At 69.9% G+C, this 55750-nt stretch carries 56 protein-coding genes (2 of these 56 running past the window's edge); 24 read left to right on the top strand and 32 right to left on the bottom strand.

Annotation, left to right across the window (positions count from 1 at the left end):
- The 7 genes from LVB77_RS06215 to LVB77_RS06185 form a co-directional block, all read left to right on the top strand.
- Positions 1–1677, top strand: partial view of a glutamine--tRNA ligase/YqeY domain fusion protein gene (locus LVB77_RS06215; protein ID WP_232909318.1) — the 3' portion only. The gene continues 87 nt to the left of window position 1, outside the view; only the last 1677 of its 1764 coding nucleotides appear in the window; the start codon falls outside the window, past its left edge; it ends in the stop codon at positions 1675–1677.
- An 11-nt stretch (positions 1678–1688) separates the two neighbouring features.
- Positions 1689–2135, top strand: coding sequence for a hypothetical protein (locus LVB77_RS06210; RefSeq protein WP_232909317.1), 447 nt, complete (start codon positions 1689–1691; stop codon positions 2133–2135).
- Positions 2132–2698 carry a nucleoside deaminase gene (locus LVB77_RS06205; protein WP_232909316.1) on the top strand — a complete coding sequence of 189 codons (567 nt, stop codon included), beginning with the start codon at positions 2132–2134 and terminating at the stop codon, positions 2696–2698. Before LVB77_RS06210 ends, LVB77_RS06205 begins: the two co-directional genes overlap by 4 nt.
- A 421-nt stretch (positions 2699–3119) precedes the next feature.
- Positions 3120–4190, top strand: coding sequence for a 23S rRNA (cytidine(2498)-2'-O)-methyltransferase RlmM (gene rlmM / locus LVB77_RS06200; protein ID WP_232909315.1), 1071 nt, complete (start codon positions 3120–3122; stop codon positions 4188–4190).
- A gap of 113 nt (positions 4191–4303) precedes the next feature.
- Positions 4304–5005: a hypothetical protein gene (locus LVB77_RS06195; RefSeq protein WP_232909314.1), complete on the top strand. Its 702-nt coding sequence runs from the start codon at positions 4304–4306 to the stop codon at positions 5003–5005.
- A 218-nt stretch (positions 5006–5223) separates the two neighbouring features.
- Entirely contained in the window at positions 5224–5730 is a 507-nt protein-coding gene (locus LVB77_RS06190) for a nuclear transport factor 2 family protein (RefSeq protein WP_232909313.1), read from the top strand.
- A 110-nt stretch (positions 5731–5840) separates the two neighbouring features.
- Entirely contained in the window at positions 5841–7145 is a 1305-nt protein-coding gene (locus tag LVB77_RS06185) for an MFS transporter (protein WP_232909312.1), read from the top strand.
- A gap of 61 nt (positions 7146–7206) precedes the next feature.
- On the opposite strand, the gene LVB77_RS06180 is transcribed toward LVB77_RS06185, so the two are convergent.
- Both LVB77_RS06180 and ubiH read right to left on the bottom strand, forming a co-directional pair.
- Positions 7207–8400 carry an FAD-dependent oxidoreductase gene (locus LVB77_RS06180; RefSeq protein ID WP_232909311.1) on the bottom strand — a complete coding sequence of 398 codons (1194 nt, stop codon included), beginning with the start codon at positions 8398–8400 and terminating at the stop codon, positions 7207–7209.
- Positions 8397–9656: a 2-octaprenyl-6-methoxyphenyl hydroxylase gene (gene ubiH, locus LVB77_RS06175; RefSeq protein ID WP_232909310.1), complete on the bottom strand. Its 1260-nt coding sequence runs from the start codon at positions 9654–9656 to the stop codon at positions 8397–8399. Before ubiH ends, LVB77_RS06180 begins: the two co-directional genes overlap by 4 nt.
- Positions 9657–9831: 175 nt before the next feature.
- Between ubiH and LVB77_RS06170 the strand changes: the two genes are divergently transcribed.
- The 11 genes from LVB77_RS06170 to LVB77_RS06120 all read left to right on the top strand — a co-directional run bounded on the left by LVB77_RS06170 (position 9832) and on the right by LVB77_RS06120 (position 22242).
- On the top strand, positions 9832–10419 hold the full coding sequence (locus tag LVB77_RS06170; protein ID WP_232909309.1) for a hypothetical protein: 588 nt from the start codon (positions 9832–9834) through the stop codon (positions 10417–10419).
- A gap of 13 nt (positions 10420–10432) precedes the next feature.
- The gene (locus LVB77_RS06165; RefSeq protein WP_232909308.1) at positions 10433–10987 is read left to right on the top strand and encodes a cob(I)yrinic acid a,c-diamide adenosyltransferase; all 555 of its coding nucleotides are present in this window, start codon (positions 10433–10435) and stop codon (positions 10985–10987) included.
- A 2-nt stretch (positions 10988–10989) separates the two neighbouring features.
- On the top strand, positions 10990–11910 hold the full coding sequence (locus tag LVB77_RS06160; protein WP_232909307.1) for a histone deacetylase family protein: 921 nt from the start codon (positions 10990–10992) through the stop codon (positions 11908–11910).
- Between the two features lie 449 nt (positions 11911–12359).
- Positions 12360–14306 (top strand): S9 family peptidase, encoded by a 1947-nt coding sequence (locus tag LVB77_RS06155; protein ID WP_232909306.1) that lies wholly within the window; start codon positions 12360–12362, stop codon positions 14304–14306.
- A 257-nt stretch (positions 14307–14563) separates the two neighbouring features.
- Entirely contained in the window at positions 14564–17044 is a 2481-nt protein-coding gene (gene lptD, locus LVB77_RS06150; protein WP_232909305.1) for an LPS assembly protein LptD, read from the top strand.
- The gene (locus LVB77_RS06145) at positions 17041–18390 is read left to right on the top strand and encodes a peptidylprolyl isomerase (RefSeq protein WP_232909304.1); all 1350 of its coding nucleotides are present in this window, start codon (positions 17041–17043) and stop codon (positions 18388–18390) included. The genes lptD and LVB77_RS06145 overlap by 4 nt, the downstream gene beginning before the upstream one ends.
- Positions 18391–19377: a 4-hydroxythreonine-4-phosphate dehydrogenase PdxA gene (pdxA, locus tag LVB77_RS06140; RefSeq protein WP_232909303.1), complete on the top strand. Its 987-nt coding sequence runs from the start codon at positions 18391–18393 to the stop codon at positions 19375–19377. It abuts the gene before it with no gap.
- Entirely contained in the window at positions 19374–20201 is an 828-nt protein-coding gene (gene rsmA, locus LVB77_RS06135; RefSeq protein ID WP_232909302.1) for a 16S rRNA (adenine(1518)-N(6)/adenine(1519)-N(6))-dimethyltransferase RsmA, read from the top strand. The genes pdxA and rsmA overlap by 4 nt, the downstream gene beginning before the upstream one ends.
- A 100-nt stretch (positions 20202–20301) precedes the next feature.
- Positions 20302–20685 (top strand): Co2+/Mg2+ efflux protein ApaG, encoded by a 384-nt coding sequence (gene apaG, locus LVB77_RS06130; RefSeq protein ID WP_055900614.1) that lies wholly within the window; start codon positions 20302–20304, stop codon positions 20683–20685.
- A gap of 19 nt (positions 20686–20704) precedes the next feature.
- Positions 20705–21568, top strand: coding sequence for a symmetrical bis(5'-nucleosyl)-tetraphosphatase (locus LVB77_RS06125; RefSeq protein WP_232909301.1), 864 nt, complete (start codon positions 20705–20707; stop codon positions 21566–21568).
- Positions 21565–22242: a DUF1287 domain-containing protein gene (locus LVB77_RS06120; protein WP_232909300.1), complete on the top strand. Its 678-nt coding sequence runs from the start codon at positions 21565–21567 to the stop codon at positions 22240–22242. Before LVB77_RS06125 ends, LVB77_RS06120 begins: the two co-directional genes overlap by 4 nt.
- Before the next feature lie 159 nt (positions 22243–22401).
- On the opposite strand, the gene LVB77_RS06115 is transcribed toward LVB77_RS06120, so the two are convergent.
- The 13 genes from LVB77_RS06115 to LVB77_RS06055 form a co-directional block, all read right to left on the bottom strand.
- A complete protein-coding gene (locus LVB77_RS06115; protein WP_232910186.1) occupies positions 22402–22908 on the bottom strand; it encodes a dihydrofolate reductase in 507 nt (168 codons plus the stop codon).
- On the bottom strand, positions 22908–23345 hold the full coding sequence (locus tag LVB77_RS06110) for a DoxX family protein (RefSeq protein ID WP_232909299.1): 438 nt from the start codon (positions 23343–23345) through the stop codon (positions 22908–22910). The genes LVB77_RS06115 and LVB77_RS06110 overlap by 1 nt, the downstream gene beginning before the upstream one ends.
- A gap of 84 nt (positions 23346–23429) precedes the next feature.
- Positions 23430–23972 carry a DUF2059 domain-containing protein gene (locus tag LVB77_RS06105; RefSeq protein ID WP_232909298.1) on the bottom strand — a complete coding sequence of 181 codons (543 nt, stop codon included), beginning with the start codon at positions 23970–23972 and terminating at the stop codon, positions 23430–23432.
- A gap of 67 nt (positions 23973–24039) precedes the next feature.
- Positions 24040–24576, bottom strand: coding sequence for a hypothetical protein (locus LVB77_RS06100; RefSeq protein WP_232909297.1), 537 nt, complete (start codon positions 24574–24576; stop codon positions 24040–24042).
- A 31-nt stretch (positions 24577–24607) separates the two neighbouring features.
- Entirely contained in the window at positions 24608–25144 is a 537-nt protein-coding gene (locus LVB77_RS06095) for a hypothetical protein (RefSeq protein ID WP_232909296.1), read from the bottom strand.
- The gene (locus LVB77_RS06090; protein ID WP_232909295.1) at positions 25126–25671 is read right to left on the bottom strand and encodes a hypothetical protein; all 546 of its coding nucleotides are present in this window, start codon (positions 25669–25671) and stop codon (positions 25126–25128) included. The genes LVB77_RS06095 and LVB77_RS06090 overlap by 19 nt, the downstream gene beginning before the upstream one ends.
- Positions 25672–25701: 30 nt before the next feature.
- Positions 25702–26496 (bottom strand): thymidylate synthase, encoded by a 795-nt coding sequence (locus LVB77_RS06085; protein ID WP_232909294.1) that lies wholly within the window; start codon positions 26494–26496, stop codon positions 25702–25704.
- A 2-nt stretch (positions 26497–26498) separates the two neighbouring features.
- A complete protein-coding gene (lgt, locus tag LVB77_RS06080; RefSeq protein WP_232909293.1) occupies positions 26499–27374 on the bottom strand; it encodes a prolipoprotein diacylglyceryl transferase in 876 nt (291 codons plus the stop codon).
- Positions 27375–27597: 223 nt separating this feature from the next.
- Positions 27598–28086, bottom strand: coding sequence for a TPM domain-containing protein (locus tag LVB77_RS06075; protein ID WP_232909292.1), 489 nt, complete (start codon positions 28084–28086; stop codon positions 27598–27600).
- Positions 28087–28100: 14 nt separating this feature from the next.
- A complete protein-coding gene (locus LVB77_RS06070; RefSeq protein ID WP_232909291.1) occupies positions 28101–29027 on the bottom strand; it encodes a TPM domain-containing protein in 927 nt (308 codons plus the stop codon).
- A gap of 25 nt (positions 29028–29052) precedes the next feature.
- Positions 29053–29697 (bottom strand): LemA family protein, encoded by a 645-nt coding sequence (locus tag LVB77_RS06065; RefSeq protein WP_232909290.1) that lies wholly within the window; start codon positions 29695–29697, stop codon positions 29053–29055.
- 108 nt (positions 29698–29805) lie between these two features.
- Positions 29806–30540, bottom strand: coding sequence for a TerC family protein (locus tag LVB77_RS06060; protein WP_232909289.1), 735 nt, complete (start codon positions 30538–30540; stop codon positions 29806–29808).
- A gap of 78 nt (positions 30541–30618) precedes the next feature.
- Positions 30619–30999 (bottom strand): diacylglycerol kinase, encoded by a 381-nt coding sequence (locus LVB77_RS06055; protein WP_232909288.1) that lies wholly within the window; start codon positions 30997–30999, stop codon positions 30619–30621.
- 494 nt (positions 31000–31493) lie between these two features.
- On the opposite strand from LVB77_RS06055, the gene LVB77_RS06050 reads away from it, so the two are divergent.
- Positions 31494–31961, top strand: coding sequence for a VOC family protein (locus LVB77_RS06050; RefSeq protein WP_232909287.1), 468 nt, complete (start codon positions 31494–31496; stop codon positions 31959–31961).
- Between the two features lie 186 nt (positions 31962–32147).
- On the opposite strand, the gene LVB77_RS06045 is transcribed toward LVB77_RS06050, so the two are convergent.
- From LVB77_RS06045 to LVB77_RS06015, 7 genes are all read right to left on the bottom strand, one after another.
- Complete coding sequence (locus LVB77_RS06045; protein WP_232910184.1) at positions 32148–33134, bottom strand: isoaspartyl peptidase/L-asparaginase; 987 nt, start codon at positions 33132–33134, stop codon at positions 32148–32150.
- A 284-nt stretch (positions 33135–33418) separates the two neighbouring features.
- A complete protein-coding gene (locus LVB77_RS06040; RefSeq protein WP_232909286.1) occupies positions 33419–34645 on the bottom strand; it encodes a hypothetical protein in 1227 nt (408 codons plus the stop codon).
- A gap of 87 nt (positions 34646–34732) precedes the next feature.
- Positions 34733–35968 (bottom strand): ABC transporter permease, encoded by a 1236-nt coding sequence (locus LVB77_RS06035; RefSeq protein WP_232909285.1) that lies wholly within the window; start codon positions 35966–35968, stop codon positions 34733–34735.
- Positions 35969–36134: 166 nt separating this feature from the next.
- Positions 36135–36848 (bottom strand): ABC transporter ATP-binding protein, encoded by a 714-nt coding sequence (locus tag LVB77_RS06030; protein WP_232909284.1) that lies wholly within the window; start codon positions 36846–36848, stop codon positions 36135–36137.
- Positions 36845–38431, bottom strand: a complete 1587-nt coding sequence (locus LVB77_RS06025; protein WP_232909283.1) for an efflux RND transporter periplasmic adaptor subunit — start codon at positions 38429–38431, stop codon at positions 36845–36847. Before LVB77_RS06025 ends, LVB77_RS06030 begins: the two co-directional genes overlap by 4 nt.
- Before the next feature lie 365 nt (positions 38432–38796).
- The gene (locus LVB77_RS06020; RefSeq protein WP_232909282.1) at positions 38797–40074 is read right to left on the bottom strand and encodes a HAMP domain-containing sensor histidine kinase; all 1278 of its coding nucleotides are present in this window, start codon (positions 40072–40074) and stop codon (positions 38797–38799) included.
- Between the two features lie 10 nt (positions 40075–40084).
- The gene (locus LVB77_RS06015) at positions 40085–40795 is read right to left on the bottom strand and encodes a response regulator transcription factor (RefSeq protein ID WP_055900565.1); all 711 of its coding nucleotides are present in this window, start codon (positions 40793–40795) and stop codon (positions 40085–40087) included.
- Positions 40796–40885: 90 nt separating this feature from the next.
- On the opposite strand from LVB77_RS06015, the gene LVB77_RS06010 reads away from it, so the two are divergent.
- The 3 genes from LVB77_RS06010 (at position 40886) to LVB77_RS06000 (ending at position 43562) form a co-directional block, all read left to right on the top strand.
- A complete protein-coding gene (locus LVB77_RS06010) occupies positions 40886–41242 on the top strand; it encodes a DMT family protein (protein WP_232910182.1) in 357 nt (118 codons plus the stop codon).
- Positions 41243–41499: 257 nt separating this feature from the next.
- A complete protein-coding gene (locus tag LVB77_RS06005; RefSeq protein WP_232909281.1) occupies positions 41500–42177 on the top strand; it encodes a hypothetical protein in 678 nt (225 codons plus the stop codon).
- Between the two features lie 29 nt (positions 42178–42206).
- Entirely contained in the window at positions 42207–43562 is a 1356-nt protein-coding gene (locus tag LVB77_RS06000) for an XVIPCD domain-containing protein (RefSeq protein WP_232909280.1), read from the top strand.
- A gap of 120 nt (positions 43563–43682) precedes the next feature.
- Here LVB77_RS06000 and LVB77_RS05995 read toward each other — a convergent pair whose 3' ends face one another.
- From LVB77_RS05995 to nudE, 6 genes are read right to left on the bottom strand one after another with little or no spacing between them, the layout of a single operon-like run.
- Positions 43683–43988, bottom strand: coding sequence for a DUF962 domain-containing protein (locus LVB77_RS05995; RefSeq protein ID WP_232909279.1), 306 nt, complete (start codon positions 43986–43988; stop codon positions 43683–43685).
- 43 nt (positions 43989–44031) lie between these two features.
- Positions 44032–44217 (bottom strand): hypothetical protein, encoded by a 186-nt coding sequence (locus LVB77_RS05990; protein ID WP_232909278.1) that lies wholly within the window; start codon positions 44215–44217, stop codon positions 44032–44034.
- Between the two features lie 22 nt (positions 44218–44239).
- Positions 44240–44839 carry a hypothetical protein gene (locus tag LVB77_RS05985; RefSeq protein WP_232909277.1) on the bottom strand — a complete coding sequence of 200 codons (600 nt, stop codon included), beginning with the start codon at positions 44837–44839 and terminating at the stop codon, positions 44240–44242.
- A gap of 43 nt (positions 44840–44882) precedes the next feature.
- Entirely contained in the window at positions 44883–45713 is an 831-nt protein-coding gene (gene mazG / locus LVB77_RS05980; protein ID WP_232909276.1) for a nucleoside triphosphate pyrophosphohydrolase, read from the bottom strand.
- Positions 45706–46551: a 3'(2'),5'-bisphosphate nucleotidase CysQ gene (gene cysQ, locus LVB77_RS05975; protein ID WP_232909275.1), complete on the bottom strand. Its 846-nt coding sequence runs from the start codon at positions 46549–46551 to the stop codon at positions 45706–45708. Before cysQ ends, mazG begins: the two co-directional genes overlap by 8 nt.
- On the bottom strand, positions 46548–47096 hold the full coding sequence (gene nudE / locus LVB77_RS05970) for an ADP compounds hydrolase NudE (protein ID WP_232909274.1): 549 nt from the start codon (positions 47094–47096) through the stop codon (positions 46548–46550). The genes cysQ and nudE overlap by 4 nt, the downstream gene beginning before the upstream one ends.
- A 116-nt stretch (positions 47097–47212) precedes the next feature.
- Between nudE and bioA the strand changes: the two genes are divergently transcribed.
- Together bioA and LVB77_RS05960 are read left to right on the top strand one after the other, a co-directional pair.
- Positions 47213–48607: an adenosylmethionine--8-amino-7-oxononanoate transaminase gene (gene bioA / locus LVB77_RS05965; RefSeq protein WP_232910180.1), complete on the top strand. Its 1395-nt coding sequence runs from the start codon at positions 47213–47215 to the stop codon at positions 48605–48607.
- Positions 48604–49341, top strand: a complete 738-nt coding sequence (locus tag LVB77_RS05960; RefSeq protein ID WP_232909273.1) for a 16S rRNA (uracil(1498)-N(3))-methyltransferase — start codon at positions 48604–48606, stop codon at positions 49339–49341. Before bioA ends, LVB77_RS05960 begins: the two co-directional genes overlap by 4 nt.
- Before the next feature lie 59 nt (positions 49342–49400).
- Here LVB77_RS05960 and LVB77_RS05955 read toward each other — a convergent pair whose 3' ends face one another.
- The 4 genes from LVB77_RS05955 to LVB77_RS05940 all read right to left on the bottom strand — a co-directional run.
- Positions 49401–50411, bottom strand: a complete 1011-nt coding sequence (locus tag LVB77_RS05955) for a heparan-alpha-glucosaminide N-acetyltransferase domain-containing protein (RefSeq protein WP_232910179.1) — start codon at positions 50409–50411, stop codon at positions 49401–49403.
- 94 nt (positions 50412–50505) lie between these two features.
- A complete protein-coding gene (locus LVB77_RS05950) occupies positions 50506–50988 on the bottom strand; it encodes a chemotaxis protein CheW (protein WP_232909272.1) in 483 nt (160 codons plus the stop codon).
- A 13-nt stretch (positions 50989–51001) separates the two neighbouring features.
- Positions 51002–52594 (bottom strand): chemotaxis protein CheB, encoded by a 1593-nt coding sequence (locus tag LVB77_RS05945; RefSeq protein ID WP_232909271.1) that lies wholly within the window; start codon positions 52592–52594, stop codon positions 51002–51004.
- A protein-coding gene (locus LVB77_RS05940; protein WP_232909270.1) for an Hpt domain-containing protein crosses the window boundary here: on the bottom strand, positions 52587–55750 show its final stretch. It continues 3334 nt past the right edge of the window; only the last 3164 of its 6498 coding nucleotides appear in the window; the start codon falls outside the window, past its right edge; it ends in the stop codon at positions 52587–52589. Before LVB77_RS05940 ends, LVB77_RS05945 begins: the two co-directional genes overlap by 8 nt.

Here is a 55750-nt window from a genome sequence, read left to right as displayed (position 1 = left end):
CGCGAGGACGTGGCCTCGGGCAAGCACGCGGCCATCCGCACCCGCTTCCCGCCCGAACCCAACGGCTATCTGCACATCGGCCACGCCAAGGCGATCTGCCTGGATTTCGGCATCGCCGGCGAGTTCGGCGGCCGCTGCAACCTGCGCTTCGACGACACCAACCCGGCCAAGGAAGACCCCGAGTACGTCGAGGCGATCCAGGAAGACGTGCGCTGGCTGGGCTTCGACTGGGCCGAGCTGCGCCACGCCTCGGACTACTTCGACGTGTTCTACCTGGCCGCGCAGAAGCTGATCCGCCAGGGCGACGCCTTCGTCTGCGACCTCAGCGCCGAGGAAGTGCGCGCCTACCGCGGCAACCTCACCGAGCCGGGCCGCAACTCGCCCTACCGCGACCGCAGCGTCGAGGAGAACCTGGACCTGTTCGCGCGCATGCGCGCCGGCGAGTTCGCCGACGGCGCGCGCACGCTGCGCGCCAAGATCGACATGGCCTCGGGCAACATCAACCTGCGCGATCCGGCCCTGTACCGGATCAAGAAGGTCGCGCACCAGAACACCGGCGACGCCTGGCCGATCTATCCGATGTACGACTTCGCCCATTCGCTCAGCGATTCTTGCGAAGGCATCACCCATTCGCTGTGCACGCTGGAATTCGAGGACCACCGCCCGCTGTACGACTGGTGCGTGGCCAAGGTCGACCTGCCGAACTCGCCCGAACTGCTGGCGCCGCTGCTGGCCAAGGGCTACCCGAACGAGGCCGCGATCCCGCGCCAGATCGAGTTCTCGCGCGCCAACCTCAACTACACCGTGATGAGCAAGCGCAAGCTCATGGTGCTGGTGCAGGAAAAGCTGGTCGACGGCTGGGACGATCCGCGCATGCCGACCCTGCAGGGCATCCGCCGCCGCGGCTACACGCCCGCGTCGCTGCGCCTGTGGGCCGAGCGTCTGGGCGTGAGCAAGCAGAATTCGGTGATCGACTACTCGGTGCTGGAAGGCTGCCTGCGCGAGGACCTCGATGCGGCCGCCGCGCGCCGCATGGCGGTGATCGATCCGCTGAAGCTGGTCATCACCAACCTGGACGACGCGCACGAGGAATCGCTGCACTTCGCCAACCACCCCAAGGACGAGCGCTTCGGCGCGCGCCAGATTCCGTTCTCCAACCAGCTGTGGATCGAGCGCGAGGACTTCGAGGAAGTGCCGCCCAAGGGCTACAAGCGCCTGATTCCGGGCGGCGAAGTGCGCCTGCGCGGCGCCGGCATCCTGCGCTGCGACGAAGTGATCAAGGACGAGGCCGGCCAGATCGTCGAACTGCGCGGCACGCTGGACCCGGAATCGCGTCCCGGCATGGCCGGCGCCGACCGCAAGATCAAGGGCACCATCCACTGGGTCAGCGCGCGCCACGCGGTGGCCGCCGAGGTGCGTCTGTACGACCGCCTGTTCGACGTCGCCGCGCCGGACGACGACAGCGACGGCAAGACCTATCAGGACCACCTCAACCCGAACTCGCGCACCACCACCACCGGCTATGTCGAGCCTTCGGCCGCGCAGGCCGCGCCCGAGACCGCGTTCCAGTTCGAGCGCGTGGGCTACTTCGTCGCCGACCGCTACGACCACAGCGCCGAGCGCCCGGTGTTCAACCGCTCCGTGACCCTGCGCGACACCTGGGCCGCGAAGGCCTGAGAGGCATGACCATGCGCCGACTCGCCGTACTGCTGTTGGGCTGCCTGCTGCTGGCGTTGCTGGCCGCCTGTACCGCTCAGACCTCCTCGCCGACGCCCGCGCCGGCCGCCGACGCGGCCACGCCGGCCGCGACTCCGGCCGCGCCGGAACCCGCGGCGCCGCCGGTCGCGCAGTTCCCGACGCCCGGCCAGCATTCCGACGCGCTGGAGCCGGTGGCGATCGCCATGGACCTGAGCTGCGCCAGCGACAACGACTGCGTGGTCAAGAACGTCGGCAACTGCTGCGGCCAGTTCAACGCCTGCGTCAACCGCGGCAGCCCCGCCGATCCGTCGGCGGTGATGGCGCAGTGCGCGAAGGAAGGCAAGATGTCGATCTGCGGCGCGCCGGTGATCGCCGGCTGCGCCTGCGTGCAGGGCCAGTGCCGCGGCGTCGCCGCGCAGCACGGAGTACCGATGTGAGCGCCGTCCTCCTGCAGACCCGGGTCGAGCTGCTGCTGCCGGACTGGATCGACGCCGCGGTCGACCGCGAGCGCCGCTACGTCAGCGACGAGGACAAGGTCGCGCTGGCGGTGGAGTTGTCGCGTCGCAATATCGATCTGGCCAGCGGCGGTCCGTTCGGCGCCGCGGTGTTCGACGGCGAAGGCCGCGTGGTCGGCGTCGGCGTGAATCGTGTGGTGCCGCAGACCTGTTCGGTCGCGCACGCCGAGATGATGGCCTTCATGACCGCGCAGGCGGCGACGGCGCGCTACCGCCTCAACGAAACCGGCGCCATGACCCTGGCGACTTCGGCCCAGCCCTGCTGCATGTGCTACGGCGCCAGCTTCTGGGCCGGCATCGACACCCTGCTGATCGGCGCGCGCTCGGAAGACGTGATGGCGCTGACCGAGTTCGACGAAGGCCCGCTGCCGGCGGACTGGATCGGCGAACTCGAACGCCGCGGCATCGCGGTGCGCCGCGACCTGCACCGCGAGGCCGCGCGCGAGGTGCTGCGGCGTTACGGCGAGAGCGGCGTGGCGTACTGATGTCGGCGCGTCCGGTTGCCGCGCTCGGTTGCGCTTGACCGAAGCGGTGGATCGGATCGCGCCTTGCTGACCCTATCCCGCGACTTCCTACCTCCGTCATTCCGGCCAAGGCCGGAACCCATTTCGCTTTCGCTCCCTCGTTGATCCAAGCAACGGCAACATGGGTTCCGGCTTTCGCCGGAATGACGGGATGGGTGGTGCCGTCGCCGGACGCACCCGTCGCGACGAACGACGGTTTGCACTGGCAGGTCAACGCGCGCCATCTCTCACGACTCTCGCTCCAACGCTCTACGCACCCTCCTCTTCACCCCGCCTGCATCAACGCATTGCTCCACCGCCCCAGCGTGAATGCCGCCGCGTCACCGCTCTAGCCGCACTGTCTGTGCTTCACTCCCCCCACTAGCCCCAGCCGACCGCCGCCATGACCGATTCCGCCCTGTTCTGCTGGTGCCGCGCCGGCTTCGAGCCCGAGCTCGCGGCCGAACTCGGCGAACGCGCGGCCAACGCCGGTCACCCCGGCTACGCGCGCACCGAGCGCGGCAGCGGCTACGTCGAGTTTCTGTGCGAGAACGCCGCCGCCCTCGCCCGCGCCCTGCCCTTGTCGCGGTTGATCTTCGCGCGCCAGAAGCTGCTGCGCGTGGCCGATCTGCGCGGGCTGGATCCGCGCGACCGCATCACCCCGATCCTGGCCGCGCTGGACGCCAGCGCCGACGCCGGCGACATCCCGGCGCTGTACGGCGAGCTGTGGGTGGAACACCCCGATTCCGACGCCGGCAAGCCGCTGGCCGGGCTGGCGCGCAGTTTCGCCAACGCGCTGCGCCCCGCGCTGCGCAAGGCCGGGCGCCTTACGCATCAGCCGGATGCGGGCCGGCCGCGCCTGCACGTGATCTTCCTCGAAGGCGACCATGCCGTGGTCGCGGTGGCCGACACCCGCGACGCCTCGCCCTGGCCCCTGGGCATTCCGCGGCTGCGCATGCATCCGGACGCGCCCAGCCGTTCTGCGCTGAAGCTGGAGGAAGCGCTGCTGACGCTGCTGGACGACGAAGAGCGCGAGCGCCTGGTGCGCGACAACATGCAGGCCGCCGACCTGGGCGCGGCACCCGGCGGCTGGACCTGGGTGCTGATGCGCAACGGCATGAAGGTGACCTCGGTCGACAACGGCCCGCTGCGCCAGGCCCTGCTCGACAGCGGCCGCGTCGATCATCTGCGCGCCGACGGCTTCCAATGGCAGCCGCGCCGCACCGTCGACTGGATGGTCTGCGACATGGTCGAACAGCCCAGCCGCGTGGCCGAACGCATGGCGACCTGGCTGCGCGAGGGCTGGTGCCGGCAAACCATCTTCAACCTCAAGCTGCCGATGAAGAAGCGCTGGGAGGAAACGCGCGTGTGCCTGGAGCTGTTCGAGCATCAGACCCATCGCCCGTTGATCGTGCGCGCGCGCCAGCTGTATCACGACCGCGAAGAGATCACGGTGTACGCGCGACCGCGCTGACGCCGCATTCATCGCCGGCGCGGCGTCGTGTTCAGCCGGCGTTGCGCTCGTTTACATCGGATTGACCGCGTCGGGTTTAGGGTCGCCTCGCCCCACACCGCACGAGGGTCACCATGACTACCCATGCCCACCAACACGGTTTTCGATTGAGTCGCATCTCGCTGCTGGCTTTGGCGCTGGCCGCCGCGGGTCTGAGCACGCAGGTGCACGCGCAGGCCAAGTCCAAGGTCGGCGCGCAGGTCAACGCCAACGCCGATGCCAAGGTCGCGGTGGAAGACGCGCGCGACGCGCGCGACGACGCCCAGGCCGCGAAGAACGCCGCGCAAGACGCCATCGCCACCCGCAACGGCGGCGCGGTGACCGAACACGGTGCCGCGACCGCTGCCGCCACCGCCTATCAAGCCAAGCAATCGGCCATCGACGCGCAGGCCGCCGCGCACCGCGCGGTGAACGCCGCACAGGACGCCCAGGCCGCGCAGACCGCGGCGCAGACCGGCGCCAATCCGGTCGGTGCCGCCGCCGAGGCCGGCCAAGCCGCGCTCGCCGCGCGCGATGCCAGCGCCGCGGCCGCCGACGCCAGCCTGCGCGCGCAGGCCGCCGCCGACGCCACCGCGCAAGCGACCACCGCGCCGCCGGCGTCGGCGCTGCCCAGCGTCGGCTACCGCATCGACTTCCCGGTGCTGGACGGCGACCGCGACGGCCGCATCAACCGCGTCGAAGCCGGCGGCCACGCCGCGCTGACCGCGGACTTCACCCTGTTGGACGTCGACGGCGACGGCTACCTGAGTCCGCGCGAGTTGGAAGGCCGGATGTAAGCGAGGCCGCGATCCGGGCGGAAGGCCGTTTCGTCCACGGCAGCCCGGCGTTTCCATCGCCCTGCAGTCCACGCGACGCCCCGCACGCCGGGGCGTCGCGCTGTGCGACGGCAGGCGCGCAGGCTCCGCGCCTGTCGTGCGGCATGGGGACTTGCGGCCGATGCGCCGCACCACGGACTGGGTATAGTCGGCTGCCCACGACCCTGCGAGTCAGCGGCATGAAGATCGGTCTACGCATCCTGGTTCCGCTGCTGGCCGCCGCCGTGGCGATCGCCTGTCCCGCCGTCGCCGCCGACCAGGACGCGAAGGGCACCAAGCCGGCCGCCGATCCGCTGTACGACACCGTCGCCGCACTCGACACCGCGGTGTTCGACGCGTTCAACACCTGCGACAAGCCCGGACAACTGCAGAAGCATGCCGGCTACTTCGATCCCGCGGTCGAGTTCTATCACGACACCGGCGGCGTCACCTGGTCGCGCCAGGACATGCTGGCCAACACCGAAAAGTACGTGTGCGGCCACTTCCGCCGCGAGCTGATCCCGGGCAGCCTCAAGGTCTACCCGATCAAGGACTTCGGCGCGATCGCGCAGGGCTCGCACCGCTTCTGCCAGTTCGCCGACGGCTCCTGCGACGGGCTGGCGGATTTCGTGATCGTATGGCGCCACAAGGACGGCGCCTGGCAGATCACGCGCGTGCTGAGCTACGGCCACCGCACCGCCCCCTGATCGGCCGCGCGACGGGCGATCCGCCCGCCGCGCGAAAGCCAAACCCGGGCGCACGCGCGGCGCGGGCGATGACGTACATTGCCGGTTCCGTCCGCCGCCCCTGAAAGCCGATGACCGATAGCCCCGCGACACCCGCCGCGCGCGCCCTGGACCGCAAGGACCTGCGCACCCTGTCGCTGGCCGCGCTGGGCGGTGCGCTGGAATTCTACGATTTCGTCATCTTCGTCTTTCTGACCGAGAGCCTGCGTCAGCTGTTTTTCCCGCCCGACATGCCGGGCTGGCTGTCGACCCTGCAGGTCTACGGCATCTTCGCCGCCGGCTATCTGGTGCGGCCGATCGGCGGCATCGTGATGGCGCATTTCGGCGACCGCTCCGGGCGCAAGCGCATGTTCACCCTCAGCGTGTTCCTGATGGCGCTACCGACGCTGGGCATCGGCCTGCTGCCGGTGTACGCGCAGATCGGCGTCGCCGCGCCGCTGTTGCTGCTGGCGCTGCGCATCGTCCAGGGCATCGCGATCGGCGGCGAGGTGCCCGGCGCCTGGACCTTCGTGTCCGAGCACGTGCCGCCCAACCGCGTGGGCTTCGCCTGCGCCAGCCTCTCGGCCGGACTCACTGCCGGCATCCTGATCGGCTCGCTGATTTCGGCCGCGGTCAACACCTGGTTCGCGCCGGCGGTGGTGCTGGACTGGGCCTGGCGCCTGCCGTTCCTGATCGGCGGCGTGTTCGGCTTCTTCGCCGTCTACCTGCGGCGCTGGCTCAGCGAGACGCCGGTGTTCACCGCGATGCGCGAGAGCCGGCAGCTGGTGCAGGAACTGCCGCTGAAGCGGGTGCTGCGCGAGCACGCGGGCAGCGTGATCGTGTCGATGCTGGTGACCTGGCTGCTGACCGCTGCGATCGTGGTGATCATCCTGATGACGCCGACCATCGTGCAGCAACGCTTCGGCATCGCGCCCACGCAGGCCTTCCTGGGCAACAGCCTGGCCGCGTTCTGCCTGACCGTGAGCGCGGTCGGCGCCGGCCTGCTGGCCGACCGCATCGGCCGCGCGCGGGCGCTGCTGGTCGGCGCGCTGGGCGTGCTGTTGAGCAGCTATGCGCTGTACTACGACCTCAATCACGGCGCGCAGCACTTCCTGTTGATGTACGCGCTGGCCGGCACCTTCGTCGGCGTGGTCGGCGTGATCCCGGCGGTGATGGTGGCGGCGTTTCCGGCGCCGGTGCGGTTCTCGGGACTGTCGTTCTCCTACAACGTCGCCTATGCGGTGTTCGGCGCGCTGACGCCGCCGTTGCTGGCCTCGCCGTGGATGCGCGGGCTGGGCGGGATGGCGCCGGCCTACTACGTAATGGCGGTGGCGACGATCGGCGTCGCGGTGGCGTTGTACCTGATGATCAAGCGGCCGACATCATCGTTGGATTGAGGCGAAGCGCTGGGCGCGTGCGGCGATGCGGGTCGCCTTTGGCTCACCGCACCCTACGGCGTCAGACGCCCGCGGCGCGGCGCCAGAACGCGTGCGTGACCGGCGGCAGTTTGCCGGCCAGGCCCAGCAGCGGGCCGCGCAGCAGGGTCGCGGCGACGGCGTTGTTCGAGAACAGGCGGTTCAGGCCGTCGAAGCCGTACGCCGCCAGCGCGTTCTCGCTGCGACGCTCGCGCTCCCAACGCTGCAGACGCGAAGCGCCGCCCGGGTCGGCGCCGCGGCGTTGCGCGCAGGCCAGCACGCCGCGCAAGGCGGCGACGTCGCGCAGGCCCAGGTTCACGCCCTGCCCGGCCAGCGGATGCACCACATGCGCGGCATCGCCGGCGATGGCGACGCGGCCGCTGACGTAACGCTGCGCGAGCTGTCGGCGCAGCGGAAACGCGACCCGTTTGGAAACCGCGCTCAGCGCACCCAGGCGTCCGCCGAAGGCATGCTCGAGCTCGCGCAAGAAGACCGCCTCGTCGACCTGCAGCAAACGCTCGGCCTCGGCCTCCGGCAGCGTCCAGACGATGGAGCTGCGGCGGCCGTCGTGACCGGCGCAGGGCAGGAACGCCAGCGGCCCGGTCGGCAGGAAACGCTGCCAGCAGGTGGACTGGTGCGGAAGCTCGTGGTCGACGTAGGCGACCAGGCCGTTCTGGCCGTAATCGTGGGTGGCGGTCTCGATGCCGGCCAGGCCGCGCAGCTGCGATTCGGCGCCGTCCGCGGCCAGCACCAGGCGCGCGCGCAGACGGCCGCCGCCGGCCAGCAGCAGTTCGGCGCTGTCGGCGTCGGCGCTCTGCTCCAGGCCCTCGACCTGCTCCGGGCAATGCAGGCGCACGCCCGCGGCCGGCAGCGCCGCCCACAAACGGTCCACCAGCAGGCCGTGCTCGACGATCCAGCCCAGCTCGCGACGGCCGAAGGCGTCGGCTTCGAAACTCAGTTCGCCGCCGCCGGCCGCATCCCACACGCGCATCGCGCGGTACGGCTGCGCGCGCGCGGCGAGCACGCCGTTCCACACGCCCAGGCCGTCCAGGAAGGCGGCGTTGTCGGGCGCGAACGCGTACACGCGCAGGTCCGGCGCATCCTCGCGCCAGCGCGGCGGCTCGCGGCTTTCGACCAGGGCGACCTCGAGCCCGTCGCGCGCGAACGCCAGCGCGGCGGCAGCGCCGACCACGCCGGCGCCGACCACGGCCACGTCCAGCGGACCGCGCCGGCTCATGCCTGCGCTCCGCGGCACAGGGCCGGCACGTCGCCGCGGTAGCCCATCGCGCCGCCGACCAGATAGGCCTGCGCCGAGGGCAGGCGGTCGGCCGCGAACAGGCCCAGGCTGCGCAGCGGGCGCAGCAACGACGACGGGTGGGCGGTGATGCGGGCCAGACCGTCGGAGAACGCGATGGTGCGTTCGCGGTCCTCGCGGCGGCGGCGCTCGTAGGCGTCCAGCAGCGGCGCCGCGCCGGCATCGACCGCGCCGTCGGCGACGCGCGCGGCTTCGATCAGTTCGGCCAGGGTCAGCGCGTCGCGCAGGCCCAGGTTGAACCCCTGCGCGCCGATCGGATGGATGGTCTGAGCGGCGTTGCCGACCAGCAACGCGCGCGGCGCGAGCCGGCGCTGGGCCAGCACGCGGATCGCCGGGTACGCGTTGCGCGCCCCGCAGGACAGCAAACGCCCGACGCGCCAACCGAAGGCGTCCTGGACCTGGGCCAGGAACCCGGCCTCGTCCAGCCCCGCCACCGCATCGGCCAGTTCGCGGCGCACGCCGTGGACCAGGCCGTAGTGGCCGTCGCCGCGCGGCAGCAGCGCGGTAGGACCGCCCTCGCCGAGTCGCTCGTAGGCGGTGCCGTCGGGCGCGCGCTCGGCGCGCAGCCGGCTCACGAACAAGGTCTGCTGGTAATCGTGCTCGTCCGCACCGATCCCCAGCGCCTCGCGCACGCCGCTGCGGGTGCCGTCGGCGGCGACCAGCAGGCGCGTGCGCAGGGTGCGCTCGCCGGTGCCGTCGGCGACGCGGATCGCGCGCGTGGCGTCGTCGCCCTCGGCAAGACCGACGAAGCGCACCGGACGGTAGCGCTGCAGGCGCGGCAGCTCGGCCAGGCGCGCTTCCAGCGCCTCGCCGAAGTCGCGCGCGGTCACCACCCGGCCGAACTCCTCGCGGCCGTAGCGCTGCGCGTCCAGCAGGCTGCGGCCGAAATCGCCGCGCCGGCTGATGTGGATGCGGCGGATCGCGCCGCTGGGCGCGCGCAGCTTCTGCAGCACGCCCAACGCGCCCAAGGCGTTGACGGCGGCCTCGGCGAAACTGAGGTTGCGTTCGTCGAACACCGCCGGCAGCGCGCCGGGCGGCGCGGCCTCGATCAGGCCGACATTCAGGCCGCTGCGGTCCAGGGCGATCGCCAGGCTGGCGCCGACCAGGCCGCCGCCGACGATCAGCACATCGTGGAGGGTCTGCGCCGGATCGCGGGGTGCGTGAGCGTCTTGGGTCATGCGTTCATGATACGGCGGCGCTCGCGACGAATCCGTCGTCGGCGCGCGCATCGGCCGATTCAGGGCCTGTCGGCGGCCTGCGATCAAGCACTTAGCGGCCGGAGGCGGCACTTTCGCCGCAGGTTCCTTAGAATGGGCGGATTGGCGCGCCAGTCCGGCGTCGGGAGCCTTAGCCATGAAGCCCACCACCCAACGCAGTCTGATCCTCGCCCTGCTGGCCCTGTTGATGGTCGCCACGCGCGTCAACCACTGGGCGCCGATCCCCGACGCCTCCTGGGCGGTGTTCTTCATCGGCGGCTTCTACCTGCGCCAGTGGACGCGCTGGGCGTTCCCGCTGCTGATGGCGCTGTCGGTGGCCGTCGATTACGCCGTGATCACCGGCCAGGGCCTGAGCTTCTGGCAGCACTACTGCGTCTCGGCCGCGTATTGGTTCCTGGTGCCGGCCTATTTCGCCATGTGGGCCGGCGGCCTGTGGGTGGCGCGCAACTACTCGCGCAGCTGGCGCACGCTGGGCCTGACCGCGATCGCGCTGGTCGCCTCGACCATGGTCTGCCAGCTGCTCAGCCAGGGCAGCTTCTACTGGCTGTCGGACTCGGTGGCGAACAAGTCCGTCGCCGGCTGGGCCGCGAACTACTTCCAGTGGCTGCTGCCTTACATGCAGACCGCCGCCACCTACGTCGGCATCGCGGTCGTGGTCCACGCGATCGTCGCTTCGGCGAGCAAGTCCACGTCGGCCGCGGCCGACCTGACCGACAAGCGCTGATCCGCGCGGCACGATGGGCAACCGTCTCTCCAAGATCTACACCCGCACCGGCGACGACGGCAGCACCGGTCTGGGCGACGGCAGCCGCATCGCCAAGGACTCGGCGCGCGTGGGCGCCTACGGCACGGTGGACGAGGCCAACTCGACCATCGGCCTGATCCTGGCCAGCGAGCTGCCCGAGACGATCCGCGACCAGTTGGTCGCGATCCAGCACCAGATGTTCGACCTCGGCGGCGAGCTGTGCATCCCCGGCCACGCCGCCATCTTCGACGCCGACATCGACCGGCTCGAACAGTGGCTGGACGCGCACAACGAAGACCTGCCGCCGCTGAAGGATTTCATCCTGCCCGGCGGCGGCGAAGCCGCGGCGCGCTGCCACATCGCGCGCACCGTGGTCCGCCGCGCCGAGCGCGAGACGGTGGCGCTGGCGCGCGTGGACACGATCCGGCCCGAGGCCGTGCGCTATCTCAACCGCCTCTCCGATCTGCTGTTCGTGCTGGCGCGCGTGCTCGCGCGCGCCAGCGGCCACGGCGAGGTGCTGTGGAACCACGAGCGCCGCAAAGGCTAGCGATGCGCGTCTACACGCATCCGGCCTGCACGCGCCACGACCCGGGTCCGGGCCATGCCGAGCGGCCGTTGCGTCTGGTCGCGGTCACCGAAGCCCTGCGCGAATCCTTCGCCACGCTGGACTGGCACGAGGCGCCCAGCGCCAGCCGCGGCCAGTTGCTGCGCGCGCACGACGACGCCCTGCTGGCGCTGGTGCTGGACACGCCGGTGGACGGTCCGATGCAGCTGGACCCCGACACCGTGCTCGCGCCCGGCTCGGCCGAAGCGGCCCTGCGCGCCGCCGGCGCCGGCGTGGCCGCGGTGGACGCGGTGCTCAAGGGCGAGGAAACGCGCGCGTTCTGCGCGGTGCGTCCGCCCGGCCACCACGCCACCGGCTCGGCCGCGATGGGCTTCTGCCTGTTCAACAACATCGCCGTCGCCGCCGCCCACGCCTGCGACAAGCACGGCCTGGAGCGCGTGGCGGTGATCGATTTCGACGTTCATCACGGCAACGGCACGCAGGCGATCTTCGACACCGATCCGCGCGTGCTGTACGTGAGCTCGCATCAGATGCCGCTGTATCCCGACACTGGCTACGCCGACGAGCGCGGCGTGGGCAACATCATCAACGCACCCTTGCCGCCGGGCGCGGGCAGCGCGACCTTCCGCAAGGTCTGGAGCGAACGCCTGCTGCCGGCGATCGACGGCTTCCGCCCGCAGCTGGTGCTGATCTCGGCCGGCTTCGACGCGCACCGGCGCGACCCGCTCGCGCAGTTGGAGCTGGACGGCGACGACTACCGCTGGATCACCGCCGAACTGGTGGCGATCGCCGACAAGCACGCACGCGGCCGCGTGGTCTCGATGCTGGAAGGCGGCTACGACCTGGCGGCGCTGCGCGAATGCGCGGTGGCTCATGTAGGCGCGCTGCTGCCGTCCGCCTCCTAAGCGCACACCGGCAGTAGGATGCGGTGACAACCGCATCGTCGCGTATGCACCGTGGCCTGCGATGGTGCGGTTCGCCTTTGGCTCACCACACCCTACCGCAGCGGCACCGCCCTCACCTTGTAGAAGGGGATTGGGGGGTTGCTTTGCCGGCACGCTCCGATTCAACGCGAAAAGCAAATCCTCCCCAACCCGCCCGGCCAGCAGGCGCAGCCTGCTGGCGTTCACCCGCGCACGAACCTGCGGTTCGTAGACGCGCGGTCTCACCCTTTTCCGAAGGAGGGAGCGCATCCGAAGCAGGTCGAACTGCTTCCCCCTTTTGAAAAGGGGGATTGAGGGGGATTTGCTTTGCCGGCATGCTCCGATGCGATGCGAAAAACAAATCCTCCCCACCCCTCCTCCACAAAGGAGGAGCAGGGCGAGGCACCCATGGCCATCACAAGGACCGTCTCATGCACCGCTCCGGATTGCTGCGCACCCCCTTAGCCCTGGCCTTCGCCCTGGCCACGCTGATCCCGATCCACGCGCTCGCCGCGCCCCCGGCCGCGGCCTCCAGCGCGACCCTGCCGTCCAAGCAGTACCGCATCCAGGACTTCATCGACACCGTCGGCGTGGCCGGCGCCTCGTTCTCGGCCGACGAATCGCGCCTGCTGTTCTCGTCCAACAAGTCCGGTATCTGGAACGCCTATTCCATGCCGGCCGGCGGCGGCGAGTGGACGCCGGTGACGCGCTCGACCACCGACAGCACCTACGCGGTGGCCTACTTCCCGCACGACGACCGCGTGCTGTTCACCCGCGACCAGGGCGGCAACGAACTCAATCACCTGTACGTGATCGACCGCGACGGCAAGGAGCGCGACCTCACCCCGGGCGACAAGCTCAAGGCCGGTTTCGAGGGTTTCAGCCACGACGGCAAGCGGTTCTACGTCAGCAGCAACGAACGCGACCCCAAGGTCTTCGACCTCTATCGCTACGACGCCGCCCACTACACGCGTGAACTGGTCTACCGCAACGACGGCGCCTACCAGCTCGGCCCGATCTCGCCCGACGGGCGCTGGATCGCGCTGGCCAAGCCCACGACCACCAACGACGCCGACCTGTTCGTGGCCGAACTCGGCAGCGGCAAGGCCACCAAGGTCTCCGAGCACAGCGGCGAGGCCCTGTTCGCCGGCCAGGATTTCAGCCCCGACTCCAAGTGGCTGTACTACACCGCCAACGACCGCGGCGAATTCGCCGAACTGCGCCGCGTTGAGGTGAACACCTGGAAGCACGAGCCGGTGCAGAAAACCGACTGGGACATCACCGACAACTACTTCTCCCATGACGGCAAGTACCGTGTGGTCGCGATCAATCAGGACGGCAGCACCGCGATCCAGTTGTTCGATCACGCCAGCGGCAAGCCGGTCGCCCTGCCCAAGCTGCCGGCCGGCGAGATCCGCAACGTCAGCATCTCGCGCTCGGAAAAGCGCATGGCGTTCTACCTCAACGGCGACCGCCAGCCCAACGACCTGTACACGCTGGACTTCGGCGGCGAGGCCAAGCAGCTCACGCGCTCGCTCAATCCCGCCATCGCCGCCGCCGACCTGGTCGATTCCAGCGTGGTGCGCTTCAACAGCTTCGACGGCCTGGCGATCCCCAACATCCTGTGGAAACCGCACCAGGCCAGCTCGCAGGCCAAGGCGCCGGCGCTGGTGTGGGTGCACGGCGGCCCGGGCGGACAGACCACGCGCGCGCACAGCGCGGTGATCCAGTACCTGGCCAACCACGGCTACGTGGTGCTGGGCATCAACAACCGCGGCAGCTCCGGCTACGGCAAGACCTTCTTCGCCGCCGACGACGGCAAGCACGGCCGCGAGCCGCTGCAGGACACGCTGTCGGCGAAGAAGTACCTGCAGTCGCTGGACTACGTCGACCCGGACCGCATCGGCATCATCGGCGGCAGCTACGGCGGCTACATGACCGTGGCCGCGCTGGCCTTCCATCCCGACGAGTTCAAGGTCGGCGTAGACATCTTCGGCGTGACCAACTGGCTGCGCACGCTGGAGAGCATCCCGCCGTACTGGGAGAGCTTCCGCCTGGCGCTGTACAAGGAGATCGGCGACCCGGCCACCCAGCGCGATTTCCTGATCGCCACCTCGCCGCTATTCCACGCCGACAAGATCAACAAGCCGCTGATGGTGCTGCAGGGCGCCAACGACCCGCGCGTGATCAAGCCCGAGTCCGACGAGATCGTCGCCGCGGTGCGCAAGAACGGCGTGCCGGTGGAGTACGTGGTGTTCGACGACGAGGGGCACGGTTTCAGCAAGAAGAAGAACCAGATCGAGGGCTACGGCAAGATCCTGAACTTCCTCGATACCTACCTGAAGGGCGACGGCGCGCCGCGTACCGGCCAGCCCTGAACGACCGGCGCGCGCAACGCGCGTGCCATCCCGCATGCGCCGCCCGGCCGCGCCACGGCCGGGCGGTGTCGCAAGCGAGCCCGGACCCGGGCGCGGCCGTTCGTCGCCGGTCCGCACGGCCCCGGCCGGATCGGCGCGAAATCGCGGCCCGCGGCGCGCGCAACATGAACGAGGCAGCCCGCGGCCGGCGTTTCGCGTTGCCCCCCTGCAAGGGATGCGGCAAGCTAACGGCCGATTTCTGTCCGCTGGATGGCCGCGTGCACAAACCCCTACGCCTGCTCCCCTTGTCGCTGTGCATCGCGATCGCGCTGCCCGCCCAGGCCGCTTCCGGCGACGACGAGGAGAACTGGGGCCTGTGCCCGATCCAGGACGTGGTGCCGGCCTTCGCCGACGCCCCCAACCCCGTCGGCACCGCCGAACAGCGCACCAGCGCCCCGACCGACATCGACGGCGGCGTGCTCGAACGCGCAGGCGACAACGAGAACCTGGTCGTCCAGGACAACGTCAAGCTCAGCCGCGGCGACCAGTTCCTGGGCACCGACAAACTCTCCTACAACGAGAACACCGGCCAGTACACCGCCGACGGCAACGTGCGCTACCAGGACAACGGCATGCGCATGACCGCGCAGCGCGCGTCCGGCGACCAGAACGCCGACACCCACCGCATCGAGGACGTGCAGTACCAGCTGACCCAACGCCGCGGCAACGGCGGCGCCGAGCGCATCGACCTGACCGGCGCCAAGGGCAAGCTGGTCGGCTCGACCTATTCGACCTGCCCGCCGAATCAGCGCGTGTGGGAACTGCGTTCGCGCCAGATCGACCTGGACACCGACGACGGCTTCGGCGTCGCCCACAACGCCACCCTGCACATCGGCAAGGTGCCGGTGCTGTACGTGCCCTGGTTCAAGTTCCCGATCGACGAGCGCCGCCAGACCGGCCTGCTGTATCCGGCCATTTCGCTATCGGGCAAGAACGGCTTCGACTACAAGCAGCCGATCTACCTCAACCTGGCGCCCAACTACGACGCCACCTTGTACCCGCGCATCATGGCCAAGCGCGGCGGCGTGCTCGGCGGCGAGTTCCGCTGGCTGTACCCGGACGGCAAGGGCGAGGTCTACGGCAACTTCATGCCCAGCGACAAGCTGCCGGGCGACCGGCCGTCGCGCTACTTCGATTACCGCAACGTGCAGATCCCCGAGAAGGATCTGCCCGACAAGAACCGCGGCCAGTTCGCGCTCAAGGCCAGCCACAGCCTGGACGCCAACTGGTACGCCGCCACCGATCTGGCCTGGGTCAGCGACAAGTACTACCTGCAGGACTTCAGCAACAGCCTGTACGGCGTGTCGGCGTACTCGATCCGCAGCTCGATGGGCCTGTACGGCCGCGGCCGGCATTGGGAAGCCGGCGTCATGGCCGACCACTACCAGCTCGCCGACTACACCCTGACCGAGCGCAGCCTGCCCTACGACCGCCTGCCGCGCGCCTATTTCCATTGGGCGCAGCCGTTCGGCAGGTGGTTCGAGGCCGGCGTCGACACCGAGGCGGTGCGCTTCCAGCACACCGACGAGAAGCTGTTCGACCGCAACGTCGCCATGCCTGGCGGCAGCCGCTTCGACGTCAAGCCCTACATCAGCATGCCGCTGGAAGGCGCGAGCTGGTTCATCCGGCCCAAGCTGGCCTGGCGCTACACCGCCTACGAACTGGAAGCGGCCAAGGCGCGCGAACTGGCGACCACCAACGCCATGGCTTACGCCCAGCAGCAAGGCATCGCCTACACGCCGAGCCTGGATGCGCAGTTCTACGACAAGTCGCCCACCCGCAGCCTGCCGATCACCTCGGTCGACGCCGGCCTGTACTTCGACCGCGACACCACCATCCGCGGCGACCGCTATCTGCACACCCTGGAGCCGCGCCTGTATTACCTGCGCGCGCCGTACCGCAACCAGGACAGCCTGCCGATCTTCGACACCAACCCCATGACCTTCAGCTGGGGCCAGCTGTTCCGCGAAAACCGCTACACCGGCGCCGACCGCCAGGCCGACGCCAACCAGCTCACCGTCGCCCTGACCACGCGCCTGATCAGCGAGGACGACGGCCGCGAACGCCTGTCGGCCAGCATCGGTCAGATCCAGTACTTCGACGACAGCCGCGTCACCGTGCCCGGCGAAAGCCCGATCGAGCAGGGCAAGTCGGCCTGGGTCGCCGACGTCAGCGTCTCGCCCACCGACCGCTGGACCATCAACGGCACCTACCAGTACAACCCCAAGTTCCGCGGCCAGGACCTGGCCAGCATCCGCGCGCGCTATCTGTTCGGCGACGCCGGCATCGTCAACCTGGGTTACCGCTACCGCCGCAACCCGGTCGACCGCAAGGATCTGCTGGAGCAGGCCGACCTGTCGTTCCTGTACCCGATCAACGAGAACTGGAGCGTGGTCGGCCGCTACTACTACTCGCTGCTGGACAAAAAGCCGCTGGAACAGATCGCCGGCCTGCAGTGGGAAAGCTGCTGCCTGGCGGTGCGCGTGGTCGCGCGCCGCTACCTGCGCGACCGCTCCGGCGACCTCAACAGTTCGCTTCAGGTCGAGTTCGAACTCAAGGGCCTAGGCTCCGCCGGACAGAACACGGAGCGGGTATTGCGCCGTGCTATCCTCGGCTACGATCGCGACGATCTCTATCTCGTGCCGCCCTCGTCCGTGACCCGCGGCCAGACCGATCCCACCCCCGACCCGACCCTATGAAGAAACTACTCGCGTGTGTCCTGGCCGCCGGCGTGCTTTCCGGCGGGGTGCTGCTGCCCATCGGCGCGGCGTCCGCCCAGGAAGTGCAGCCGATCGACCGTATCGCCGCGGTGGTGGACGAGGACGTGGTCCTGCGGACCGAACTCGACCGCGCCGTCGCCAACATCCTGGCCCAGTACGCCGGCCGCGAGAATCAGCTGCCGCCGCGCGACGTGCTCGAACGGCAGGTGCTGGAGCGCCTGATCCTGCTCAAGATCCAGGTCGCCTACGCCCAGGGCAGCGGCGTGCGCGTGACCGATCAGGAAGTCGATCAGGCCATCGCCGGCATCGCCCAGCAGAACCGCATCAGCCTGGAGCAACTGCGCCAGCAGCTGGCGCGCGACGGCGGCACCTACGCCGAGTTCCGCACCTCGATCCGCGACGAACTGCTGACCCAGCGCCTGCGCCAGCGTTTCGCCCAGACCCGCGTGTCGGTCAGCGACGCCGAGATCGACGCCGCCCTGGCCGCGCAGGCCAACTCCGGCACCCAGTACCACCTGGCCCACATCCTGGTCGGCCTGCCCGAGGGCGCCACCGCCGAGCAGATCGCCACCGCGCAGAAGAAGATCGAGGGCGTGAAGGCCCTGATCGACAAGGGCGAGATGGACTTCAACGCCGCCGCGGTGCGCTACTCCGACAGCCCCAACGCGCTGGAAGGCGGCGACCTGGGCTGGCGCAGCACCGACGAAATCCCCAATGCCTTCGCCGAGCTGATGCGCAACATGAGCCCCGGCCAGGTGACCGCCCCGATCCGCGGCCCCAGCGGCTTCCAGCTGCTCAAGCTGGTCGAGACCCGCGACGCCTCGCAGGCGGCACCGGCCATGGTCACCCAGTACAAGGCCCGCCACATCCTGGTCCGCATCAGCGACACGGTCACCGAGGCGCAGGCCAAGGCCAAGGCCGACACGCTGCGCGCGCGCCTGGCCGGCGGCGCGCCCTTCGACGAAGTCGTCAAGGAAAGCGAAGACCTGAATTCCCGTGGCAAGGGCGGCGACCTGGGGTGGTTCACCCAGGACGAGTTCGGCCCCGAGTTCGGCGGCGCGGTCGCCGGCATGCAGGACAACCAGATCTCGCAGCCGATCCGCACCCCGGCCGGCTTCCACATCGTCGAGCGCACCGGCAGCCGCCAGACCGACGTCGGCGACCGCAACCGCCGCGCCCAGGTCCAGGAGACCATCGGCCGGCGCAAGCTCGAGGACGAGTGGAACCGCTTCCTGCGCGAACGCCGCGGCGAAGCCTTCATCGACATCCGCGTCGGCAAGGCCGCCACCGCCGACGCCCCGGCCGCTCCCGCCAGCGGCGGCTGAGTGAGCCCTCCCCGGCTCGCGCTGGTCCCGGGCGAGCCGGCCGGCGTCGGGCCGGAGCTGTGCCTGCGGCTGATCCAACGGCCGCGCGATTACGCCCTGACCGCCTACGCCGACCCGCGCAGCCTGCATGCCGCGGCGCAGGCCCTGAACCTGCCCCTGAAACTGCTGCCGCCGGAGCAACCGGCACTGCGGCCGGGCGAGTTGTCGCTGGTCGAAATCGAACTGGCCCGCGTGCCCGAGTTCGGCACGCCCGACCCGGCCAATGCCGCGGCCGTGATCGGCGCCCTGCGCGAAGGCGCCCAGGCCTGCCTGCACGGCGACTGCGACGGCCTGGTCACCGGTCCGGTGCATAAAGCCGCGATCAACGAAGGCGGCATCCCCTACACCGGCACCACCGAACTGCTGGCCGACCAGGCCGGCTGCGAGGTGGTGATGATGCTGGCCAACGACGTGGTCCGGGTCGCGCTGGCCACCACCCACCTGCCGCTGCGCGCGGTCGCCGACGCGATCCGGCCCGAGGCGCTGCTGCGCACCCTGGGCATCGTCGACGCCGCCCTGCGCGCCGACTTCGGCCTGGCCGCGCCGGCCATCGCGGTGCTGGGACTGAACCCGCATGCGGGCGAGGCCGGGCACCTGGGCCGCGAGGAAATCGAGGTGATCGAGCCGGTGCTGGCGCAGCTGCGCGCGCAGGGCCTGAACCTGATCGGCCCGCTGCCCGCCGACACCGCCTTTCTGCCGGCCAAGCTGCGCGGCTTCGACGCGGTGCTGGCCATGTACCACGACCAGGGCCTGCCGGTGCTCAAGTACAGTGGTTTCGAGCGCGCGGTGAACCTGACCCTGGGCCTGCCCTACCCGCGCGTGGCCGTCGACCACGGCACCGCCCTGGACTTGGCCGGGCGCGGCCTGGCCGACCCGTCCAGCCTGATCGCCGCGGCCGAAACCTGCGCCCGCATCGCGCGCACCCGCCAGCACGGAGCACTGTCATGACCGGCACGGCCAAAGCCCACGCCAAAGGCTTCACCGCCGACGCCAAGAAGCACCTCGGCCAACACTTCCTGCACGACCGCGACATCATCGGCATGATCGTGCAGGCGGTGGACCCGCAGCCGGGCGACCGCCTGGTCGAGATCGGTCCCGGCCAGGGCGCGATCACCTTCCCGCTGCTGGACCGCCACGGCGAGCTGACCGTGATCGAGTTCGACCGCGACCTGATCTTCCCGCTCACCGAGGGCGCGCGCGCCCACGGCACGCTGGAGGTCATACACCGCGACGTGCTCACCGTCGACTTCGGCGCGCTGGCGCACAACGGCGGCCCGATCCGCCTGGTCGGCAACCTGCCCTACAACCTGTCCTCGCCGATCCTGTTCCATGCACTGGAGCACGCCGAGGCGATCGTCGACATGCACTTCATGCTGCAGAAGGAAGTGGTCGACCGCATGGCCGCCGGCCCGGGCAGCAAGGTCTACGGCCGGCTCGGCGTGATGCTGCAGGCCTATTGCCACGTCACCGCCCTGTTCGACGTGCCGCCGGCCGCGTTCCGGCCGCCGCCGAAGGTGGATTCGGCGGTGGTGCGGCTGGTGCCGCGCGCGCCGGCCGACATCGGCATCGACGACCCTGCGCGCTTCGCGCGGGTGGTGCGCGACGCCTTCGGGCAACGCCGCAAGACCCTGCGCAACGCGCTGTCGCAGGTCTGCGACGCGGCCGCGATCGAGGCCGCCGGCGTGCGTCCCGATGCACGCGCCGAGCAGATCGAAGTCGCCGATTTCGTGCGCCTGGCGAATTCGCTCAAGGATCTGGCGCCGGAAAACTGAGGCCCGCGCCGGGCCCAGGACGTGCCCCGCCGCGCGCATTCGCGTACTGGTACGCGAATGCTCATTCCCGCTTCATGCCCGCTTTGCTTACACTGCCGGCATGGAACACCGTCACGACTACGCTTTCGACATCGCCGTCGCCACCCGCTACCTCGACGATCAGTCCGAGCCGGAGCAGGACCGCTATGTCTTTGCCTACACCATCAACATCCGCAACGCCGGACGCGTGCCCGCGCGCCTGCTCTCGCGCCACTGGGTGATCACCGACGCCAACGGCAAGGTCCAGGAGGTCGAGGGCGAAGGCGTGGTCGGCGAACAGCCTTGGCTGCGTCCGGGCGAGGACTTCGAGTACACCTCCGGCGCCGTGCTGGAAACCAGCCTGGGCACCATGGAGGGCAGCTATGCGATGGTCGCCGACGACGGCACCCGCTTCGAAGCGCCGATCCCGGCCTTCACCCTGACCGTGCCGCGCACCCTGCACTGACGCACGGAACGATTCGGATATGAGCGTTTGGGCCATCGGCGACCTGCAAGGCTGCTACGACCCCACCCAGCGGTTGCTGGAGCGGATCAATTTCGACCCCGCCCGCGACACGCTGTGGTTCTGCGGCGACCTCGTCAACCGCGGCGGGCAGTCGCTGGAAACCCTGCGCCTGGTGCATTCGCTGCGCGCCAATAGCGTGGTGGTGCTGGGCAACCACGACCTGTCGCTGCTGGCCATCGGCGAGCGCCGCGAGGAAGAGCAGCGCAAGGTCAATCCCGATCTGCAACGCATCGTGCTGGCGCCGGACCGCGACGAACTGCTGGGCTGGCTGCGCAAGCAGAAGCTGGTCCACGCCGATCGCCAACTGGGCTGGATGATGGTGCACGCCGGCCTGGCGCCGAAGTGGACCACGCAGCTGGCCGAGCGTCATGCGCGCGAGATCGAGGAGCGCCTGCACAGCGAGCAGTACGGGCGCCTGCTCAAGAACATGTACGGCGACCGCCCGGCCTGGAATCCCAAACTGGCCGGCATCGACCGCCACCGCGCGATCATCAACATCTTCACCCGCCTGCGCTACTGCACGCCGCGCGGCCGCATCGCGTTCGAGGACAAGGGCAGCCCGGGCACCCAGCCGGTCGGCCTGTACCCCTGGTACGAAGTGCCGGGCCGGGTCGAGCGCGACCTCAAGATCGTCTGCGGCCACTGGTCGACGCTGGGCTTGTTCATCGGCCACGGCGTGCACGCGATCGACACCGGCGCGGTCTGGGGCGGCAAGCTCACCGCCTTGCAGCTGGACACCGACGAGCTGCGCGTGGTCCAGGTGCCGGGCCGCGACGTGCCGGCGAACCCGCCCAAACCGCGACCGCCGCGACCGGCTGCGTGAACCCCACGGCCGCGACGCTGTATCGCTGCGCGGCCGTCGCCTTGCTGGCGGCGTTCGCAGCGGCCTGCGCCGACCGCGCCGAAGCGCCGCGCAGCGAAGCCAGGCCCGCCACCGCAGCGCCCGCGCCCGCGCCAGCCCGCGCGAGCGTGCCCACCCACCCGCTGGTGCGCGCCGCGCGCGCGCAGATCGGCGTGGTGCGCTACTACGACCCCGCCTACGTGCGCCTGGACTACCCCGGCGGCGACGTCGCCGCCGACCGCGGCGTCTGCACCGACGTGGTCATCCGCGCGCTGCGCACGCAGGGATTGGACCTGCAGCAGGCGCTGCACGAGGACATGCGTGCGAACTTCGCCCGCTATCCGCGCAGCTGGGGCGCACGCGGCACCGACCGCAACATCGACCACCGCCGCGTACCCAATCTGCGGCGCTGGTTCGAACGCCAGGGCTGGCAGCAGACCGTCAGCGATCGCGCCGCCGACTACCGCCCGGGCGACCTGGTCACCTGGGATCTCGGCGGCGGCACGCCGCACATCGGCATCGTCTCCGAACGCAAATCCTGGGACGGCGACCCGCTGATCCTGCACAACATCGCGCGCGGCACCGAGGAAGGCGACCTGCTGTTCGCCTATCCGATCACCGGACATTACCGGCCGGTGCTGGAAGAAAAGCGCTAGCCGCAGGATGCGGCGGCAACCGCACCGTCGTCATCGCCGAACCGCGCGACGATGCGGTTCGCCTGCGACTCACCGCATCCTACGGACGGCTTTCTGTGGGAGCGGCGTGAGCCGCGATCGGGCTCAACGGGCTGCGAAGCACCGGCTTGCCGCGTCCGATCAGGCATCCATCCCCAACCGCGCGTAATCGACGAACTCGAACGCGTGCGCGTGGCGCTCGTCGGCGGCATGCTGCTCGCGCGCGAGCACGCGCCAGGCCTGGGCGTCGAAGCGCGGGAAATGCGCATCGGCGTCGGCGACCACGGTGTCGACATAGGTCAGGTGCAGGTGGGTCGCCGCCGGCAGGCACAGCGCGTAGATCTCGCCGCCGCCGATCACGCACAGCTCCGGTGCGGCGTCCTCGTGGGCGATGGCCAGCGCGGCCTCGACCGAGTCCACGGATTGCATCCCCGCGTACGGCACCTCGCCCGAACGCGTAAGCACCAGGTTGCGCCGTCCCGGCAGCGCGCGGCCCAGCGACTGCGCGGTCTTGCGCCCCATCAGCACCGGCTTGCCCAGGGTCAGCGCCTTGAAGCGCTTGAGATCGTCGGGCAGCCGCCAGGGCAGTTCGTTGCCGCGGCCGATGCCGCGGTCGCGGTCCAAGGCCGCGATCAGCGACAGCCGCATCATGGCCGCTTGCGCCAGACGCGGTCGAGCGAATAGTGCCCGCCGCCGGTGAACATCAGGCACACGCCGCTGGCGACCAGGGCCAGCGCCGGGAACGCGCCGGGGTACGGCAGCTTGGAGTCCACCATCCACACCGCGACCACGAAGTTGATCGCCACCACCAGCCCGGCGAAACGCGTGCACAGGCCCAGCACCAGCGCCAATCCGCCGAAGAACTGGCCGATCACCGACAGCACCGCGCAAAACAGCGGGAACGCGAAGCCGTGATGGGCCATGAAGTCGCGGAACTCCAGCATGCGCGCCCACGAGAACACGTTGTCCTGGGTCATGACCATCAGGTGCGCGCCTATCGCCACGCGCAGGACCAGCAGGCCCAGGTCGGCGCGGCGCGCGCACGCGTCCTCGACCGCCCCGTGCCATTTCGCTATCGGATTCATTCCATCACCTCGTCAGGAATCGAACGCGTCCCTGCCGTCGCCTAGCCGCTTCCAGCCGGCAGACGTCGCCGCCGACCGCGACGCCTACTTCTTGGCGTTGCAGGTCATCATCACCGGCACCAGCTTGGCCACCATGTCGGTCATCATGGTCTTGAACGCCGGCGACTGGTCCATCTTCTCGGTCATCTCGGCGATGGCCTTCTCGACTTCGACGTGCGACGCCTGGCTGTGCGCGAGATAGGACTTGCCGGCCGGTGTGTCGACGAAGGCCAGATAGGCGTTCAGATCGGCCTCGGTCAGCTGCTTGCGCATGGCGGCGACGATCTGCGCCTTCAGCTCCGGCGAGTGGAAATAATCGGTGATCGCCTTGCGGAACTCGTTCTTGGAGAAGTCGTCGATCGCCTGGCCCAGCGCCGGGCAGGCCTTGGCTTCGGGCTTGGACATCGCGCCCTCGCGAAATTTCTCCGACAGCTCGTCGATGCCGAGCTGCTCGATCTGGTGCCCGTAGGTCAGATCGTAGTAGCGCTCCAGCGCGGCCTCGTACTTCGGCGAATTCGCCGCCTGCGCGTTGCCCAGCACGGCCGCCAGCGCGAGGGCGGCGAGAGTCGAAATGGTCTTGTTAGGCACTGCGTTCCCCTAGTCGTGATTGCGATTCGTCGACGCACCCATGGCGGCTGCCCGAGTGTTCGTCCGCCTACTCCGCGGCTCGCCGCGCGCGGCATTGCCGCATCGGCTCGACCGCGTTCTGCATGGCCCGGGTAACCGCGGCGATGTAGCGGTCGTCGCGGGCGATGCGCTGCTGGAAATCGGCACCGAGCTCGCGAAACGCAGCGGCGATCGCGGCCGACTGTTCCGGTCTCGTCGGCGCGCTGCCGCCTTCGGCGGTGACGCGCAGCTGATCGGCATCGTAGACGTCGACCAGGAGGCCTTCCACGCGTCGGCGCATGTCCGGGTTGAAGAACAGTTCCATCATCACCGGCGTGGTGTCGCGGCCCAGGTCGGCGCGCAGCTGGGTGGCGACATCGTCGCAACCGGCGAACGCCTTGAGGTCGCCGCTGAACAAGCTGTCCAGATAGGCCTTCTTCATCATCTCGCTCAGCATCGGCTCGATGCGCTCGTAGACGCGCGCGGCCAGGGCGCGTTCGTCCGGCGCTTGCGCAGCGGCCGGCAGCCACAACGTGGCGGCCAGCAGCACCGCCAACGCAGTCCGGATCAGAGGTTCGCGCCGCATCGGTTGTCCTCGCCTCGCATCCCGTCGCCGTTCAATCCTGCGCTTTAGCCTTGCACTCGACGGACGCGAGCACCCCGGCCTGCACGGCCTTGGTCAACTCCGCCGTCACCCGGCTGTCCTGCATGACCTCCTGCTGGAACGAGCCCTGCAGCGCCGCCATCGCCTGGCCGAACTTTTCCGACCCGGCGTCTGCGGCCGGCGGTTCGCCGCCGGCGGCGATGACGCGCAATTGCTCGACGCTGTAGCTGTCGGCCATCGCCGCTTCGACGCGCTTGCGATTGTCGCCGCTGAAGAACAGCTCGACGATCACCGGCAAGACGCCGTCCTGCAGACTCTTGCCCATCCTGCGGCCGGCCTCCGGGCAGTCCTTGAAGCGCGGATCGTTCTCCATCGACATGCCGCTGGCCATCGCATCGGTCGCCATCGTGCGCAGCATCGGCTCCACGCGCGCGAACGCACGGGTCGCCAGCGCCGCCTTGTCCTCGGCGTGCGCGGAAGACGCCGGCAACCATAGGGCCGCGGTCAGCGTCGCCGCGAACGCGGTCTTGATCAGGGTGTCGTACCGCATCGGAACTCCATTTTCTCTATCGCGTTGATCGTTTCGTCGTCGAGCGAGAAATCGGCCCGGCGCTCGTAGCGCAGCACGGCCATGTACGCGCCCATCGGCACCATCCACATCGTCGCCACCTCGCCGCTGCCGAGGACCCAGTCCATGCGGTAGCCGCGCCGCTCGCCCATCGTCACCCAGCCGTTGGCCTTGCCCTGGGTCTGGCGCTGCATCACCGCCAGGCCCTGCATCAGCGCCTGCAGATCTTTTTCGGTGCGCAGGTCCGGCGGCGCGGTCACGCACGACTGCGACAGCATGGCCTCCTCGATCTTGCCGTTACGCTCCAGACGCAGCGCATGAGCGCTGCGCTGCCCGCCGCGCACCGCGTCCGACGCCTCGGAGTCGACCTTGATCGCGGTGGGCAGGCGCGTGCGGCCGGCGACGCCTTCCAGGCTGGCCGGCGCGGGATCGGCGGCAAGCACCGCGGCCGCGCACAGCGTCGCGGCCAGACCCAGCGTGGCGGCGATGACGATTCCTTGTCGTCCCATGCTCCCCTCCCCCAGGGTGTGATGCTGCCGTCAGACCGCGACCGGCGCCTTGATCGCCGGCAACGGATCGTAATGCTCGATCGCGATGTCGTCGTAGCGGAAACCGAAGATGTCGCGCACCTGCGGATTGAGCGTCAGCGTCGGCAGCGCGCGCGGCTCGCGCGAGAGCTGTTCGCGCGCCTGTTCGTAGTGGTTGGAATACAGATGCGCATCGCCCAGCGTATGCACGAAATCGCCCACGCCCAGCCCGCAGACCTGCGCGACCATGTGGGTCAGCAGCGCGTAGCTGGCGATGTTGAACGGCACGCCCAGGAAGATGTCGCCGCTGCGCTGGTACAGCTGGCAGCTGAGCTTTCCGTCGGCGACGTAGAACTGGAACATGGTGTGGCAGGGCATCAGCGCCATGCGCGGCAGGTCGGCGACGTTCCAGGCGCTGACGATCAGGCGGCGCGAATCGGGATTGCGCTTGATCTCGTCGATCACCCAGCGGATCTGGTCGATCTCTACCCCGTCGGCGCCGGCCCAACGCCGCCACTGCTTGCCGTACACCGGCCCCAGCTCGCCGTCGGCGTCGGCCCATTCGTCCCAGATGCTGACCTTGTTGTCCTTCAGGTAGGCGACGTTGGTGTCGCCCTGCAGGAACCACAGCAGCTCGTGCACGATCGAGCGCAGGTGCAGCTTCTTGGTGGTGACCAGGGGAAAGCCCTGGTTGAGGTCGAAACGCAGCTGCCAGCCGAACACGCTGCGCGTGCCGGTGCCGGTGCGGTCGGATTTTTCGCTGCCGTGTTCCAGCACGTGGCGCAACAGGTCGAGGTACTGACGCACGCTTAGCCCTCCTTCGCGACGGCTTGCGGTTGCAGGGTCGGCGAGCGGCGCGAGCGCCACAGCCAATACAGGCCCAGCAGGATCAGCGGCACGCTCAACAGCTGGCCCATGGTCAGCCAGCCGAAGGCGATGTAGCCGGGCTTGGCGTCGGGCACGCGCACGAACTCGACCAGGAACCGGAAGCAGCCGTACAGCAGCGCGAACAGGCCCGACACCGCGTAGCGCGGGCGCGGCTTGCTGGAGAACCACCACAGCAGCACGAACATGGTCAGCCCTTCCAGCGCGGCCTGGTACAGCTGCGAGGGATGGCGGGCGAAATGGTTGAGCGCGCCGGCCGCGTACTGGCTCTGGATCTGCTGCGCGGTCCAGTCGACGAACTCCGGCGCACGCGGAAAGATCACGCCCCAGTCGGCGCCGGTGGGCTTACCCCAGAGCTCGCCGCCGATGTAATTGCCCAGGCGGCCGAAGCCCAGCCCCGGCGGCACCAGCGGAGCGACGAAATCCATCACGTCGAAGAAGTGCAGACGGTGCTTGTGCGCCCACCACAGCGCGGCCGCCATCACGCCCAGCAGGCCGCCGTGGAAGCTCATGCCGCCTTCCCAGATCCGGAACAGCATCAGCGGATCGCTGAGCAGATCGCCGAACGCGTAGAACAGCACGTAGCCGAAGCGGCCGCCCAGGACCACGCCGAGCATGGCGTAGAACAGCAGATCGCCGTAGGCCTGCTCGCTCACGCCCGGCAGGCGCCCGGCGCGCACCCGGCGCTGCCCCAGCCACCAGGCCAGGCCGAAGCCGATCAAATACATGATCCCGTACCAGTGCACTTGCAGTGGGCCGAGATGGATGGCGATCGGATCGATCTGGTGCAGGTAGATCATGCGGCGTGGCGGCCCGGCGTATGGGGATGCCCGTATTGTGCCCGAGGGGCATGCCGCGTGCTTTGCCGCCAGCCCACCGTGGGCGGCTTGCGGCGGGACGGTGCGTTACGTGACGGGGCGGGGATCGGACGCTCCGCGGCCTCATCCGGCGCTGCGCGCCACCCTCTCCCGCTAGCGGGAGCAGGGGATGCCGCAAGGGCCGGAACCCCACCCTCCCCGCGCCTCAAAGAATCCGCGGCAAATCCGGCAGCTCGTTGACGTCCTGGTCGCCCTCGGCGCGCGGATAGTGCTCCGCCAGCAACGCCGAGATGGCCTCGATCCCATCCAGCACCGCCGCCTCGGCGTCGCCGGCGCGCAGCCGGTCCTCGACCAGCTGGCAGACCCCGCGCCACTGCTCGGCGCTGACCCGCCCGTCGAAGCCACGGTCGGCGACGATTTCGATGCGATGGTCGGCCAGCAACAGGTACAGCAGCACGCCGTTGTTGGCGCGCGTGTCCCAGACCCGCAGATGGGCGAACGCGTCCATCGCCGCCGCGCGCGCCTGACGCCCGGCCCAGACCGCGCGCGCGGGCAAGGCCGGTTCGACGGCGAAACAGATTTCGCCGCTGTGGCGCAGCTCGCTGGCGGCGATCGCCGCGGCCACCCGGCGCAGCAGCGGCTCGGGAAACAGCCGCGAGGCCGACGGAGCGAACAGGTGCTTGAGCAGGCGCATCGGCCTCGTCTCCCTTACCAACTGCCGGAGGCGCCGCCGCCTCCGCTGGAACCGCCGCCGCCCGACCAGCCGCCTCCGCCACCGCCGAAGCCACCGCCACCGCCCCAACCTCCGCCGCCGCTACCGCCCCAGCCGCCCCAGCCCGCGTCGCGGGCGAAGCGGCCGCCGCGCGGCGTGCTGATCAGACCGATCACGAAGCCGATCGCCGCGCCGATGCCGCCGACCAGCAGCAGCGAGGACAGCAGCCAGGCCACGCCGCCGGCCGCGCCGGCGCCGAGCAGCGCGCGCAGCGGGCGCGGCGCGCCGTTGAAAATGCCGCGCGCGACCTGGGCCACCACGAACGCCACGAACAGGGCGATCAGGAAGCTTTCGCCGCCGCCTCCGCCGCTGTCGCCGCGGTTGTCGGCCATGGGCGCCGGCAGCGGTTCGCCGTCGATAAGCTTGGTCAGCGCCGTACTGGCCGCGCCGATGCCGCCGGCGTAGTCGCCGCTGCGGAAGTGCGGCACCAGGTATTCCTGGATCACGCGGCTGGCGGTGGCGTCGGGGATCGCGCCTTCCAGGCCGTAGCCGACTTCGATGCGGACCCGCCGGTCTTCCTTGGCGACCACCAGCAGCACGCCGTCGTCGACGCCCTTGCGGCCGATCTTCCATTGCTCGAACGCGCGCACCGCGTACTGGGCGATGTCCTCGGGCTGGGTGGTGGGCACCACCAGCACCTGCAACTGGCTGCCCTTGCGCTGCTGCAGCGCGATCGCCTGCGCCTCCAGGCTTTGGCGGCTGGCGGCGTCGAGGGTGCCGGTGGTGTCGATCACCGGCGAGTCCAGCGCCGGGATCGGCGCCAGCGTCTGCGCCTGCGCGAGCGCGCAGACCAGCCACAGGGCCAGCGTCCAGAGCCAGCCGCGCGCGAAGGCGCGGCCGGCGCCGGCGTGGGTGCGCCTCATCGCCCGGCGTCCGCCGCCGCGCCGCTCAGCCCGCCGGTGCCGGCTGCTGCTGCGGCGCGGGTTGCTGCGGTGCCGGCTGCGCGGCCGGCTGGCCGAAATCGACCTGCGGCGCCTGCTGGATCTGCTGTTCGTTCTCGACCGAGAAATTGGGCTTGGCCTTGTAGCCGAAGATCATCGCGGTCAGGTTCTGCGGGAACGAGCGCACGTAGGTGTTGTAGTCCTGCACCGACTGGATGTAGCGCTGGCGCTCGACGGTGATGCGGTTCTCGGTGCCTTCCAGCTGCGCCTGCAGCTGCAGGAAGTTCTGGTCGGCCTTGAGCTGCGGATAGTTCTCGCTGACCACCAGCAGGCGGCCGATCGCGCTCTTGAGTTCGCCCTGGGCCTGCTGGAATTGCTCCACCGAGGCCGGATCGTCGGCGTTGACGTTGATGCTGCCGACCTTGGAGCGCGCTTGCGTGACCTGGGTCAGCACCTGCTGCTCGTGGCTGGCGTAGCCCTTCACGGTCGCAACCAGGTTGGGCACCAGATCGGCACGTCGCTTGTAGACGTTGAGCACCTGCGACCAGGACGCTTTCACCGCCTCGTCCTTCTGCTGGATGGTGTTGTAGCCGCAACCGCTGAGCAGGACCGCGGCCGACACCAGCAGCAGCGACATCATGAGCTTACGCATGGCGCAACTCCTTCGGAGGATGGCGCATTGCACCACCCGCGCCCGCGCCTTGCAATGGACGCCGCGTGACGGCGCCGCCGATGGCGGCACCGTCCGCGAACCCGTCGGTCAGTCGGCCTCGACGCGGCGCATGGCGCGCCGCTTGGCCCACAGGTTCAGGCACTCCACCAGGGCGGAGAAGCCCATCGCGCCGTAGAGGTAGCCCTTGGGAATGTGCACCTCGAAACCGTCGGCGACCAGATACGCGCCGACCAGGACGATGAAGGCCAGCGCCAGCATCTTGATGGTCGGGTTGCGGTCGATGAATTCGCCCAGCGGCTTGGACGCCAGCAGCATCACCGCCACCGCCAGCAGGATCGCCGCCACCATCACCGAGGTGTGGCTGGCCATGCCGACCGCGGCGATCACCGAGTCCAGCGAGAACACGATGTCGATCACCGCGATCTGCGCGATCACGGCCATGAACGACGCCGCCGGCTTGCTGTGCACGTCCTCGGACTCGCCCGCGCCGACGATCATGTCGCGCATTTCCATCGTGCCCTTCACCAGCAGGAAGGCGCCGCCGAGGATCAGCACCAGGTCGCGCACCGAAATGCCCTGACCGAACACCGAGAACAGGTCGCTGGTGAGACCAGCCAGCCAGGCCAGGGTCAGCAGCAGCGCGATACGCGTGATGCAGGCCACGGCGATACCGAACTTGCGCGCCTTCTCGCGCTGCGCGTACGGCAGCTTGCTGACCGCGATCGAGATGAAGACGAGGTTGTCGATGCCCAGCACGATCTCGATCGCGCTCAGGGTGACCAGGGTGATCCAGACTTGCGGATCGGTAAGCAGCTCAATCACAGCGGGGTTCCTAGGCTTAGCAAAACGGGTGGTGCGCGCGATGCGCGCGGGTCGTACCGGTGTCGGGGCGGGCGCGCTCTACAGCAGGCGCGGCACGACGATCGCGCCCCAGGTCAGCAGTACGTTCATCATCAATACGAACACCGCCGCCGAGCCCATGTCCTTGGCGCGGCCGGCGAGTTCGTGGAATTCCGGGCCGTAGCGTTCGATCACCGCTTCCACCGCCGAGTTCAGCAGCTCGATGCTCAGCACCAGCAGCATCGAGCCGATCAGCAGCACGCGCTCGACCGGGGTCTGGCCCAGCCACCAGCCCAGCGGGGCCAGCACCACGAACAGATAGACCTCAAGCCGGAACGAAGATTCATGCAGCCAGGCCGCGCGCAGGCCCTGCATGGACCACATGGCGGCTTTGAGGATGCGCTGCGGGCCGCGCGGCAAATGACCGAATTCGTCTGCCATGGCGGTCTCAGCGGGCCGTAGGACGGAGAAGGACCGGGCCGGCCAGATGCGGCGGCGGCAGGACGGACGGCGCGGCGGCGCGGCCGCGGCGGTACTGCTCGGTCATGGGCATGAGGGTCGGGCTCTCTCCGGACGGGCCGGCGGGGCGCAGCCGGCGGCCGCTACAAGCCCGGGATTTTGCCATAAGCCTTGCTCCGCCGCCCCGGAGACGGCGCTGACGGGCACGTTCCTGCCAAAGACGGCGAAACGGGGCGTTCGCGCCCGCTTAGCGCCCGGCGCGCTAGCCTCCGGGTTCGCGGCCGATGGCCCCTGCGGCTCCCGCCCGCCCGACGCGCTCCCGCGCGACGGCGCCGGCGCCCCTTCCGCAGCCCGCCCGCCGTCTCAGCCCACGAGAATCGCCCAGGTCAGCATCGCGGCCAGCGCAGCGCGCACCGGCCCCCGCCCGGGCGTCCGACGGGCTGCGCGCCCCATCCGCCCGTCCAGGAGACACCGACATGGCAGTTAAGCCCCGCCCCGACGGCTACCACAGCGTTACCCCGTACGTGATCGTCGACGACGCCGCCGGCGCGATCGACTACTACGTGCGCGCGTTCAACGCCACCGAAAGCTACCGCCTGCCGATGGGCGACAAGATCGGCCACGCCGAAATCCGCATCGGCGACTCGGCGATCATGCTGTCGGACGAGTGGCCGGATATGAACGCGCTCAGCCCCAAGAGCCGCGGCGGCGCGACCGCCGCTTTCATGATCTACGTCGACGACGCCGATGCCGCCTTCGACCAGGCGATCCGCGCCGGCGGCAGCGTCGACAAGCCCGTGCAGAACCAGTTCTGGGGCGACCGTACCGGCACCGTCGTCGATCCCTACGGCCACAAGTGGACCCTGGCCACGCACATCGAGGAAGTGTCCGAGGAGGAGATGCAGGCGCGCATGCAGGAGTGGTCGCCGTCGCAGGGCGGATGAGGCCAAAACCGCTAGGCGGCCTTCACCCCAAGCCCTCTCAGCCTTGCACACCCGTCGGGCGCCGCAGGCGGGAGAGGGGCTAAAGCAGGAAACCGGCTCCGCCATGGATTCCCTTCTCCCGCTCGCGGGAGGAGGTGGCGCGCGCGCCGGCTGAGGGCCGCCTGAGGTCGGGCCCTCGGCCCGCCCTCACTCCGCTTCGTGGATCGCCGTCCCGCGGCTGCCGTCGGGCTTGATCCAGCCGCGGAACATGCTGCCGCTGTTGAACGGCATCGCGATGTTGCCCTCGCGGTCCAGCGCGATCGCGCCGCCGTCGCCGCCGGCGGCCGGGATGATCTTATTGATGACCTCGTCCGCCGCCGCCTGCAGGCTGTCGCCGCGGTAGGTCACGCGCGCGCAGATGTCGTGGGCGGCGTTGTAGCGGATGTAGTACTCGCCCCAGCCGGTGCCCGACACGCCGCAGCGGTCGTCGGCCCAGGTGCCGGCACCGATGATCGGCGAATCGCCGACGCGGCCGTAGCGCTTGTTGGTCATGCCGCCAGTGCTGGTGGCCGCAGCGATATGGCCCGCGCGGTCCAGCGCCACCGCGCCCACGGTGCCGAAGTACTTGGGCGCATCGGTGCCGGCGTTGGCCTCGCGCTTGCTCTTGGCCGCCTCCTCGCGCTGCGCCTTCTCCAACTGCTGGCGGCGCTTGGGCGTGTCGAAGTAGCTGTTGGGCACGCGCTCGATCTCCGGCCGCGTGTCGGCGAAGGCTTCCGCGCCCGCGGCCGCCAGCATCACGTGCGGGCTGTGCTCCATCACCGTGCGCGCCAGCTTGATCGGGTTCTTGATGGTGGTGACGCCGGCCACCGCGCCCGCGCGGCGGGTGTGGCCTTCCATGATGGACGCGTCCAGCTCGTGGCCGCCGCGGGCGTTGAACACCGCGCCCTTGCCGGCGTTGAAGATCGGCGAATCCTCCAACACCACCACCGCCGCCGACACCGCGTCCAGTGCGCTGCCGCCGCCCTTGAGCACGCCATAACCGGCGTCCAGGGCGCGGTCCAGTTCGGCGCGCGCGGCCTTGCGGTCGGCTTCGCTGAGCGAATCGCGCGGCACGAAGCCGGCGCCGCCGTGGATCACCAATGCGATGGGACGCTGATCGGCGGACGGGGTCTGGGCATGAACGGTGCTGGACATGGCGGCGAGGCTCAACAAAAGAATCGGCAGGCGCATGGCGGTCTCCTTCGGTACCGCGAGGATAACGGCCGGCACGGCGCTTGGGGCGCCCCGTCGCGCCCCGATACCGCGCGATCGCGACTTACGTCGCACCCGCAGAAAGCCTGGAGGTTCCCGTCGTCCCTGTGGGAGCTGCGTAAGCTGCGACCGCGAAATCGCGACAACGATGTAGGCCACGGCTGCCTATGCTTCGCCGTGGATCGTATTGGCGTGGTCGCGGCTTGCGCCGCTGCCACCCCAAGGCGCTAGTTGCCGGGCGCTTTCTCCGCCGTCGGCTTCACCGCCACATCGCGCTCCCAATAGCCGCGCAGCTGATTGCGCTGGCGTGCGCTCAGGCCTTCGGCGCAGGCCTCGAACAGGGCCTGCGCGCCGGCGCTGTCGCCTGCCGCCCAGGTCTCGCGCGCGGCCTCCAGCAGCGCGCGTCGGCGCACGTCGAGATTGCCGAAGGCGTCGAAATACGAATCCACGCGCGCCGCGTCCTTGACGCCGTTCCAGCCGAAACGCGCGTCGCCGGCCTCGGCGGCGATGGCGCGATAACGGGCGATCGCGGTCTCGCGCGCGATCTTCCCCTGCAACAACTCCAGGCGGACGCGGAACAGCCGCGTTTGCGGCGTCGCGCCGGCGGCTTCGAGCTTTTCCAAGCTGCGGCCGACGAAGGCGTAGTCCACCGCACCGGTCGACGACTGCTGTCCCAGCAGATTGAAGCTGGCGATGGCGACGCGGTACTCGGGCCGGTCGTGCGCGGCGACCTGCTTGGCGTCGGGCCGTCCGTAACTGGATGGCTGCGCCAGACGCAGGCCCGGCTCGTCTTTCAGAATCGCCTCGATGTCGTGCTTGTGGAACTCGCCCACCACCACCGCGATCGTGCCGCCCGGATGCGCGCGCGCGGCGGCGAGAATACGGCGCGCCTGCAGGTAAGTGCGATACAGGTACATCCGTCGCGCCAGATCGTCCTTGCCGCGCTTGGCCGGCGTGGCCGCCCATTGCGTGACCTTGGCGACGTTGGCCGGATCGTCGGCGCGGAACAGATCGCGTTGCAGGGCGTCGGCGCCGAAGGTGAGGAAGCTCGGAAAGCCCTTGAGCAGGCGCAGCTCCGGCGGCACGTCCAGGCTCATGCCGAAACCCAGGCGCTGGTCCTCGACCGACGGCTCCCAGTCGATCGGGCACAGCTCGATACCTTCGCGACGCGCGTACGGCACCACCACGTCCTGCACCTCGTAGGTGAACTCGTAGTAGTCGCCGCGCGCGTAAGCCTCCGGTGCGCGTTCGATGCAGATCGCGTCGGGCGCGACGCGCTCCAGGAAGGCCGTCAGCAAGGCCGGCTGATCGCGCTCGGACACCAGCTGGGCGGCGTGATCGACGCCGAGGATCGTCACCGTCGTCGATGCGGGCGCCGCCGCGGGCGCGGTCTGCGCCGCCTGCGCGCCGAAGGCCTGCAACGACAGCAGCGCCAGGGACCACCACTTGCTCATAGCCGCTCCGATCCGAAGTGTGGAGCGCACCTTGCCACGCGGCGCCCCCGCCCACCCGTGCCGGTGGTCGGGGTCCGCGGCGGCCGTTTACTGCTGCCTCAGCGCCTCGATCGGATCCAGCAGCGAGGCCTTGCGCGCCGGGTAGTAGCCGAAGAACAGGCCGGTGGCGATCGAGAACGCCGCCGCCAGGCCGACCACCTTGGCATTCAGGGCCACCGGCAGCGAGCCCAGCTTGCCGACCAGCAGCGCGCCGACCACGCCGATGGCGATGCCGATCACGCCGCCGATCATCGCGATCACCATCGCCTCGGCCAGGAACTGCCGGCGGATGTCGCTGGGGCCGGCGCCCACCGCCATGCGCAGGCCGATTTCGCGGATGCGCTCGGTGACCGACACCAGCATGATGTTCATGATGCCGATGCCGCCGATGATCAGGCAGATCGTCGCCACCGCGCCCAGCAGCTTGGACATCAGGTTGGTGGTGGCGGTGCGCGTGGCCACGATCTCGGCGATGTTGCGCACGGTGAAATCGTCGTCTGCGCCGGGCTGGATCTTGTGGCGCTGGCGCAGCAGCGCCTCGATCTCGCCCTGCGCATAGCTCACGTCGTCGGCGCGTCCTACGCCGACCGCGATCTGCATCACCGCGCCCGGCGGCAGGCCCATCGCGCCCAGCAGGCGGCGGCGGCCGGTTTCCAACGGCACCAGCAGGATATCGTCCTGGTCCTGGCCGAAGCCGCCCTGGCCCTTGGGCTTGAGCGTGCCGACCACGGTGAACGGCACCCGGCCCAGGCGCAGGGTCTGGCCGATCGCGTCCTCGTCGCCGAACAATTCGCGGCGCACGGTTTCGCCCAGGATCACCGACTTGCCGCCGCCGCTGTAGTCGCGCGAATCGAAGCCGTTGCCGGAGGCGACGGTCCAGCCGTTGATGTCGAAGAACTCCGGCTGCACGCCCTGCCACTGCGTGGACCAGTTGTTCTCGGCGTAGACCACCTGAGTGCCGCCGCGCAGCGAACCGGCGACGTACTGCACCTCCGGTATCTCCTGCCGGATCGCGTCGATGTCGCCCTCGTTCAAGGTGAAGAAGCTGGACGCGCTCTGGCGCGCGCCGCCGGTGCCGCGCCCGGCGCCGGAGCTGATGTCCAGGCGGTTCGAGCCCAGGCCCGACACCAGCTTGTCGATCTCGGCCTGGGTGCCCTGCCCCACCGACACCATCACGATCACCGCGGCGATGCCGATGATCACGCCCAGCGAGGTCAGGGCGCTGCGCAGCCAGTTGCCGCGCAGGGCGAACACGGCGGTGCGCAGGACCTCCAAGAAGTTCATGCGTGCGCTCCGTGGGCCGAAGGATCTAGAGCGAATCCCCCCTGCTCCCCTTTTTCAAAGGGGGGGAAGCACACTGCCGAGGAATCGCGCACGTGTTCGCGTTGCGCTTTGCTTCCCCCTTTGAAAAAGGGGGATCGAGGGGGATTTGCTCTCAGCGCGACGCCGCTCATGCCGCCGCCCCTTGCTCGTGCAACTCGCCGTCGCGCATCGCGAACACGCGGTCGCAATGCGCGGCCACGTCGGGATCGTGGGTGATCAGCACCACCGTGTGATCCTCGGCCTGCAGGCGCTTGAACAACGCCAGGATCTCCTCGCCGGTCTTGGTGTCCAGCGCGCCGGTGGGTTCGTCGGCAAGCAGGATAGGCGGGCGATTGATCAGTGCGCGTGCGATCGCCACGCGCTGCTGCTGGCCGCCGGACAGCTCGCTGGGACGATGCCCCGCGCGCTCGGCCAGGCCCACCGAATCCAGCGCTTCGCGCGCGCGCTGCAGGCGCTCCTCGCGCGGCACGTTGGCATAGCCCATCGGCATGGCCACGTTCTCCAGCGCGCTCATGCGCGGCAGCAGGTTGAAGCCCTGGAACACGAAACCGATCTTCTCCAGCCGCAGCACCGCGCGCTCCTCCGCGTCCAGCGTGGCCACGTCGACGCCGTCGCACAGGTACTGGCCGCTGCTGGGCGTGTCCAGGCAGCCGATCAGGTTCATCAGCGTCGACTTGCCCGAGCCCGACGGCCCCATGATCGCGACGAATTCGCCGCGCGCGATGCGCAGGTCGACCGCATGCAGCGCGATCACCTCGGCCTCGGTGCCCGGCGAATAGACCTTGCCCAGCGCGCGCGTTTCGATCACCGCGGCGCCGGCGGTGGCGGACGCCTGACTCATTTGGCGCTGCGTCCGCTGCCGACGATCACTTCGTCGCCGGCCTGGATGTTGCCCGAGACCTCGGTCCAGTTGCCGTCGCTGGCGCCCACGCGCACCACCACCATTTCGGGCTTGCCCTTGACCAGCTTGTACAAGGGCGCGCGGCGCGCATTGAGCAGGGCCGCGACCTCGCTGTCCCACAGCGTCTGCTGTTCCGGCGTGAGGCTGCCGCGGAACTCGGCGAACTGCTGGTTGAAGCGCTCCTGCATGCGCTGGCGCATCGCGCCGGCAGCCGCGCCGCCGCCACCGCCGCCGCCGCCCGCGCGGATGATCATGCCGCCGCCACCGCCGCCGGGGCCGCGACCGCCGAACAGCGTGCTGCCGCCGCCGTTCGCGGCCGGCGCCGCCTGGCGCGCGGCCGAGCGCTGCTTCATCGCTTCCAGCGCGGCGTCGAACACCGCCTGCTGCTGCGCCGTCAACTTGAGCTGCTGCGCCACGCGCGGCAGGTCGGCGGCCATGCCGCCGCGCGCGCCGGGACCGGCGCCGCCCGGGCCACCGGGACCGCCCGGACCGGCGGCGCCCTGCGCGGCCGGATCGTCCTCGGCTGGCTTGTAGCGCAGCGCGGCGTTGCCCACGCGCAGCACGTCGTCGCGGCGGCTGACCTCGATCTCGGCATTGGCGGTCATGCCCGGCAGCAGGATCTGATCGGCGTTGTCCACCGACACCACCACCGGATAGGTGATCACGTTGCTGGTGTTGGTGGCCGACAGGCGCACCTGCTGGACCTTGCCGCGGAACTGGCGGTCGGGGAAGGAATCGACCGTGAAGCTCACGCCCTGCCCGGCCTTGACCTGGCCGATGTCGGCCTCGTCGATGGCCAGCACGATTTCCATCTTCGACAGATCCTCGGCGATCTGGAACAGCACCGGCGACTGCAGACTGGCGGCCACGGTCTGGCCCGGCTCGACCGTGCGGGTCAGGACCACGCCGTCGACGGGCGCGCGGATCACGGTGCGCTCCAGGTTCAGCCGCGAGGTCTGGGTGGAGGCGATCTGCTGGTGGATCTGCGCTTCGGCCGCGGAAACTTGGGCGCGCGCCTGATCGCGCGCGGCGCGCGCGAGGTCGGCGTCGCTGCGCGCGACCAACTGGCGTTCGACCAGTGCCGATTTGCGCTGGAAGTCGAGTTCGGCATTGCGCAAGGTGGCCTGCGCGGTGGCCAGGCTGGCGCGCGCGCTGGTGACCTGGGCCGAGCCCTGGGCGATTTGCGCCTGGTAGGTGCTGGGATCGATCTTGGCGATCACCTGGCCCTTGGTGACGCGGTCGTTGAAGTCCACCAGCACGTCGGTGACCTGGCCGGAAATCTGGCTGCCGACGTCGACCGTGGAGATCGCGGCCAGCGCGCCGGTGGCGGAGATCGCCACGCGGATGTCGCCGCGCTCGGCCTTGGCGGTGCGATAGGCCGAGGCCTCGGCCTGCGCGCTGCTGCGGTTGTAGTAGACGTAACCGCCGCCGGCCAGGGCCAGCAGCACCGCCGCCACGACGGCGCGGCGGATCCAGGGCGAAGACTTGCGGACGGGCGACTGCGGCTTACGGGCTGCGCTCATGAGGTTCTGGCTGGAAGGTATGGAGCCGGCAACGCGCGCGGCGGCGTTGGGTTGACAGATCGAGGGGCGGAATCGTTCCCGGCCAGGACCGCTTCATGCCGCGCTCAGCTTAGCGGCAAGGCGGGGGCGCCCGATATGCCGGTTTGCGTCTGGCCAGTCGAACTGGATGCCGGGCAGCACGCAAACGTCGCGAGCCGGCGCGGATTTCGCCATCGCGGTGGCGATCGTCCGCGAACCATCAGCCTGGACGCCACGAATTCCCAAGCAGGGCATCGAAGGGGGCGTTCCAGGGGGCGCGACCGAAGAGGCCGACGCGGCGGCGGCATGGCGCCACAGGCCGCGCCCCGGAGCGCGCGGCGCAACGCTCAGTGACTGAAGCGGATCACCGCCAACGTCCCCTGCCCCGGCACGCTGCTGAGCTGGACCGGCCAGCCGAAGCGCTCGCCCAGCCGGCGCACGATCGACAAGCCCATGCCCTTGCCCTCCACACCGGAGAAGTCGGCGCGGTAGAACGGGTCGAAGGCGCGGTTGAGGGTTTCGGCCGACATGCCGATGCCGGTGTCGCGGATCTCGATGCCGTCGCGCGTGAGGTGCACGTCGATGCGGCCCGCGTCGGTGAAGCGCACGGCGTTGCTGAGCAGGTTGCCGACCATCACGCTGAGCACGTGCGGCGGCGCCAGCAGGCGCGGCGCGCCGTCGTCGCTCACGTTGAGCTCGACGTCCTTGCCGTTGAGCATCGGGCGCACGCGCTCGACCTCGTGATCGACGATCTCGCGCACCGGGAACTCCTCGCTCTGCGGCGCGATCTCGGCCTCGCGGGCCAGGATCAGGAAGGCGTCGATCACCGCCTCCATGTCGCGTCCGGCGCGCTGCACGCGCGCCAGCGAGCGTTGCGCGCGCTGCGGGGTTTCCGGGTCGGCCAGCATCAGGTCGGTGGCCACCCGGATCACGGTCAGCGGCGTGCGCAGCTCATGGCTGGCGTCGCGGGTGAAATCGCGCTCGCGCTGGACGAACTCGCCCACGCGCTGGGCCAGGCCGCGCAGTGCGGTGGACAGTTGCCGCACCTCGCTGCCCATGTCCTGCGGCAGGCTGTCCAGCGAGTGGGCGACCGCGCGCGGATCGCGCGGATCCCAGTGCGCGACCGCCGCCGCCAGGCGGTTGACCGGCGTGACCAGCCGCTTGGTGTTGCGGTAGGTCATCCACGAGATCAGGTACATGGTGAGCAGGGACAGCAGCAGCGAGGCCAACCCGGTGAACGCGATGGCCTCGTCGATCAGTTCCGAGGAGTACAGCAGGTAGAAGGTGCCCGCCTCGCGCCGGTCCACCAGCATCACGCGTTCGTCGTGCGGCAGCTCGTTGAGGCCCTGCCGGCTGGTCCCGCGCGCGGCCTCCGGCAACGCGTCGTTGCCGGCGCCGGTGGGGATGAAATAGCCGTCCGTGGTCGAGGTGCGCGGCAGCGGATGGGCGGGATCGCGCGCGTGGCCGGCCCAGAACGCGTCGGCCTCGCGCTGCATACGCTGCTCCAGCACCAGGTTGCGCACCAGCAGGCCCGCCAGGCCGATGCCCAGCGTGATGACGATGCTGCCGATCAACGCCTGCGCGATGAAGGCAAGCTTGATCTTGCGCGGCAACCCCTGCGGCATGGAGGCAGGCTCAATCCGGCGGTTGCGAGATATCCGCGACGCGGTAGCCTGCGCTTTGCACGGTATGCAGCAGCTGCTTGCCGAACGGCTTGTCGATGGTCTTGCGCAGGTTGTACAGATGGCTGCGCAAGGTGTCCGAATCCGGCAGGCCGTTGCCCCAGATCTCGCGCTCGATCTCCTGACGGCTCACCACCCGCGGCGATTCGCGCATCAGGATGGTCAGCAGGCGCAGGCCGATCGGCGACAGCTGCAGTTCGCTGCCGCCGCGGGTCACGCGCAGGCTGGCCGGGTCCAGCACCAGATCGGCGACCTTGAGCACCTCGCCGCCGACCTGGCGGCGCTCGCGGCGGATCAGGGCGCGTAGGCGCGCTTCCAGTTCCTGGATCGCGAAGGGCTTGGTCAGGTAGTCGTCGGCGCCGGCGCTGAGGCCGGTGAGCTTCTCGTCCAGGGTGTCGCGCGCGGTCAGCATCAGCACCGGCGTCGACTTGCGCGCTTCCTCGCGCAGGCGCTTGCACACCTCGATGCCGTCCAGGCGCGGCAGCATCAGGTCCAGCACCACCACGTCGTAACTGTTCTCGGCCGCCAGACGGTAACCGTCCAGGCCGTCGGCGGCGTAGTCGACTTCGAAGCCACGCCCTTCCAGGTATTCGCCCACCATCTCGGAGATGTTGCGGTTGTCCTCAACGATCAGGACCAAGCCCCCGTCTCTAGTGCCCTGCATGCAGCTCTCCATTTCCTTCAGTTTTGTGAAGACTGCCGGGGCCGGGGTGGACGCCCCGTGAAGGCCCGGCGTTAAGCTGCCCGCCTCTCCCTGCGAACCGCCCCCATGCTCACCGACCGCCTCTACCCGATCCTGCTGTTGCTGGGCTCCAACCTGTTCATGACCTTCGCCTGGTACGGCCACCTCAAGTACAAGTCGGCGCCGTTGACCGCGGCGATCCTGATCAGCTGGGGCATCGCCTTCTTCGAATACTGCCTGATGGTCCCGGCCAACCGCATCGGCAGCGCGGTCTACTCGGCGCCGCAGCTCAAGGGCCTGCAGGAGGTCATCACCTTGCTGGTGTTCGCCGGCTTCTCGGCCTGGTACCTGGAGCAACCGCTGAAGTGGAACCATTGGGCGGGATTCGGGCTGATCGTGGTGGCGGCCTGGCTGATTTTTTTGGATTGATCGGACGGGCGGCAAAGCGGCGCGCTGAGCCTTACAAAGCTCGCCCTGTAAAGCCTCTGCCTCATTGTCAGCTCACTTCTACTCACGAATAACACCCATAGAGCACATCTAAAACGTCCACTGGCACCGTTCGCGTGCAGGTCCACGTTGTGTGAAGACATACGCCCGATCCGGTCCGATAGAGTCGGGTTATCCGCTCGCGATCGACGCCTTATCGCGCCCGCGAACGAACCACTCAGGCATCGCAAAGGATTGCCATGGCACGACGCTCTTCCTTCCACCCTCGCAACACGCGCAGCCTGTCCAACGCATCGCGGTGCGCCGCGTTCGCGGCGACGCTGTGGCTGACGGCCGGCTGCGCATCGCAAAGCGCGGCCACCGATCACCGGTCCGCCGCGGCGGCCGCCGCCGGCCCGGCGCCTGCGGCGGCCCAAGCCGACGACCTGGCCGTCCACGTTCCGGCCGGTACCGCCTTGCGCGCCAGCGCACGCGGCGATCTGGACGGGGATGGCGACGAGGATGCGCTGCTGGTGATCGAGCCGACCGGCGACAGCGCGGTCGCCACGGCGCCGCGCGCGCTGCTGCTGTTACGGCGCGATGCCGGCGGTACTTTTCGGCTGGCGGTGAACAGCCCCAAGGCCATCCTGTGCCGTAACTGCGGCGGCATGAGCGGCGATCCGTTGCAGGCCATGCGCACGGGCAAAGGCGAGTTCACTCTGCGCTTCGAAGGCGGCTCGCGCGAACTGTGGTCCAGCGAATACCGATTCGTTTATCGCGCCCAGGACGATGCCTGGCACTTGGCCGGCATCGTCTCGCGCGGCTTCGATCGTGACGACGGCAAGAACGCGCAGCGCCAACAGGGCCCGGCCGACTTCGGCGACGTGGCCTTGGGCGCTTTCGATCCCGCGCAATTCCCGGCCGACGCACTACCGTAGCCGACGGACTCCAAACAAGGACGTACTTCATGCCTACCGAGAACGAAATCGAAATGCTGCGGGCAGCGCGCGCCGCGGGCATCACCACCCGCGAGGAAATGGCCAACTTCATGGCCCAACTGGGACACGAATCCGGCGGCTTCACCCGTATGGAAGAAGGCTTCCGCTACACCCAGGGAATCCAGCAGATTCCCGTCGACTCCGCCCACCGCGAAGGCGACGCCGCCCTGGAAGCCGCACGACGTCAAGCCCTGGCGGGCCGGCCGGAGGAACTTGCGCGGCTCATGTACGGCGGCCGCATGGGCAACGACGATGCCGGCGACGGCTATCTTTATCGCGGACGCGGCTACACCCAGCTCACGGGCGAAAGCAATTATCGCGACGCGGGCCGGGCGCTGGATCTGGATCTGGTCGACAATCCCGACCTCGCGGCCGATCGCGGTAACGCCCAGCGTATCGCGCTGTGGTATTGGGAGCAGCGCGTACCGCAGGCTCAGCGCGACGACGTCTCCGGCGCCACCCTCGCCATCAACAACGGCGAGAACGGCTTGGCCGATCGCCTCAACCGCTACGACGCCTGGCATGCCCTGCTCACTCCGGAGTTCATTGCCGAACTGGATGCGGGCCGGGTCCAGGCCGGCGCCGGCGTGCTGCCCGCGGAAGGCCGACCTGCGATGGAGGATGGCGCCCTGCGCCGCCTGGAAACCGGCCCGGAGGTCGGTGAGCTGCAGGAGAACCTGCGCACGCTCGATATCCGCGACGACCGCAACCGCGCACTGGTCGTCAACGACCGCTTCGGTGGACCTACCGAACAAGCGGTGCGGCGATTTCAGGAGCAGAACGATCTGGCGGTCACCGGTCGGGCCGATCCGGCCACGTTGCAGGCTATCGAGCTAGCGATAGAGCGTCATCGTCAACAGAACGAGCCGGTGTCGCGACCTGCGCACGAGACTGGCGACGCCCGTCATACGCCCACCAGCGGCGCGCTGTCACTGGACGACCCGCGCCATCCCAATCACGGCATGTACGCCAAGCTGCTGGCTACCGTGAACGAGCGCGACGCGGAGCTGGGACGACCCTCGGATCGACTCAGCGCGCAACTCTCCGGCGGCCTGACAGTGGATGCCCGCCAACGCGGACTGGAGCACATCGGATACGCGCAGTTCAGCGCTGACGGCAGCCGCGTCTACATGGCCGACAGCCAAGACCCCTCCGCGCCCTGGGCCAGAAAAGCCGTGGGCGATGTCGGGCAAGCGCTGCAACGCACGCTGCCGGAAAGCAGCGAGCAGGTGGCCGAACTCAACCGCAGCCAGACGCGGCAAACCTCAGCTGCGGCGCAGAACCCGCATCAGGACGGCCCATCGCCGGGGCCACGCTCGGTCTGATGCGCGATGGCGGCCTGCGCAGGAGGGAGCGGGCCGTAGTCGTGAAAGCACGCGTTACGCGAATCGAAGCGGTCGTGCACTCGGCTTCTTATCTCGAACCGAATCCACTCGATCGGCCGCTCAGAACCGGATCTTGCCGGTCAGGATGTCCTTGAACATCACCCAGTCGCCGACGAAGGAATACAGCGGGTGCTTGAAGGTCGCCGGGCGGTTCTTCTCGAAGAAGAAGTGCCCGATCCAGGCGAAGCCGTAGCCGCACAGCAGCGCCGCCAGCAGCAGCCAGGGCCGGCCTTGGACGATGGCCAGGGCCAGCAGCACCAGTACGCCGCAGCTGCCGATGAAGTGCAGGCGCCGGCTGGTGCGGTTGCTGTGTTCGCTAAGGTAGAACGGGTAGAACTCGCTGAAGCTTGCGAATCGGTTGGCCATGCTCGCCTCCTCATCCTGCCGAGTATTGACTACCACCACCGGCTCACAACCCACGGCCATTGAACACGGTGCGCAGCTTGATCTTAACCAACTCGCCCAGGGCGGTGCCGATCAGGCAGTAGGCGCGGTCGCCCTCGATCCGCTGGTGCTGCAGCGGGCAATCCCGAGGCATGGCGCTGCCATCCGCGAGGATCGCCCACTTGGCGCGTTCGTTGAGATGGGACAGCACCCGCGCAAGCTCGTAAAGCTCCTCACGGCGCCTCCTGCAGCCCCGCCAGTTCGAACCGGTCCTTCGCCGCGAGGCCATATCGGTCCCCGCGCCGGTCGATGCCTACCTCGTGGCTCCGCCCACAGGCGGAGAAGCGCCAGGTTTCGGCGGGCATCGGCTCTTCGGCGTTTGCCGTGGCCGGGGCCGCTTTCGGCTCGGCTTCGATGCCGTCCAGCACCGAGCAATCCAGCCGCCCCAGTACCAGCGGCGCGGTCGTCGCGACGACGCGCTGGCTGTTCTGGGCATCGATCTGCGACTTGGACGGCGCCGGATAGACCGGCCGACCCCAGTCGTTGATCCGCGTGGGGCATTCGTACGAGGCCAGCAGCTTGTCCTCGCCGCTGGTCGAGGCGATCGCGGCGCCGATCCCGTCCGCCATCCTTTTGCCCGGCTTGCTGTCCGCATACGCGCGCAGCGCGGCCAGCTGGGCGGCCGGCATCCGCGATTGCCAGGCCGCGACGGCGCTGTCGAGCTGCTTCGATAGCGCCGGCAACAGCCGCTTGCAGTCCTCGGCGAACCCCAGCCGGAACAGATAGTCGGTGTTCGGGTCGTCGTCCGCCGATGCGGTCAGCGGCCAGGCCATCGCCGCCGTCAGTATCGCTCCCAGCAAGATCCGTGCTCGCACGTCAGCCCTCCTCGGCCTTGGCCCGATTCCAATAACCATCCTGCGCCTCCAGCGATTGGCCGGAGAGCGGGGTGCCGTCCGCCTGCGCCAGCCGTTCCATCGCGCGGAACCGGCGTTCGAACTTCAGATTCGCACGGCGCAATGCGGCGCCCACGTCGACCTTGCCGTGCCGGGCCAGGTTCGCGGCCACGAACAGCAGGTCGCCGATTTCGTCTTCCAGGCGCTCGCGCGCGGCCGCATCGTCGGGCGCGGCCGCGACGGCGTCGAACTCGGCGCGCACCTCTTCGATTTCCTCGTGCAGCTTGGCGATCACCGGCGCCACGTCGGGCCAGTCGAAGCCGACCGAGGCGGCGCGCTTCTGCAGTTTCACCGCGCGCTGCCATTCCGGCAGGCCGCGCGCGATGCCCGCGAGCGCGGAGGTATCGGCCTCGCCGGCCGCCTCGCGCTCGCGGCGCTTCTGTTCTTCCCAGGCCACGGTCTGGGCGTCGGCGTCCTCGACGCTGGCGCCGGCGAACACGTGCGGATGGCGGCGCACCATCTTGTCGCTGATCGCGGCGACCACGTCGTCGAACGCGAACGCGCCTTGCTCTTCGGCCATGCGCGCGTGGAACACGACCTGCAACAGCAGATCGCCGAGTTCGTCCTTCAGCGCCGGCAGATCGTTGCGATCGATGGCATCGGCGACCTCGTAGGCCTCCTCGACCGTGTACGGGGCGATGCTGGCGAAGGTCTGCTCGACATCCCAGGGGCAGCCGCCGACCGGGGCGCGCAGACGCGCCATGATCGCGACCAGTCCGGCGATGCCGTCCGGCAATTCGGCGCCGTCAGCCATCCAGACACTCCCGCCACGGCAACGCCGGATCGCCCACGGCGATGAAGTCGCCGTTGAGGATGCGCGCGCGCTGGTTGTAGCGGAACGGCCGGCCCTGCTGATCCAGCACCTGGCCGCCCGCGGCTTCGAGCACGCACTGGGCGGCGGCGGTGTCCCATTCGCTGGTCGGGCCGAAACGCGGATACAGGTCCATGCCGCCCTCGGCGATGCGGCAGAACTTCAGCGAGGAGCCCAACCCGATCGGCTCGACCTGCCCGTCGAACAAGTCGGACAGGCGCGTCAGGAACGCCTCGGTGCGCGCGTCGCGGTGCGAGCGGCTGGCGGCCACGCGCAGCGGCGCGGTCGCGGGGACGCGCACGCGCAGCGGCCGTTCGGACTCGCCGTCGCGACGGCAGGCGCGGCCGCCGCGCACGCCGTACCACAACGCGCCGCCGACCGGCGCCTGGACCACGCCGAACACCGGCACGCCGTCGTCGATCAGGGCCAGGTTGACGGTGAACTCGCCGTTGCGCTTGACGAACTCGCGAGTGCCGTCGAGCGGATCGACCAGCCACAGGCGGCGCCATTGGCGGCGCTGTTCGAACGAGACTTCGTGCGCGGATTCCTCCGACAGCACCGGGATGTCGGGCGTGAGCCGCGCCAGGCCGTCGACGATGCAGTGGTGCGCGGCCAGATCGGCGGCGGTCAGCGGCGAGGCGTCGGCCTTGTGCTCGACGTCGAAGTCCTGCTCGTAGATCGTCAGGATCGCGGCGGCGGCGGCGCGCGCGATCGCGATGGCGCCTTCGACCAGGGCCTCGTCGACGTAATCGGGGGCGGTGTCGGTATCGCTGATCGTCATGTCTGGGTGCGCAACCATTCGCGGGCGATGAACAGCGCCGCGATGCTGCGGCCTTCGGAAAAATCTTCGCTGAGGATCAACTCGTGCAGGCGCTCGAGCTTCCACGGCACCACTTCGAGCTCTTCCGGCTCATCGCCGGGCAGGCGCTCGGGATAGAGATCGCGCGCGACCACCAACTGGGTCTGGTGGCTCATGTAGGTCGGCGCCAGCGACAGCGAACGCAGCAGGGTCAGCGAGCGAGCGCCATAGCCGGCCTCTTCCTTGAGCTCGCGGTCGGCGGCCTCGATCGCGGTTTCGCCTTCGTCGATCCGGCCCTTGACCAGGCCCAGCTCGTAGCGGTGCACGCCGGCGGCGTACTCGCGCACCAGCAGCACGGTCTCGGCATCGATCATCGGCACCACCACGACCGCGCCGTGACCGCGCCCGAGCAGGCGCTCGTAGCGGCGGCGCTCGCCGTTGGAGAACTCCAGATCCAGTCGCTCCAGCTTGTAGGGGCCGGCCTCGTGCTCGGTGACCTCGTGGATCACGGGCAAACGCCGGCTCACCTCGCCGCTCCGGCGATGCGCGTGGGTGACGCGGAAGACGCCAGACTGCGTCCATGGATGGACGGGCCCGGAACTCCCATAATGTCCCGATGCAAGATACGAATCAGCATGCCGCGATGCTAGCAGAGGGCGGCGCTTCCGAGGCCGACGCCTGGCGCAAACGCGACCTCGCCGTGCTCTGGCACCCGTGCACCCAGATGCGCGAACACCCCGACACCCTGCCCTTGCTGCCCATCGCCAGCGGCCAGGGGCCGTGGCTGATCGGCCGCGACGGGCGCCGCTACCTGGACGCCATCTCCAGTTGGTGGACCAATCTGTTCGGCCACGCCGAGCCGCGCATCGCCCAGGCGATCGCGGCCCAGGCAGGCACGCTGGAGCACGTGATCCTGGCCGGTTGCTCGCACGCGCCGGCGGTGGAGCTGGCCGAGCAGTTGCTGCGGATCGCGCCGCGCGAACCCGGGCGGGCGCCGCTGGCCAAGGTGTTCTACGCCGACAACGGTTCGGCCGGCGTCGAGGTGGCGCTGAAGATGGCCTTCCACTGGTTCCGCAACCGCGGCGAGAACGGCCGCACCAAGTTCATCGCGCTGGACAACGGCTATCACGGCGAAACCTTGGGCGCGCTCGCGGTCGGCGATATTCCGCTGTACCGACGCGTGTATGCGCCGCTGCTGGCCGAGGCCTTGTTCGCGCCTTCGCCCGACGCCTACCTGTGCGAGCCCGGCGAAACCCCGGCGCAACGCGCGCAGCACGCGGCCGACGGGTTGCGCGCGCTGCTGGAGCGCCACGCTGGCGAGGTCTGCGCGCTGATCCTGGAGCCGCGCGTGCAGTGCGCCGGCGGCATGCGCATACACGATGCCTCCTATCTGCGCCACGTGCGCGCGCTGTGCGACGAGTTCGGCGTGTTCCTGATCGCCGACGAGATCGCGGTGGGCTTCGGCCGCACCGGCACGATGTTCGCCTCCGAGCAGGCCGGCGTCGCCCCCGACCTGCTGTGCCTGTCCAAGGGCCTGACCGGCGGCTCGCTGCCGCTGGCGGCGGTGCTGTGCACCCAGGCCATCTACGACGGCTTCCTCGACGATTCGCGCGAACGCGCGTTCCTGCACTCGCACAGCTACACCGGCAACCCGCTGGCCTGCGCCGCGGCGCTGGCCGCGCAGGGCATCTTCGCCAGCGACGGCATCCTCGAACGCAACCGCACCACCGCCGCGCGCATGGCCGAACTGGCCGCGCCGCTGGCCGCGCACGCGCAGGTCGCCGACGTGCGCCAGGCCGGCATGATCGTCGCCTTCGAGCTCACCCGTGGCGGCGACAAGCGCACGCCGTTCGAAGCCTCGGCGCGGATCGGCCTGCGCGCGTACCGCGCGGCGCTGGAACGTGGCGTGCTGTTGCGCCCGCTGGGCGACGTGCTGTACTGGATGCCGCCCTACTGCGTCGACGACGAGGCGCTGGAACTGCTCGCGCGCACCACGCGCGAAGCCATCGATCACGCGGTCGCGGAGGCCGGCGCATGAGACTGACCCGCGTGCATATCGACCAGCCGCTGCGCGCCGGCAGCGAGATCGCCTTGCCGGAAGGCCCGGCCACGCATCTGGCGCGGGTGCTGCGGCTGGGCGTTGGCGACGCCTGCGTGTTGTTCAACGGCGACGGCCACGACTATCCGGCGCGCATCGTCGCGCTGGGCAAGCGCGAACTGCGCGTGGCCATCGATGCGGCCCAGGCGGTGGATCGCGAATCGCCGCTGCGCCTGGTGCTGCTGCAGGGCATCGCGCGCGGCGAGAAGATGGACCTGATCCTGCAGAAGGCGACCGAGTTGGGCGTGGCCGAGCTGCGACCGCTGTGGTCGCAGCGTAGCGAGGTCAAGCTGGACGAGGCGCGCGCCGAGAAGCGGCTGGCGCACTGGCGCAGCGTGGTCGCTTCGGCCTGCGAGCAGAGCGGCCGCGCGCGCGTGCCGCAGGTGGCTGCGCCGGTGTCGCTGAGCGCGGCGTTGGCGGCGTTGCCGGACGGCGGGCTGCGGCTGATCCTGGACCCGGAGGGCGAGCTCGCGTTCTCGACCTTGAGCGTGCCGGCGGACGCGCCGGTCCATCTGGCCATCGGCCCGGAGGGCGGCTGGTCGCCCTTGGACCGCGAGCAGTTGCGCGCGGCCGGCTTCAACGGCCTGCGACTGGGGCCGCGCATCCTGCGCACCGAGACCGCGGGCTTGGCGGCGATCGCGGCGTTGCAGGCGCGGTTCGGGGATTTGGCTTAGGCGTGCGGTGACGATGCGGTTCGCCCTCGGCTCACTGCATCATGCCGCGCCCCCGGCGGCTAAATCTTGAAATAGATCCGCTGCGCGTCCAGCAGCCGCACCACCGCCCACCACAAGGCGACGAAGGCCAAGGCATACGCCAGCGACGGCAGGGTCGGCCCGAAGCGCGGCGTCATCCAATCTGCGAACGCATGCCGGTACAAGGGTTCCAGCCCACCGGCCGCGACCAGCGCGTACAGCAGGAACGCCGAGCCGGCATAGGCCGCGATCGCATTGACGCCGAACGCGCGGCCCAGCGCCGGCCAGCCGCGGCGGTCGATCGCGACATGGAACGCGGCCAGCACCCAGCAGGCGATGCCGCCGGTCCACAGCACGTAGGCGGGCGTCCACAGGTTCTTGTTGAACGGCTGCGCGTACGACGCGGCAAAACCCAGCGCCATGCAGGCAGCGCCGGCGATCCACAGCGCGCGCATGCGGCCCGCGCGCAGCCAGTCGCCCGCGCGCAGGCCCAGCAGCGTGGTCGCCAGTGCGCCCAGCGTGCTGAGCAAGCCCTCGGGATCGTGGCCGCGTCCGCTGCCCGCCTGCAGTTCGTAAACGTGGACGCCCAGCACCCGGCTGTCGAAACGGCTGGCGAGATTGAGGTAAGGCTCGTAGCTGCCGCCGCCGGCCAGCAGCACGGCGTAGCCAGCAATCAGCGCGATCAGCACGCCCCATTGCGCGCGCGACGGCAGCCAGAGCGCGCACAAGCCGGCCGCGCCGAAACACAGGCCGATGCGCTGCAGCACGCCCATGACGCGGTAATGGGCCAGATCGAACGCCCACCACGCGCACAGGTGCAGCAGCAGGCCCAGGCCGACGATGCGCGCGGCGCGCGCGAGCACGCCACGGGCCAGCGCGGGCCGCGCATCGCCGCGTTGCACGCGCGGATTCAGCGCCAGCGCGATCGATACGCCGACGATGAACAGGAACATCGGAAAGATCAGGTCGGTCGGCGTGCAGCCGTGCCAGTGCGCGTGCAGCAGGGGCGCGTAGACGTGGCCCCAGTCGCCGGGATTGTTGACCAGCAGCATCGCCGCGACGGTCAGGCCGCGTAGCGCGTCGACCGAGGCGTAACGCGGTGCGGCGGCGGTCGCGGTGACGCCCACGCCGCGCGCGAGGCTGGGCTCAGGCGGCCTGCGCGAGCGCGCCGCCGATCAGGGCTTCGACGGCTTCCAGGTCGGGCACGAACGCCACGTCCTCGTTGAGGACCACGCGCGCGTGCACGCCCTGCGGTATGCCTTCCTGGTTCGCGTCCAGCAGCAAACCGTCCTGCGACACCGTGACCAGGCGCGGGAAGCCCTGGGTCAGCATCGCGAAGTACGGCGCGCGCGGATCGCCGCTCAGCGCCTTCAGCACCACCACCTTGCTGCCGAGCTGGGCGTTTTCCATCGCGAACCCGGCCATTTCGGCGAACGCGATCAGCGGCAACTGCCAACCGCGCCAGCGCAGACGGCCCAGCAGCCAGTGCGGGGCGTCGGCGATCGGCTCCGGCGGCGCGTACGACAGCACCTCGGCGATGGTGGCGTTGGGCAGCAACAGGCGCGCGCCGGAAACCTGGATCAGCACGCCTCGGATGTCGCTGGCGACGGGGGTGTTCTGCTCGGACATGTCGTTGACTTCCTCAGGACCAGCGCGCGGCGAGGCGCGCGGCCAGTTCGGCCGGTTGGCCCGCATCGCCGCCGCGCGCGATCAGCGCGTTGGGCGCGGCCGCGTCGAAACAGCCGTCGGGCGCCTGACCGGCGACCAACGCGCCGGCCCGGGCATGGTTCATCGCCGCGTCGACCAGCGCCGGGTCGCTGCCGCTGAGCATCAGCACCGCGCTGTCGGCCGGCGGCAGGGCCGCGAGCACGTCGTTGCCTTCGTCGTTGAACTGGATGCCGGAATCGCCGACGTTGATGCCGACGCCTGCGGGCAGGATGTAGATGATGCCGGCGATCGCGCGCGAGCCCGGCTCGGCCAGCTTCACCAGCACCGAGGTCGCGCGCTGCATCTGCGCGACCAGCTTGTCGTAACGGCCGCCGTCCAGGCGCTGCTGCACCAGCAGCGGGCGCGGGAAATCTTCGGGCATCGCGCCCAGCAGCTGGCGCACCGCGTCCGGGCCGCCGATGCCGGCCAACACCAGCACGGCGCCGCCGACGGCCTGGGTTGGACGGTCGTCGACCAGCTCCAGCGAAGAAATGCGTTGTTCGATCGCGTCCAGGTCGCGCCGCATGTTGCCGTCGGCGTTGTCGCGCGCACGCGGCTCGGCTTGGCCGCGCAGGGCCGGCGCTTCGTCGTCGAAGCCCCACTCCGGCGCGACCGGCACGGCCTTCTCGGCCACCGGCTCCGGCGCGGCGGGCGCGGCGGTTTCGTCCTGCGGCGGCAGCGGCGGCGGCGGCACGCGCTCGGACACGAATTCGAACTGGGTCGAGTACATCACCACCGGCGCCTCGGCGGCCGGTGGCGATACCGGCGCGGGCGCGGCCGCGGCGGGCTCGGCCTCGAAATCGAAACTGGACTCGAACGGCGCCAGTTCGATCGGCGCTTCCGGGCTGGCCGGCGCGGTGGGATCGGCGTCGATGTCGAAGGTCGAGGCGAACGGCTTGTGCTCGAACGGCGTCGTGTCGTGCGCGCCCTCGATCTCGATCGGCGCGAACTCGGACACGGGTTCCGGCGCGGCTTCGAACGACGCCTCGGCGACGGGCTGCTCCGGCGGAGCCGGCGGCAGCTCGGCGACGTGATCGTGGGGCACGAACGACAGCCCGCCGCTGGGAATCTCGGCGGCGACCGGATCGAAGCCCGCGTAGCTTTCCTCGCGCACCGGCGGCACGTAGGGCCGGTCGGCCTCGGGCGCGAACAGCGCCTGGTCCGGCTCCGGCTCGCGGCCCGGCGGAAGCACGTCGTTGTGATGATGCAGCTTGGCGCTGAGGTGGCGCACCCAGCGCGCCGCGTCCCAGCCTTCGCGGGCGGCGGCGAGCTCGGCTTCCTCGAACAGCACTTCGATCGAGGGATCGACCAGCACGCTTTCGAAACGGTCCAACGCGTCCTCGGTGACCTGATCCAGCGCCACCACCACCACGTCCGGCGCGGCCGCGCTGAGCTCGGCCGGCTGCAGTCGGGTCGGATCGGCTTCCAATACCAGTTGCGCGCCAGCGTCGTTCAAGGCGCCGCGCAAGCGGTCGCGGGCCGCGCCTTCGCGCGCCAGCAGTACCACGCGTCTGCTCGAATCACTCATGGTGTCGCGCGATTCCCAGCAGTTCGAACACGTTACGCATCAGTTCCGGCTCCTGGTAAGGCTTGCCCAGGTAGCGTTCCACGCCGATCTCGAACGCGCGCTGACGGTGCTTGTCGCCGGTACGCGAAGTGATCATCACGATCGGCACGCCGCGCAGGCGCGCATCGTTCTTCATCGTCGTGGCCAGCTCGTAGCCGTCCATGCGCGGCATTTCGATGTCCAGCAGCATCAAGTCGGGGACCACGTCGGTCATGCGTTCCAGCGCATCCAGGCCGTCCTTCGCGGTGAGCACCTCGAAGTTGTGGCGCTCCAGCACGCGGCCGGTGACCTTGCGCATGGTGACCGAGTCGTCGACCACCATCACCAGCGGCACGCGGCGGGTCTCGACCGGCGCCACCGGCACCGGCACGTGATCGCGCGGCAGCAGGGCGTGACGGCGCACCAGCGGCGCGACGTCGAGGATCACGACCACGCGGCCGTCGCCCATGATGGTGCCGCCGAAGATGCCCGGCACCGAGGCGACCTGCGGGCCGACCGGCTTGACCACGATTTCGCGGTTGCCGACGACCTGATCGACGGTGACCGCGGCGCGCAGATCGCCGGAGCGGATCAGCAGCAGCGGCATCTGCAACTGGCCTTCGGCCTTGGCCGGCGCGTGCCCCAGCAGCAGGCCCAGGTCGTGCACGACGTAGTCTTCGCCGCCGTAACGGTAGCTCGCGCCTTCGGCCTCCAGGCCGTCGCGGGCGATGCGGCCGACGCCGCGCACCGAGGCGATCGGCACGGCGAAGGTGGTGTCGCCGATGCGCACGAACACCGCCTGGGTGACCGCGAGCGTCTGCGGCAGGCGCAGGGTGAAGGTGACGCCCTGGCCGGGGCGCGACTGGATGTCGAGCGTGCCGCCGAGCTGGCGCACTTCGCTGGCGACCACGTCCATGCCGACGCCGCGGCCGGCCAGGCGGCTGACCTCGTCGGCGGTGGAGAAGCCCGGTTCCAGGATCAGCGCGTCGAGGTCGCTGTCGGACAGCACCGCGTCGGAGCGGACCAGGCCGCGTTCCTCGCCGCGGCGACGGATCGCGGCGCGGTTCAGACCGGCGCCGTCGTCGGCCACTTCCAGCACGACTTCGGAACCTTCGCGGCGTACCGCGATGCGAACCGTGCCTTCTTCCGGCTTGCCGGCCTTCTTGCGTTGCGCGGGCGCTTCCAGACCGTGCGCGACGGCGTTGCGGAGCATGTGCTCCAGCGGCGCGGTCATGCGCTCGAGCACGTTGCGGTCGAGTTCGCCCTGGGTGCCTTCCAGCTTCAGCTGTACCTGCTTGCCCAGTTCGCCCGAGGCCTGGCGCACGACGCGGCGCAGGCGCGGCAGCAGCGCGTCGAACGGCACCATGCGCGTGCGCATGAGGCCTTCCTGCAGATCCGAGCTGACGCGCGACTGTTGCAGCAGCAGGGTTTCGTACTGGCGCGTGAGATCGTCCAGCGTGGTCTGCAAGCTGCCCTGGTCGGCCGCGGACTCCGACAGCGCTCGCGAGAGCTGCTGCAGGTTGGAGAAGCGGTCGAGTTCCAGCGGATCGAAGGACTGGTCGCTGGCGTCGCCCTCGCGCTGGTAACGCGCGATGATCTGGGCCTCGGTTTCGATTTCCAGGCGGCGCAGCTGATCGCGCATACGCGTGTTGGTCTGCGCCATTTCCGCGATGGCGCCGCGGAACGCACCCAGCTGCTGTTCCAGGCGGGCGCGATAGATCGCGACTTCGCCGGCGTAGTTGACCAGGCGGTCGAGCAGGTCGGCGCGGATGCGCACCTGTTCCTGCGGCGCGCGCACGCCGATGTCGTCGTCGTCGGCCGCGGCGAATTCCACCATCGGCGCCGACAGCGGCTTGAGTTCGACCTTGGGCGCGCTGGCCGGGATGATGGTGCCGTCGTCGGTCAGCGTGGGCGCGGTGTAGATCTCGCCGCGCGCGCGGGCGTCGAATTCGGCGATCAGCGCCTCGGGCATGGCGATCGCGCGACGCGCGCCGACCCGGGTGATCATCGCGTGCAGGCGGTCGAAACCGCGCTCCAGCATGGGCACGCCGTCGCGTCCGAGCTCGCTGCGCTGGTCGACCACCGCCTCGAGCAGCGACTCCATGGCGTGGCCGAGTTCGCCCACGGCCATGATGCCGGCCATGCGCGCGCTGCCCTTGAGCGTGTGCAGGCTGTGCTGCAGGCCGACCAGCGGTTCGCGCTCGTTCGGCGCTTCGCGCAGACGGACCACGTGACCGTCGGCCTCGTCGAGCAGGTCGCCGGCCTCTTCGACGAAGATGTCGACCAGTTCGGGATCGAGCTCGGCCAGGTCCAGGGCTTCGTCCGGGTCCGGGTTGGCGTCGACCATGCGCGCCACGGCTTCGGGCTGCGCGTCGGGCTCTTCGGCTTCGTCGGCCGCGAGCTCGATGGCTGCGGGCTGTTCGGCTTCGGGCTGTTCGGCCTCGGCGAAGTCGGAATCGAGCTGTTCGGAGTCGAGCTGCTCGGAATCTGCAGCCTCGTCGTTCGCGGCCGGCAGCGGCGCCAGCGCGTCGGCCGGCGGCGCCAATGCGGCGGCGATCGCGGCTTCCGCGGCCGCCTGCTGCTCGCGCGCGACGCGCTCGGCTTCGGCGTACTCGGCTTCCAGACGCGCGTATTCGCGCTCTTCCTCGGCCAGGCGCTCGGCTTCGGCCTGTTCGGCGGCGAGACGTTCGGCTTCGGCGCGTTCGGCTTCGGCCTGCTCGCCGGCGAGGCGTTCGGCTTCGGCGCGTTCGGCTTCGGCGCGTTCGGCTTCGGCGCGTTCGGCTTCGGCCTGTTCGGCGGCGAGGCGTTCGGCTTCGGCGCGCTCGGCTTCGGCCTGCTCGGTGGCGAGGCGTTCGGCTTCGGCGCGTTCGGCTTCGGCCTGCTCGGCGGCGAGGCGTTCGGCTTCGGCGCGCTCGGCTTCGGCCTGTTCTGCGGCGAGACGTTCGGCTTCGGCGCGTTCGGTCTCGGCCTGCTCGGCGGCGAGACGTTCGGCTTCGGCGCGTTCGAACTCGGCTTGCTCGGCGGCGAGGCGTTCGGCTTCGGCGCGTTCGGTCTCGGCCTGCTCGGCGGCGAGACGCTCGGCTTCGGCGCGCTCGATCTCGGCCTGTTCGGCGGCGAGGCGTTCGGCTTCGGCTTGCT

The sequence above is a fragment of the Lysobacter sp. 5GHs7-4 genome, from assembly GCF_021284765.1.
Taxonomy (GTDB): domain Bacteria; phylum Pseudomonadota; class Gammaproteobacteria; order Xanthomonadales; family Xanthomonadaceae; genus Lysobacter.
The sequence above is the reverse complement of the archived record's forward strand: the minus strand, read 5'-3'. Positions and strand labels throughout refer to the sequence as shown.

Bases quoted from the DNA above. Each gene is read 5' to 3' on its own strand.
- LVB77_RS06210 (WP_232909317.1), top strand. From the start codon at position 1,689: ATGCGCCGACTCGCCGTACTGCTGTTGGGCTGCCTGCTGCTGGCGTTG.
- rlmM (WP_232909315.1), top strand. From the start codon at position 3,120: ATGACCGATTCCGCCCTGTTCTGCTGGTGCCGCGCCGGCTTCGAGCCC.
- LVB77_RS06195 (WP_232909314.1), top strand. From the start codon at position 4,304: ATGACTACCCATGCCCACCAACACGGTTTTCGATTGAGTCGCATCTCG.
- LVB77_RS06190 (WP_232909313.1), top strand. From the start codon at position 5,224: ATGAAGATCGGTCTACGCATCCTGGTTCCGCTGCTGGCCGCCGCCGTG.
- LVB77_RS06185 (WP_232909312.1), top strand. From the start codon at position 5,841: ATGACCGATAGCCCCGCGACACCCGCCGCGCGCGCCCTGGACCGCAAG.
- LVB77_RS06180 (WP_232909311.1), bottom strand. From the start codon at position 8,400: ATGAGCCGGCGCGGTCCGCTGGACGTGGCCGTGGTCGGCGCCGGCGTG.
- ubiH (WP_232909310.1), bottom strand. From the start codon at position 9,656: ATGACCCAAGACGCTCACGCACCCCGCGATCCGGCGCAGACCCTCCAC.
- LVB77_RS06170 (WP_232909309.1), top strand. From the start codon at position 9,832: ATGAAGCCCACCACCCAACGCAGTCTGATCCTCGCCCTGCTGGCCCTG.
- LVB77_RS06165 (WP_232909308.1), top strand. From the start codon at position 10,433: ATGGGCAACCGTCTCTCCAAGATCTACACCCGCACCGGCGACGACGGC.
- LVB77_RS06160 (WP_232909307.1), top strand. From the start codon at position 10,990: ATGCGCGTCTACACGCATCCGGCCTGCACGCGCCACGACCCGGGTCCG.
- LVB77_RS06155 (WP_232909306.1), top strand. From the start codon at position 12,360: ATGCACCGCTCCGGATTGCTGCGCACCCCCTTAGCCCTGGCCTTCGCC.
- LVB77_RS06145 (WP_232909304.1), top strand. From the start codon at position 17,041: ATGAAGAAACTACTCGCGTGTGTCCTGGCCGCCGGCGTGCTTTCCGGC.
- rsmA (WP_232909302.1), top strand. From the start codon at position 19,374: ATGACCGGCACGGCCAAAGCCCACGCCAAAGGCTTCACCGCCGACGCC.
- apaG (WP_055900614.1), top strand. From the start codon at position 20,302: ATGGAACACCGTCACGACTACGCTTTCGACATCGCCGTCGCCACCCGC.
- LVB77_RS06125 (WP_232909301.1), top strand. From the start codon at position 20,705: ATGAGCGTTTGGGCCATCGGCGACCTGCAAGGCTGCTACGACCCCACC.
- LVB77_RS06115 (WP_232910186.1), bottom strand. From the start codon at position 22,908: ATGCGGCTGTCGCTGATCGCGGCCTTGGACCGCGACCGCGGCATCGGC.
- LVB77_RS06110 (WP_232909299.1), bottom strand. From the start codon at position 23,345: ATGAATCCGATAGCGAAATGGCACGGGGCGGTCGAGGACGCGTGCGCG.
- LVB77_RS06100 (WP_232909297.1), bottom strand. From the start codon at position 24,576: ATGCGGCGCGAACCTCTGATCCGGACTGCGTTGGCGGTGCTGCTGGCC.
- LVB77_RS06095 (WP_232909296.1), bottom strand. From the start codon at position 25,144: ATGCGGTACGACACCCTGATCAAGACCGCGTTCGCGGCGACGCTGACC.
- LVB77_RS06090 (WP_232909295.1), bottom strand. From the start codon at position 25,671: ATGGGACGACAAGGAATCGTCATCGCCGCCACGCTGGGTCTGGCCGCG.
- lgt (WP_232909293.1), bottom strand. From the start codon at position 27,374: ATGATCTACCTGCACCAGATCGATCCGATCGCCATCCATCTCGGCCCA.
- LVB77_RS06075 (WP_232909292.1), bottom strand. From the start codon at position 28,086: ATGCGCCTGCTCAAGCACCTGTTCGCTCCGTCGGCCTCGCGGCTGTTT.
- LVB77_RS06070 (WP_232909291.1), bottom strand. From the start codon at position 29,027: ATGAGGCGCACCCACGCCGGCGCCGGCCGCGCCTTCGCGCGCGGCTGG.
- LVB77_RS06065 (WP_232909290.1), bottom strand. From the start codon at position 29,697: ATGCGTAAGCTCATGATGTCGCTGCTGCTGGTGTCGGCCGCGGTCCTG.
- LVB77_RS06055 (WP_232909288.1), bottom strand. From the start codon at position 30,999: ATGGCAGACGAATTCGGTCATTTGCCGCGCGGCCCGCAGCGCATCCTC.
- LVB77_RS06050 (WP_232909287.1), top strand. From the start codon at position 31,494: ATGGCAGTTAAGCCCCGCCCCGACGGCTACCACAGCGTTACCCCGTAC.
- LVB77_RS06045 (WP_232910184.1), bottom strand. From the start codon at position 33,134: ATGTCCAGCACCGTTCATGCCCAGACCCCGTCCGCCGATCAGCGTCCC.
- LVB77_RS06040 (WP_232909286.1), bottom strand. From the start codon at position 34,645: ATGAGCAAGTGGTGGTCCCTGGCGCTGCTGTCGTTGCAGGCCTTCGGC.
- LVB77_RS06035 (WP_232909285.1), bottom strand. From the start codon at position 35,968: ATGAACTTCTTGGAGGTCCTGCGCACCGCCGTGTTCGCCCTGCGCGGC.
- LVB77_RS06030 (WP_232909284.1), bottom strand. From the start codon at position 36,848: ATGAGTCAGGCGTCCGCCACCGCCGGCGCCGCGGTGATCGAAACGCGC.
- LVB77_RS06025 (WP_232909283.1), bottom strand. From the start codon at position 38,431: ATGAGCGCAGCCCGTAAGCCGCAGTCGCCCGTCCGCAAGTCTTCGCCC.
- LVB77_RS06020 (WP_232909282.1), bottom strand. From the start codon at position 40,074: ATGCCGCAGGGGTTGCCGCGCAAGATCAAGCTTGCCTTCATCGCGCAG.
- LVB77_RS06015 (WP_055900565.1), bottom strand. From the start codon at position 40,795: ATGCAGGGCACTAGAGACGGGGGCTTGGTCCTGATCGTTGAGGACAAC.
- LVB77_RS06005 (WP_232909281.1), top strand. From the start codon at position 41,500: ATGGCACGACGCTCTTCCTTCCACCCTCGCAACACGCGCAGCCTGTCC.
- LVB77_RS06000 (WP_232909280.1), top strand. From the start codon at position 42,207: ATGCCTACCGAGAACGAAATCGAAATGCTGCGGGCAGCGCGCGCCGCG.
- LVB77_RS05995 (WP_232909279.1), bottom strand. From the start codon at position 43,988: ATGGCCAACCGATTCGCAAGCTTCAGCGAGTTCTACCCGTTCTACCTT.
- LVB77_RS05985 (WP_232909277.1), bottom strand. From the start codon at position 44,839: ATGGCCTGGCCGCTGACCGCATCGGCGGACGACGACCCGAACACCGAC.
- mazG (WP_232909276.1), bottom strand. From the start codon at position 45,713: ATGGCTGACGGCGCCGAATTGCCGGACGGCATCGCCGGACTGGTCGCG.
- cysQ (WP_232909275.1), bottom strand. From the start codon at position 46,551: ATGACGATCAGCGATACCGACACCGCCCCCGATTACGTCGACGAGGCC.
- bioA (WP_232910180.1), top strand. From the start codon at position 47,213: ATGCTAGCAGAGGGCGGCGCTTCCGAGGCCGACGCCTGGCGCAAACGC.
- LVB77_RS05960 (WP_232909273.1), top strand. From the start codon at position 48,604: ATGAGACTGACCCGCGTGCATATCGACCAGCCGCTGCGCGCCGGCAGC.
- LVB77_RS05955 (WP_232910179.1), bottom strand. From the start codon at position 50,411: ATGCTGCTGGTCAACAATCCCGGCGACTGGGGCCACGTCTACGCGCCC.
- LVB77_RS05950 (WP_232909272.1), bottom strand. From the start codon at position 50,988: ATGTCCGAGCAGAACACCCCCGTCGCCAGCGACATCCGAGGCGTGCTG.
- LVB77_RS05945 (WP_232909271.1), bottom strand. From the start codon at position 52,594: ATGAGTGATTCGAGCAGACGCGTGGTACTGCTGGCGCGCGAAGGCGCG.